This is a genomic window from Variovorax ureilyticus (assembly GCF_050632185.1).
GTDB lineage: Bacteria > Pseudomonadota > Gammaproteobacteria > Burkholderiales > Burkholderiaceae_C > Variovorax > Variovorax ureilyticus_A.
The window spans coordinates 1,861,209-1,917,437 of the sequence record NZ_CP192579.1 but is presented as its reverse complement, the minus strand read 5'-3'; the positions used below and the strand labels follow the sequence as shown (position 1 = coordinate 1,917,437).

51 protein-coding genes, 1 tRNA gene and 7 pseudogenes (2 of these 59 running past the window's edge) are annotated in these 56,229 nt (G+C 67.5%); 26 read left to right on the top strand and 33 right to left on the bottom strand.

Annotation, left to right across the window (positions count from 1 at the left end; translation table 11 throughout):
- From dapC to ACQ858_RS09465, 7 genes and pseudogenes are all read left to right on the top strand, one after another.
- Positions 1-1,049 carry the 3' portion of a succinyldiaminopimelate transaminase gene (gene dapC / locus ACQ858_RS09495; protein WP_431276441.1) on the top strand. 172 nt of this gene lie to the left of the window's left edge, so the window shows 1,049 of its 1,221 coding nt (coding positions 173-1,221); the start codon falls outside the window, past its left edge; its stop codon occupies positions 1,047-1,049.
- Positions 1,046-1,870: a 2,3,4,5-tetrahydropyridine-2,6-dicarboxylate N-succinyltransferase gene (gene dapD, locus ACQ858_RS09490; protein ID WP_431276440.1), complete on the top strand. Its 825-nt coding sequence runs from the start codon at positions 1,046-1,048 to the stop codon at positions 1,868-1,870. Before dapC ends, dapD begins: the two co-directional genes overlap by 4 nt.
- Positions 1,871-2,010: 140 nt before the next feature.
- Positions 2,011-3,158 (top strand): annotated as a pseudogene (locus tag ACQ858_RS09485) (PilT/PilU family type 4a pilus ATPase).
- Positions 3,159-3,174: 16 nt separating this feature from the next.
- The gene (gene dapE, locus ACQ858_RS09480) at positions 3,175-4,350 is read left to right on the top strand and encodes a succinyl-diaminopimelate desuccinylase (RefSeq protein ID WP_431276439.1); all 1,176 of its coding nucleotides are present in this window, start codon (positions 3,175-3,177) and stop codon (positions 4,348-4,350) included.
- Complete coding sequence (gene prmB, locus ACQ858_RS09475; RefSeq protein WP_431276438.1) at positions 4,347-5,210, top strand: 50S ribosomal protein L3 N(5)-glutamine methyltransferase; 864 nt, start codon at positions 4,347-4,349, stop codon at positions 5,208-5,210. Before dapE ends, prmB begins: the two co-directional genes overlap by 4 nt.
- Positions 5,211-5,245: 35 nt before the next feature.
- Positions 5,246-7,228, top strand: coding sequence for an ABC-F family ATP-binding cassette domain-containing protein (locus ACQ858_RS09470; protein ID WP_431276437.1), 1,983 nt, complete (start codon positions 5,246-5,248; stop codon positions 7,226-7,228).
- Positions 7,229-7,246: 18 nt separating this feature from the next.
- Positions 7,247-7,726 (top strand): annotated as a pseudogene (locus tag ACQ858_RS09465) (hypothetical protein); the annotation flags it as partial.
- 610 nt (positions 7,727-8,336) lie between these two features.
- Here ACQ858_RS09465 and ACQ858_RS09460 read toward each other — a convergent pair.
- The 6 genes and pseudogenes from ACQ858_RS09460 to tolB form a co-directional block, all read right to left on the bottom strand.
- Positions 8,337-8,555, bottom strand: a complete 219-nt coding sequence (locus tag ACQ858_RS09460; RefSeq protein WP_431276436.1) for a hypothetical protein — start codon at positions 8,553-8,555, stop codon at positions 8,337-8,339.
- 117 nt (positions 8,556-8,672) lie between these two features.
- Positions 8,673-8,748: transfer RNA gene (locus tag ACQ858_RS09455), tRNA-Lys, on the bottom strand.
- Between the two features lie 49 nt (positions 8,749-8,797).
- Positions 8,798-9,598, bottom strand: coding sequence for a tRNA threonylcarbamoyladenosine dehydratase (locus ACQ858_RS09450; RefSeq protein ID WP_431276435.1), 801 nt, complete (start codon positions 9,596-9,598; stop codon positions 8,798-8,800).
- A gap of 25 nt (positions 9,599-9,623) precedes the next feature.
- Positions 9,624-10,362, bottom strand: a pseudogene (ybgF, locus tag ACQ858_RS09445) (tol-pal system protein YbgF).
- A gap of 2 nt (positions 10,363-10,364) precedes the next feature.
- Positions 10,365-10,874 (bottom strand): peptidoglycan-associated lipoprotein Pal, encoded by a 510-nt coding sequence (pal, locus tag ACQ858_RS09440; RefSeq protein ID WP_431276434.1) that lies wholly within the window; start codon positions 10,872-10,874, stop codon positions 10,365-10,367.
- Between the two features lie 19 nt (positions 10,875-10,893).
- Positions 10,894-12,210, bottom strand: coding sequence for a Tol-Pal system beta propeller repeat protein TolB (tolB, locus tag ACQ858_RS09435; RefSeq protein WP_431276433.1), 1,317 nt, complete (start codon positions 12,208-12,210; stop codon positions 10,894-10,896).
- A gap of 148 nt (positions 12,211-12,358) precedes the next feature.
- Between tolB and msbA the strand changes: the two genes are divergently transcribed.
- Entirely contained in the window at positions 12,359-14,143 is a 1,785-nt protein-coding gene (msbA, locus tag ACQ858_RS09430) for a lipid A export permease/ATP-binding protein MsbA (protein ID WP_431276828.1), read from the top strand.
- 110 nt (positions 14,144-14,253) lie between these two features.
- On the opposite strand, the gene rng is transcribed toward msbA, so the two are convergent.
- The 8 genes and pseudogenes from rng to ACQ858_RS09390 all read right to left on the bottom strand — a co-directional run bounded on the left by rng (position 14,254) and on the right by ACQ858_RS09390 (position 21,096).
- On the bottom strand, positions 14,254-15,780 hold the full coding sequence (rng, locus tag ACQ858_RS09425; RefSeq protein ID WP_431276432.1) for a ribonuclease G: 1,527 nt from the start codon (positions 15,778-15,780) through the stop codon (positions 14,254-14,256).
- 7 nt (positions 15,781-15,787) lie between these two features.
- A complete protein-coding gene (locus ACQ858_RS09420) occupies positions 15,788-16,393 on the bottom strand; it encodes a Maf family protein (RefSeq protein WP_431276431.1) in 606 nt (201 codons plus the stop codon).
- A pseudogene (gene rlmH / locus ACQ858_RS09415) lies at positions 16,390-16,856 on the bottom strand (23S rRNA (pseudouridine(1915)-N(3))-methyltransferase RlmH). The gene ACQ858_RS09420 and the pseudogene rlmH overlap by 4 nt, the downstream one beginning before the upstream one ends.
- Positions 16,853-17,509, bottom strand: coding sequence for a ribosome silencing factor (rsfS, locus tag ACQ858_RS09410; RefSeq protein ID WP_431276430.1), 657 nt, complete (start codon positions 17,507-17,509; stop codon positions 16,853-16,855). Before rsfS ends, rlmH begins: the two are co-directional and overlap by 4 nt.
- On the bottom strand, positions 17,509-18,129 hold the full coding sequence (gene nadD / locus ACQ858_RS09405) for a nicotinate (nicotinamide) nucleotide adenylyltransferase (RefSeq protein WP_431276429.1): 621 nt from the start codon (positions 18,127-18,129) through the stop codon (positions 17,509-17,511). The genes rsfS and nadD overlap by 1 nt, the downstream gene beginning before the upstream one ends.
- Positions 18,120-19,048: pseudogene (gene hemF, locus ACQ858_RS09400) on the bottom strand (oxygen-dependent coproporphyrinogen oxidase). Before hemF ends, nadD begins: the two are co-directional and overlap by 10 nt.
- 7 nt (positions 19,049-19,055) lie before the next feature.
- The gene (gene purD / locus ACQ858_RS09395) at positions 19,056-20,345 is read right to left on the bottom strand and encodes a phosphoribosylamine--glycine ligase (RefSeq protein ID WP_431276428.1); all 1,290 of its coding nucleotides are present in this window, start codon (positions 20,343-20,345) and stop codon (positions 19,056-19,058) included.
- Between the two features lie 25 nt (positions 20,346-20,370).
- Entirely contained in the window at positions 20,371-21,096 is a 726-nt protein-coding gene (locus ACQ858_RS09390; protein WP_431276427.1) for a YebC/PmpR family DNA-binding transcriptional regulator, read from the bottom strand.
- A gap of 211 nt (positions 21,097-21,307) precedes the next feature.
- On the opposite strand from ACQ858_RS09390, the gene ACQ858_RS09385 reads away from it, so the two are divergent.
- Genes ACQ858_RS09385 through ACQ858_RS09375 form a run of 3 tightly spaced genes read left to right on the top strand, consistent with a single transcriptional unit; the run spans position 21,308 to position 23,893 of the window.
- Positions 21,308-22,336 carry a hypothetical protein gene (locus tag ACQ858_RS09385; RefSeq protein WP_431276426.1) on the top strand — a complete coding sequence of 343 codons (1,029 nt, stop codon included), beginning with the start codon at positions 21,308-21,310 and terminating at the stop codon, positions 22,334-22,336.
- A gap of 16 nt (positions 22,337-22,352) precedes the next feature.
- Positions 22,353-23,150 (top strand): lysophospholipid acyltransferase family protein, encoded by a 798-nt coding sequence (locus ACQ858_RS09380; RefSeq protein WP_431276425.1) that lies wholly within the window; start codon positions 22,353-22,355, stop codon positions 23,148-23,150.
- A complete protein-coding gene (locus tag ACQ858_RS09375; RefSeq protein WP_431276424.1) occupies positions 23,117-23,893 on the top strand; it encodes a glycosyltransferase family 2 protein in 777 nt (258 codons plus the stop codon). Before ACQ858_RS09380 ends, ACQ858_RS09375 begins: the two co-directional genes overlap by 34 nt.
- 21 nt (positions 23,894-23,914) lie before the next feature.
- Here the strand turns inward: ACQ858_RS09375 and ACQ858_RS09370 are convergent, their stop codons facing one another.
- The 11 genes from ACQ858_RS09370 to ACQ858_RS09320 are packed head-to-tail and all read right to left on the bottom strand — an operon-like array spanning position 23,915 to position 34,015.
- Entirely contained in the window at positions 23,915-24,511 is a 597-nt protein-coding gene (locus tag ACQ858_RS09370; protein WP_431276423.1) for a glutathione S-transferase family protein, read from the bottom strand.
- A gap of 18 nt (positions 24,512-24,529) precedes the next feature.
- Positions 24,530-25,261 (bottom strand): 3-oxoacyl-ACP reductase FabG, encoded by a 732-nt coding sequence (gene fabG / locus ACQ858_RS09365; RefSeq protein ID WP_431276422.1) that lies wholly within the window; start codon positions 25,259-25,261, stop codon positions 24,530-24,532.
- Between the two features lie 10 nt (positions 25,262-25,271).
- Positions 25,272-25,727, bottom strand: coding sequence for a hydroxymyristoyl-ACP dehydratase (locus tag ACQ858_RS09360; RefSeq protein ID WP_431276421.1), 456 nt, complete (start codon positions 25,725-25,727; stop codon positions 25,272-25,274).
- Positions 25,724-26,473, bottom strand: coding sequence for a methyltransferase domain-containing protein (locus ACQ858_RS09355; protein WP_431276420.1), 750 nt, complete (start codon positions 26,471-26,473; stop codon positions 25,724-25,726). The genes ACQ858_RS09360 and ACQ858_RS09355 overlap by 4 nt, the downstream gene beginning before the upstream one ends.
- Before the next feature lie 37 nt (positions 26,474-26,510).
- Positions 26,511-27,338 carry a polysaccharide deacetylase family protein gene (locus ACQ858_RS09350; RefSeq protein ID WP_431276419.1) on the bottom strand — a complete coding sequence of 276 codons (828 nt, stop codon included), beginning with the start codon at positions 27,336-27,338 and terminating at the stop codon, positions 26,511-26,513.
- 35 nt (positions 27,339-27,373) lie between these two features.
- Entirely contained in the window at positions 27,374-29,761 is a 2,388-nt protein-coding gene (locus ACQ858_RS09345) for an MMPL family transporter (RefSeq protein ID WP_431276418.1), read from the bottom strand.
- Positions 29,761-30,351, bottom strand: coding sequence for a LolA-related protein (locus ACQ858_RS09340; protein WP_431276417.1), 591 nt, complete (start codon positions 30,349-30,351; stop codon positions 29,761-29,763). The genes ACQ858_RS09345 and ACQ858_RS09340 overlap by 1 nt, the downstream gene beginning before the upstream one ends.
- Before the next feature lie 16 nt (positions 30,352-30,367).
- The gene (locus tag ACQ858_RS09335; RefSeq protein ID WP_431276416.1) at positions 30,368-31,348 is read right to left on the bottom strand and encodes an acyl-CoA synthetase; all 981 of its coding nucleotides are present in this window, start codon (positions 31,346-31,348) and stop codon (positions 30,368-30,370) included.
- Positions 31,345-33,048, bottom strand: a complete 1,704-nt coding sequence (locus ACQ858_RS09330; RefSeq protein ID WP_431276415.1) for an AMP-binding protein — start codon at positions 33,046-33,048, stop codon at positions 31,345-31,347. Before ACQ858_RS09330 ends, ACQ858_RS09335 begins: the two co-directional genes overlap by 4 nt.
- Before the next feature lie 13 nt (positions 33,049-33,061).
- Positions 33,062-33,700 (bottom strand): hypothetical protein, encoded by a 639-nt coding sequence (locus tag ACQ858_RS09325; protein WP_431276414.1) that lies wholly within the window; start codon positions 33,698-33,700, stop codon positions 33,062-33,064.
- 3 nt (positions 33,701-33,703) lie between these two features.
- Positions 33,704-34,015, bottom strand: coding sequence for a phosphopantetheine-binding protein (locus ACQ858_RS09320; RefSeq protein WP_431276413.1), 312 nt, complete (start codon positions 34,013-34,015; stop codon positions 33,704-33,706).
- Positions 34,016-34,119: 104 nt separating this feature from the next.
- On the opposite strand from ACQ858_RS09320, the pseudogene ACQ858_RS09315 reads away from it, so the two are divergent.
- Positions 34,120-35,645: pseudogene (locus tag ACQ858_RS09315) on the top strand (helicase HerA-like domain-containing protein).
- A 10-nt stretch (positions 35,646-35,655) separates the two neighbouring features.
- On the opposite strand, the gene ACQ858_RS09310 reads toward ACQ858_RS09315, so the two are convergent.
- Genes ACQ858_RS09310 through ACQ858_RS09295 form a run of 4 tightly spaced genes read right to left on the bottom strand, consistent with a single transcriptional unit; the run spans position 35,656 to position 39,639 of the window.
- Positions 35,656-36,882 (bottom strand): Glu/Leu/Phe/Val dehydrogenase dimerization domain-containing protein, encoded by a 1,227-nt coding sequence (locus ACQ858_RS09310; RefSeq protein ID WP_431276412.1) that lies wholly within the window; start codon positions 36,880-36,882, stop codon positions 35,656-35,658.
- 25 nt (positions 36,883-36,907) lie between these two features.
- The gene (locus tag ACQ858_RS09305; RefSeq protein WP_431276411.1) at positions 36,908-37,702 is read right to left on the bottom strand and encodes an ABC transporter ATP-binding protein; all 795 of its coding nucleotides are present in this window, start codon (positions 37,700-37,702) and stop codon (positions 36,908-36,910) included.
- Positions 37,702-38,631, bottom strand: coding sequence for an ABC transporter permease (locus ACQ858_RS09300; protein ID WP_431276410.1), 930 nt, complete (start codon positions 38,629-38,631; stop codon positions 37,702-37,704). Before ACQ858_RS09300 ends, ACQ858_RS09305 begins: the two co-directional genes overlap by 1 nt.
- A gap of 30 nt (positions 38,632-38,661) precedes the next feature.
- Positions 38,662-39,639, bottom strand: a complete 978-nt coding sequence (locus ACQ858_RS09295) for an ABC transporter substrate-binding protein (RefSeq protein WP_431276409.1) — start codon at positions 39,637-39,639, stop codon at positions 38,662-38,664.
- A gap of 205 nt (positions 39,640-39,844) precedes the next feature.
- On the opposite strand from ACQ858_RS09295, the gene ACQ858_RS09290 reads away from it, so the two are divergent.
- A complete protein-coding gene (locus ACQ858_RS09290) occupies positions 39,845-40,318 on the top strand; it encodes an Lrp/AsnC family transcriptional regulator (RefSeq protein WP_431276408.1) in 474 nt (157 codons plus the stop codon).
- A gap of 9 nt (positions 40,319-40,327) precedes the next feature.
- On the opposite strand, the gene ACQ858_RS09285 is transcribed toward ACQ858_RS09290, so the two are convergent.
- The 3 genes and pseudogenes from ACQ858_RS09285 to ACQ858_RS09275 form a co-directional block, all read right to left on the bottom strand.
- On the bottom strand, positions 40,328-40,810 hold the full coding sequence (locus ACQ858_RS09285; protein ID WP_431276407.1) for a DUF1109 domain-containing protein: 483 nt from the start codon (positions 40,808-40,810) through the stop codon (positions 40,328-40,330).
- 61 nt (positions 40,811-40,871) lie between these two features.
- Positions 40,872-40,946, bottom strand: a pseudogene (locus ACQ858_RS09280) (DUF1109 domain-containing protein); the annotation flags it as partial.
- Between the two features lie 20 nt (positions 40,947-40,966).
- Positions 40,967-41,536, bottom strand: coding sequence for a sigma-70 family RNA polymerase sigma factor (locus ACQ858_RS09275; protein WP_431276406.1), 570 nt, complete (start codon positions 41,534-41,536; stop codon positions 40,967-40,969).
- 155 nt (positions 41,537-41,691) lie between these two features.
- Here ACQ858_RS09275 and ACQ858_RS09270 point away from each other — a divergent pair, with 155 nt between their 5' ends.
- The 12 genes from ACQ858_RS09270 (at position 41,692) to ACQ858_RS09215 (ending at position 53,762) form a co-directional block, all read left to right on the top strand.
- The gene (locus tag ACQ858_RS09270; protein ID WP_431276405.1) at positions 41,692-41,982 is read left to right on the top strand and encodes a BufA1 family periplasmic bufferin-type metallophore; all 291 of its coding nucleotides are present in this window, start codon (positions 41,692-41,694) and stop codon (positions 41,980-41,982) included.
- 26 nt (positions 41,983-42,008) lie between these two features.
- A complete protein-coding gene (gene bufB, locus ACQ858_RS09265) occupies positions 42,009-42,857 on the top strand; it encodes an MNIO family bufferin maturase (RefSeq protein ID WP_431276404.1) in 849 nt (282 codons plus the stop codon).
- Positions 42,854-43,645, top strand: a complete 792-nt coding sequence (locus ACQ858_RS09260; RefSeq protein ID WP_431276403.1) for an HvfC/BufC family peptide modification chaperone — start codon at positions 42,854-42,856, stop codon at positions 43,643-43,645. The genes bufB and ACQ858_RS09260 overlap by 4 nt, the downstream gene beginning before the upstream one ends.
- The gene (locus ACQ858_RS09255) at positions 43,642-44,127 is read left to right on the top strand and encodes a DoxX family protein (RefSeq protein WP_431276402.1); all 486 of its coding nucleotides are present in this window, start codon (positions 43,642-43,644) and stop codon (positions 44,125-44,127) included. The genes ACQ858_RS09260 and ACQ858_RS09255 overlap by 4 nt, the downstream gene beginning before the upstream one ends.
- A gap of 99 nt (positions 44,128-44,226) precedes the next feature.
- Complete coding sequence (locus ACQ858_RS09250) at positions 44,227-45,564, top strand: GTP cyclohydrolase II (RefSeq protein ID WP_431276401.1); 1,338 nt, start codon at positions 44,227-44,229, stop codon at positions 45,562-45,564.
- Complete coding sequence (locus ACQ858_RS09245) at positions 45,561-46,961, top strand: DUF1688 family protein (RefSeq protein ID WP_431276400.1); 1,401 nt, start codon at positions 45,561-45,563, stop codon at positions 46,959-46,961. The genes ACQ858_RS09250 and ACQ858_RS09245 overlap by 4 nt, the downstream gene beginning before the upstream one ends.
- Positions 46,962-47,017: 56 nt before the next feature.
- A complete protein-coding gene (gene upp, locus ACQ858_RS09240; protein WP_431276399.1) occupies positions 47,018-47,647 on the top strand; it encodes a uracil phosphoribosyltransferase in 630 nt (209 codons plus the stop codon).
- 159 nt (positions 47,648-47,806) lie between these two features.
- Positions 47,807-48,790, top strand: coding sequence for a BMP family protein (locus tag ACQ858_RS09235; RefSeq protein ID WP_431276827.1), 984 nt, complete (start codon positions 47,807-47,809; stop codon positions 48,788-48,790).
- Positions 48,791-48,809: 19 nt separating this feature from the next.
- Positions 48,810-50,339, top strand: coding sequence for an ABC transporter ATP-binding protein (locus ACQ858_RS09230; protein WP_431276398.1), 1,530 nt, complete (start codon positions 48,810-48,812; stop codon positions 50,337-50,339).
- The gene (locus ACQ858_RS09225) at positions 50,336-51,394 is read left to right on the top strand and encodes an ABC transporter permease (protein WP_431276397.1); all 1,059 of its coding nucleotides are present in this window, start codon (positions 50,336-50,338) and stop codon (positions 51,392-51,394) included. Before ACQ858_RS09230 ends, ACQ858_RS09225 begins: the two co-directional genes overlap by 4 nt.
- Positions 51,395-51,558: 164 nt before the next feature.
- The gene (locus tag ACQ858_RS09220) at positions 51,559-52,482 is read left to right on the top strand and encodes an ABC transporter permease (RefSeq protein ID WP_431276396.1); all 924 of its coding nucleotides are present in this window, start codon (positions 51,559-51,561) and stop codon (positions 52,480-52,482) included.
- Entirely contained in the window at positions 52,482-53,762 is a 1,281-nt protein-coding gene (locus ACQ858_RS09215) for an amidohydrolase family protein (protein WP_431276395.1), read from the top strand. Before ACQ858_RS09220 ends, ACQ858_RS09215 begins: the two co-directional genes overlap by 1 nt.
- Positions 53,763-53,767: 5 nt before the next feature.
- Here ACQ858_RS09215 and ACQ858_RS09210 read toward each other — a convergent pair whose 3' ends face one another.
- Entirely contained in the window at positions 53,768-54,793 is a 1,026-nt protein-coding gene (locus tag ACQ858_RS09210) for an AraC family transcriptional regulator (RefSeq protein WP_431276394.1), read from the bottom strand.
- Positions 54,794-54,954: 161 nt separating this feature from the next.
- On the opposite strand from ACQ858_RS09210, the gene ACQ858_RS09205 reads away from it, so the two are divergent.
- Positions 54,955-56,229: the 5' portion of an FAD-binding oxidoreductase gene (locus tag ACQ858_RS09205; protein ID WP_431276393.1), read on the top strand. It continues 156 nt past the right edge of the window; the window shows 1,275 of its 1,431 coding nt (coding positions 1-1,275); its start codon is at positions 54,955-54,957; its stop codon lies off the right edge, out of view.

Here is a 56,229-nt window from a genome sequence, read left to right as displayed (position 1 = left end):
TGGCCGTCTATCCCGCCACGGCGGGCGATCTGAAGCTGCGCCAGTCCTTCACCGGCTGGCTGCAGAGGCGCTATGGATTGAGCCTCGATCCCGCGACGCAGGTGCTGCCGGTCAACGGATCGCGCGAAGCGCTCTTCGCGCTGGCGCAGACGGTGGTCGATTCGAGCAAATCGCTCGGACCCAAGGCGCCCGTGGTGATGTCGCCCAATCCGTTCTATCAAATCTATGAAGGCGCGGCCTTCCTCTCGGGCGCCGAGCCGTACTACGTGCCGAGCGTGCCGTCGCGCAATTTCGCGGTGGACTGGGACAGCGTGCCGGATGAGGTCTGGGCACGCACGCAACTCGTGTTCGTCTGCTCGCCGGGCAATCCGACCGGCGCGGTGATGCCGCTGGACGAATGGAAGAAGCTCTTCGCGCTGTCCGACCGCCACGGCTTCGTGATCGCGGCGGACGAGTGCTACAGCGAGATCTACTTCCGCGACGAGCCGCCGCTGGGCGGGCTCGAGGCGGCGGCCAAGCTCGGCCGAAGCGACTTCCGCAACCTGATCGCGCTCACCTCGCTCTCCAAGCGCAGCAACGTGCCCGGGCTGCGCAGTGGCTTCGTGGCGGGCGATGCATCGATCATCAAGGCCTTCCTGCTCTACCGCACCTACCACGGCAGCGCGATGAGCGGCACCGTCGCGGCGGCGAGCATCTCGGCGTGGAACGACGAGGCGCATGTCATCGAGAACCGCGCGCAGTACCGCGCCAAGTTCGCGGCTGTCACCCCGATGCTGGAGCCCGTTCTCGACGTCCGCCTGCCCGACGCGAGCTTCTACCTCTGGGCCGGGGTTCCCTCCGCGTGGCAGGGCGACGATCAGGCCTTCGCCCGCGAGCTCTACGCTCAATACAATGTGACGGTGCTGCCCGGCAGCTATCTCGCCCGCGACGTGGCCGGCAGCAATCCGGGCCGCGGGCGCATCCGGATGGCGCTGGTCGCCGACACCGCCGAGTGCACCGAAGCCGCGCAACGCATCGTCCAATTCATCCAGAACCGAGTTCTTCCATGACCCAACAACTCCAGCAGACCATCGACGCAGCGTGGGAAGACCGCGCCAACATCTCCTCCACCAGCGCTTCGAAGGAAGTGCGCGACGCCGTCGAGCATGTGATCGCCGAGCTCAACAACGGCAAGCTGCGCGTTGCCACCCGCGAAGCCGTCGGCCAGTGGACCGTGCACCAGTGGATCAAGAAGGCCGTGCTGCTGTCGTTCCGCCTGAAGGACAACGAGCAGATGCAGGCCGGCTCGCTGGGCTTCTACGACAAGGTGCCGACCAAGTTCTCGCACCTGTCCGCAGGCGAACTGAAGGACGCAGGCGTGCGCGTCGTGCCCCCGGCCGTCGCGCGCCGCGGCAGCTACATCGCCAAGGGCGCGGTGCTGATGCCCTCCTACGTGAACATCGGCGCCTATGTCGGCGAAAACACCATGGTCGACACCTGGGCCACCGTCGGCTCCTGTGCTCAGATCGGCGCCAACGTGCACCTCTCCGGCGGCGTGGGCATCGGCGGCGTGCTCGAGCCGCTGCAGGCGGGCCCGACCATCATCGAGGACAACTGCTTCATCGGCGCGCGCTCCGAAGTGGTCGAAGGCGTGGTCATCGAGGAAAACTCGGTGCTGTCGATGGGCGTCTACATCGGCCAAAGCACCCCGATCTACGACCGCGCCACCGGTGAAGTCACCTATGGCCGGGTGCCGGCCGGATCGGTTGTGATCAGCGGCACGCTGCCCAAGGACAACGGCAGGTACAGCCTGTACGCCGCCATCATCGTGAAGCGTGTCGACGCGCAAACCCGCGCCAAGACTTCGCTGAACGAGTTGCTGCGCGATTGATGACACCTGCCGCCATTGCCTCTTCAGGGCTGCTGCGGAACCGGCTTTGCCGGGCCGCCGGCAGCGCCCCCGGTAGGGGGTGGCGGCCACACGAAGTGGGCAAGCCTGGGGGCGAGCCATAAATTTTGAGGAGTGAGCCGATGAACACGATGGAGCGGATTCTTCGCCTGATGGCCGAACGCAAGGCCTCCGACATCTACCTATCGGCCAACGCCCCGGCGCAGATCCGCATCAACGGCAATTGCATGCCGATCAACGCGCAGGTGCTGCCCCCGAAGCACCCTTGAGCCTGCTCGCCGAAGTGGTGCATGAAGGCCGCATCGCCGAACTGGAGCGCACAGGCGAGCTCAACATGGCGATCGCACTCGAGGGCGCCGGCAACTTCCGCATCAGCGCGATGCGCCAGCGCGGCAGCTACGCAGTGGTGGTGCGGCACATCGCTTCGGTCATCCCGGCCTTCGACGACCTGAACCTACCCGAGATCCTGAAGACGCTCATCATGGAGAAGCGCGGGCTCATCCTCATGGTGGGCTCCACCGGCGCGGGCAAGAGCACCACGCTCGCGTCGATGCTCGACTTTCGCAATGAGAACGCTTCCGGCCACATCCTGACGGTCGAGGAGCCGATCGAGTTCACCTTCATCAACAAGAAGTCGCTGGTGAACCAGCGCGACGTGGGCAGCGACACGCAGTCGCTCCAGATCGCGCTGAAGAATGCGCTGCGCCAGGCGCCCGACGTGATCCAGATCGGCGAAATCCGCGACCGCGAGACCATGACGGCGGCGATCGCCTATGCCCAGTCGGGCCATCTGTGCGTGGCCACGCTGCACGCGAACAACAGCTACCGCGCGCTGAACCGCATCCTGAGCTTCTACCCGGTGGAGGTGCGTCCCACGCTGCTCGGCGACCTCAGCGGCGCGCTGCGCGCGATCGTCGCGCAGCGCCTGCTGCGCACCCCCAACGGCGCGCGCGTGCCGGCACTCGAGGTGATGCTCAACACCGCGCTGATCGCCGAGCACATCGGCAAGGGCGACTTCACCGCGGTCAAGGAAGCCATGGAGCAATCCATGGCCGAAGGGTCGCAGACCTTCGAGGAAGACATCGCGCGCCTGATCACCGAAAATCTGGTCACCCGCGAGGAAGGCCTGTCGCAAGCCGATTCGCCGACCAACCTGATGTGGCGCCTGCAGAACCGCAAGGCGCCAGCCCCGCAGAACGAAGAACGCTCCTTCCTCGAACAGATCGAGGAACCCACCTTCACGGACATCACGCTCGACGTGCGTCTGTGAGCCACCTGCCCTTTCGATGTCACGAACGCTCCAGCTTGCCGAACAACTGATTTCACGTCCCTCGGTCACCCCTGACGATGCAGGGTGCCAGGGGATTCTTGGGGAGCGACTGGCGCGGCTGGGCTTCAAGCTCGAGATCATCGAAAGCGGCCCGGCGGATTTCCGGGTGACGAACCTCTGGGCGGTGCGCGCCGGTGCGGCCGGCGCCGAAGGCCGGACGATCGCCTTCGCCGGCCACACCGACGTGGTCCCGACCGGTCCGCTCGAACAATGGACCAGCCATCCCTTCACCCCTACACACCGGGACGGCAAGCTCTACGGCCGCGGCGCCTGCGACATGAAGACCTCGCTCGCGGCCTTCGTCGTCGCCATCGAGGAATTCCTCGCAGCCACGCCCGATCCGCGCCTTTCGCTTGCCCTGCTGCTCACCAGCGACGAGGAAGGGCCCGCCGTCGACGGCACGGTGGTGGTCTGCAACACGCTCGCCGCCCGCGGTGAACGCATCGACTACTGCATCGTCGGTGAGCCGACCGCGGTGGAGCGCTGCGGCGACATGATCAAGAACGGCCGCCGCGGCACCATGAGCGGCAAGCTCACCGTCAAGGGCGTGCAGGGCCACATCGCCTATCCACACCTCGCGAAGAATCCGGTGCATTCATTCGCGCCTGCGCTGGCCGAACTGGTCGCGATCAACGACGCGGGCGCCTGGGATGCAGGCAATGCGTACTTCCAGCCGACGAGCTGGCAGATCAGCAACATCCACGCGGGCACCGGCGCGAGCAACGTGATTCCGGGTGCGGCGTTCATCGACTTCAATTTCCGCTTCTCGACCGAGTCGACGCCGGAGTCGCTGCAGCAGCGCGTTCATCAGGTGCTCGACGCGCACGGGCTCGACTACACGATCGCCTGGACCGTCGGCGGTCTGCCGTTCCTGACCACGCCGGCCGAACTGGTCGAAGCCGTGCAGCAGGCGGTCCGCGACGAAACCGGTATCGAGACCGAGCTTTCGACCAGCGGCGGCACCAGCGACGCGCGTTTCATCGCCAGGATCTGCGAGCAGGTCGTGGAACTCGGCCCGACCAACGCCAGCATCCACAAGATCGACGAACACATCGCGGTCGCGGAAATCGATCCGCTCAAGAACATCTATCGCCGCACGCTGGACAAGCTCGAAGCGCTGCTGCACGTATGAGCACGGTGATTCAACTCATCGAGGCGGGTGCGAAGCAACTGGCCGAAGCGGGCGTTTCGTTCGGCCACGGCACGACCAACGCCTTCGACGAAGCGGCCTGGCTCGTGCTCTGGCGGCTGGGCTTGCCGCTGGACGAGCTCGACGGCGTCGCGGAGCGCCCGGTGGCACCCGCGGATGCTGCGCGCGTCGCCGCGCTTTTCGACCAGCGCATCCAGACGCGCAAGCCCGCGGCCTACCTGACGAAGGAAGCGTGGCTCCAAGGCGTTCCGTTCTACGTCGACGAACGCGCGATCGTGCCGCGCAGCTTCATCGCCGAACTGCTGGCCGACGGGTCCATCGACCCGTGGCTGAGCGACCGGACGCGCCGTGTGCTCGACCTGTGCACCGGCAACGGCAGCCTCGCGGTGTTGGCCGCGATGACCTATCCGGAGATCTCCGTCGATGCGGCGGACATCTCGACCGAGGCGCTCGAAGTCGCCGCGATCAATGTCACGCGCCACCAGCTCGATACCCGGATCACGCTGCTTCAGTCCGATGGTCTGGCCGCCGTTCGCGGACCCTACGATCTCATTCTCTGCAATCCACCCTACGTGAACGCGCAGAGCATGGGCGAACTGCCGGCCGAATACTGCGCCGAACCCGAGCTGGCCCTTGCGGGCGGTGTCGACGGCATGGATTTCATCCGCCGGCTGCTCGCCGATGCACCTGCGCGGATGACCGAATCCGCCGTGCTGGTCCTTGAGATCGGCAACGAGCGCGCGCATTTCGAGGCCGCCTTTCCGAGGCTCGAAGTGGTGTGGCTCCCGACGAGCGCGGGCGAGGATCAGGTGTTGCTGATCACCCGCGAGTCCCTGCTGTAGAAATTCCCTGGTCCGCCGGTGTGGCGGGCAAACCCATGATCACCCTCAAGAACGTCATCCTGCGCCGCAGCGCCAAAGTGCTGCTCGACGGCGCCAGCGTCACCATCAACCCTGGAGAAAAGGTCGGGCTGGTGGGGCGCAACGGCGCGGGCAAGTCGACCTTGTTCGCGCTCTTCAACGGCACGCTCCATGAAGACGGCGGCGATTTCTCGATGCCGAAGAGCTGGCGCATGGCGCAGGTCGCGCAGAACATGCCCGAAACCGCAGAATCGGCCACTGACTTCGTCGTGGCCGGCGATACGCGACTGGTCGAACTCCGCGAGGTGCTTGCGGCCGCCGAAGCCGGGCATGCGGCCAATCCCGACGATGCGGAACTGGGCATGGCCCTCGCCCACGCCTACACCGACCTTGCCGACGCCGGCGAGCACGACGCCGTTCCCCGCGCGCAGGCGCTGATCCTCGGCCTGGGCTTCAAGCCGCATGAGCTCGACCAGCCCGTCAACAGCTTCTCGGGCGGGTGGCGCATGCGCCTGCAGCTTGCGCGCGCGCTGATGTGCCCGAGTGACTTGCTCCTGCTGGACGAGCCCACCAACCACCTGGACCTGGACGCGCTCGTGTGGCTCGAAAGCTGGCTGCAGCGGTACGTCGGCACGATGATCGTGATCAGCCACGACCGCGAGTTCCTCGACGCCGTGACCGAGGTGACGCTGCACATCGAGCATGCGCGCCTGACCCGCTACGGCGGCAACTACAGCGCCTTCGAGACGCTGCGCGCCCAGCAGATGGAGCTCCAGCAGGCCGCCTACGCCAAGCAGCAGGACAAGATCGCCCACCTGCAGAAATTCATCGACCGCTTCAAGGCCAAGGCCAGCAAGGCCAAGCAGGCGCAAAGCCGGGTCAAGGCCCTCGAACGCATGGAAAAGGTCGCGCCGCTGCTGGCGGAAGCCGATTTCACGTTCGAGTTCAAGGAGCCGGGCAACATCCCGAACCCGATGCTGACGATCAGCGACGCGAGCTTCGGCTACCAGTCTGACAGCGAGCCGCCCAAGATCATCCTGCGTGGCGTGAACCGGTCGGTGCTGGCCGGACAACGCATCGGCATCCTCGGCGCCAACGGCCAGGGCAAGTCGACGCTGGTCAAGACGATCGCGCATGAAATGGGCGCGCTGGCCGGCTCGATCACCGAGGGCAAGGGCCTCTCTATCGGCTACTTCGCACAGCAGGAGCTCGATGTGCTCCGGCCACAGGACACACCGCTCGAACACATGGTCCGCCTTGCGCGCGAACTCGGCGCGGCAACCAGGGAACGCACCGGCGAACAGGACCTGCGCGGGTTTCTCGGCAGCTTCAACTTCAGCGGCGACATGGTGAAGCAGCCAGTCGGCACCATGAGCGGCGGCGAGAAGGCCCGGCTGGTGCTCGCGATGATGGTCTGGCAGCGTCCCAACCTGCTGCTGCTCGACGAGCCGACCAACCACCTCGATCTCGCGACCCGCGAGGCGCTGGCCGTGGCACTCAACGAATTCGAAGGCACGCTCATGCTGGTCAGCCACGACCGGGCTCTGCTGCGTTCGGTGTGCGACGAGTTCTGGCTGGTGGGCCGTGGCGCGGTCAGTGACTTCGACGGCGACCTGGACGACTACCAGCGTTACCTGCTGGAGGAATCCCGGCGCCTGCGCGAGGAAGCCAAGCTGGCGATGGCGGCAACCGTGGCCGAACCCGAACCCGCCGCACAAGAGACGCCCGCGCCTGCAAAGAACCAGCGCCGCCAGGACGCGCAGGAACGCCTGCAGCGCAACGAGCGCGTCAAGCCACTCAGGCGCGAACTGGCCCAGGTCGACCAGCGGCTGGCGGATGCCGCCGCAGAAAAGGCCGCGATCGAGACACGTCTCGCGCAGGCACTCCCCGCAGCCGAGATCGCCGAAGCCGGCAAGCGCCTGAAGGCGCTGAACGACGAAATCGAACAGCTCGAGGAGCGCTGGCTGGATCTGTCCGATCAACTCGAAGCGCTTGTCTGAGTCTGATAAGGTGCGGACATGCCGTCCGCCGTCGAACTTGCCCAGGGCGATCCCGAGCTGATTGCCGCCATCCGCCGCAGCCGGCGACTGCTCGGCCGCAAGGCGCTGATGGCGGCTGCGGTCGGCGCGGTCCCGGTGCCGGGCATCGACTGGGCGGCCGACGCCACCTTGCTATCGCGGGTCATCCCGCAGATCAGCGCCGAGTTCGGCCTATCCGTCACCCAGCTCGACCGGCTCGCCCCTTATGACCGGGAGCGCATCCAGAAAGCCGCAGCCGCCGTCGGCGCGCTGTTGGTCGGCAGGCTGGTGACACGCGAATTGCTGATCAAGCTCGCGCGCCATGCTGGCGTCAAGCTGACCGCGCAGCAGGCGGCAAAGTACGTCCCGATCGTCGGGCAGGCCGTTTCGGCCACGCTGAGCTACGCTGCGCTGCGCGCGCTCGGCGAACTACACATCAAGGAGTGCGTGCAGGTGGCCCAATCCGTCCGCCACCTCCCCCTCGCCGATCGCCGAAGCCGAGCCGCGTCCCGAACCCCGGCGCAGGCCGCGGCTCGGCGGCGCATGGCACCGGCTGAGGCTGCGCCAAGGCGACTGAGCCATTTATCCATACTGGGCTGTTGGACTAGCACGACAGTGAAAATTACGCAACTGAACGAACGGGGGATAATCCGAGCATTCGCGAGAAATTTCTTATCGCAAAATAGCAAGTGGACTACAGCTCAAGCAAGTTTTTCCGCGATGTACACGGAGGAGCGGAAGATGAATGAGACAGATCTTGCAGCGTCGGTAGAGCGGTTGATGGCTCGGGTCGACTACTACCTGCATTGCGAACTCGACGAGGAATACGATCACGACAGGCCGGACACTGCGCGCCGCCTGCTCGAGGCCGCGCTTCGTCAGGAACTGATCCGCGCCAGCGCGGTCGGGCTCGTTTCCAGCATTTCGAGCTCCCGACAGCCATCGATATACGACGACGACGCATCGGCGTAACTGACGACCCAAGGCCGCTTTCAGCGGCCTTTCTTTTATTGGCCGACAGCGGGCCAAGTCCCTGCGGGGCAAGCGCTCGACCTGGTGAAGCGGCCAACGCCCGAGATATGCGCGAGATTCAGGACAGACCCGAACTTGGGCAGGTTGCGATCACGGTGTAAGCTGGCCGCGTGAAACAATACCTCCCCTTCATCGCCTTCGCCTGCTTCGCCTTGTTGGCGCCCGAGATCGCTGCGGCGGCCTCGTCGAACAGATCCTGCAACTGGGACCGGCAGACCGGCCGCATGATCTGCAAGCGGCGCGCGCCTGCACCGAGCGCGCCGCCACCGCCGTCCAAGCCGCAACCGGACAATCCACCGGCACCCGGCTCGTCTTCGTAGACCGGGGCACGTGCCAAAAAAAGCCTGCTATCGATTCATCAATAGCAGGCTTTTCTTGTTGCATGCGGCTTGACTGGTAGGACGTACTGGATTCGAACCAGTGACCAACGGATTAAAAGTCCGCTGCTCTACCAACTGAGCTAACGTCCCCTACCTGTTCAGGCGCCTTTGCCGGCTTCGAATTCGGCAAAGCCAGAAATTATAACGTGGCGTTTCGGGCAATCCGGTCCAGAACCCAGCCCGCTGCACATTGACCGAAAGTCGCCGTCACGCTCACGACGGACCCGTAGCCGTGACAGTTGAGCGACCCGTCGCCTTCGACCACGCACGACGCATCGGGTGGCGCCACGCTCTCTCGGCTGAAGACGCAGGTGATGCCGATCTTGCGACCTTCGCGCGGGGCTCCGTGCTCCTTGCGCAGGCGTTGACGCAACTGCGCGAGCAAGGGGTCATGCGTCACCAGCGAAAGGTCGTCGATGTCGACCTTGTGCGCCAGTCGCTTGCCGCCCGCTGCGCCCGCCGTGATGAAGCCCGCCTTGGTTGCGCGAGCCCACGCTGCCATCGCCACCTTGGCCCGCACCTGGTCGCAGGCATCGATGACCGCAGTCGGCTCTCCGTTCGCTTCGCGCGCCTTGGCGAGCAAGGCCTGCCAGTTGTCCGGCTCGACGAACTCGTCGATCGCCAGCACCTCGCACGATGGGTTGATCTGTGCGATGCGCTCCCGCATCGCTTCGACCTTGGCCTGCCCGACCGTTGCATCGAGCGCGTGGATCTGGCGGTTGATGTTGGATTCGGCGATGTGGTCGAGGTCGATCAGCGTCAGCCGCCCCACCCCGCTGCGCGCGAGCGCCTCCGCGGCCCACGAACCGACGCCGCCGATGCCGGCAACCATGACGTGCGAGGCGTGGATCGCCGCCGCGCCCGAGACGCCGTAAAGGCGCTCCAGCCCACCGAAGCGGCGGGCCAGATCCGCATCGTCCGCATCGACGGCCGGCATCATGATCGGGCGCGACGAGCGGCCACGCTCAGCGCAGCCGCGAAAGCCGCTCGCGCCCGGCCTGCGCGGCTTCGGACTGCGGATAGGCCTTCGTCAGGTCTTCGAGCGTGCGCCGCGCCGCCTTCGTGTCCTTCAACTCGATCTGGCAGTTCGCGATCGACAGCACAGCCTCCGGCGCTTTCGCATGGTCGGGCGCCAGCGAAAGCATCGAGCGGGAAGTTCGCGATGGCCTCGTTGTAGTTGCGGGTCGCGTACTGCGCATTGCCAAGCCAGAACAGCGCCGAAGCGTTGTAGCCGCTCTGCGGATAACGCTTCACGAAATCGGCGAAGGCGGTTTGCGCTTGCGCGAACTGCCCGGCGCGGAAGATGCCCAGCGCCGCATCGAAGTCGGCCTTCTCGCGCGGATCGGCATTGAATTCGCGACCGTCGATCGCGACCTTCGAGGGCTCGTTCTTTTTGAGCTGGTTGTCGACCTCGGTCTGACGCTGCTGCATCTCCGAGAGCGACTTCGTGAGCTGCTCGTTCTGTCCGGTCATGCGGGCCAGGTCGCCACGCATCTGCTCGATCTGGTTCTGCAGATCGAGCAGGCTGCGGCGCAGCTGCGCGTTTTCCTCGGCGCTTTGCGTGCGGATCGTTTCGACCCGCTGTCGCAGATCCAGAATCGCCCGCCGCGCCTCGTCGTCTTCGAACAGCGCGGCCTGCGCGCCGAGGGAGACGCACAGCAATGCGGCTGCAAGGGCAGCGCCTCGCAAGAGAGCCCCGCGCATCATCAACGGTAGGTGATCTCGGCGCGGCGGTTCTGCGCCCAGACTTCCTCACCCGTGCCCTGCACGGCCGGCTTTTCCTTGCCGAAGCTCACAGCCTCGATCTGGTTGTCCGACACGCCGAGCAGCACCAGCGCACGGCGAACGGCCTCGGAGCGCTTCTGGCCGAGCGCGAGGTTGTATTCACGGCCGCCTCGTTCGTCGGTATGGCCTTCGATCGAGATGCGACGCTGCGGATTCGCCTTCAGGAAGCGGGCGTGGCCGTCGATCAGCGACTGGAATTCAGGCTTGACGGTGTAGCTGTCGAAGTCGAAATAGATGATCCGTGCCACGCCGACCGGACCCTGCGCGGTCTGTGCGTTCGGATCGATCGTGACCGGAGCGACGCCGCTGGCCGCCCCACCCGAGCCTTGGCCGCCGCGATCCGTCACCGGCGCTTCGTTGAGCTTCGTGCCCGACGAACAGCCTGCGATGAGCGCCACGATGGCCAGCGAATAAATCGTACGTTTCAACATTTCGAACTCCTCAAGTTAGTCATTGCTTTTGAAACGGACCCCAGTCCGGTTCGCGGATGTCTCCCGCCTGTCCTGCCAGTCGGGCTTTTATTTTTCCGTCCAGCGTCGTCGTCATCAGGGCCTCGCGGCCCTGGAGCTTCGTCGCGTACACGATCAGCTTGCTGTTGGGGGCAAAACTGGGGCGCTCGTCAGCGGTGGTGTCGGTGATGGCCTGCGCGTTGCCGCTCTGCAAGTCCATCACGTGGAGTTTGAACCCGCCATTGACCCGCGAGATGTAGGCCAACCACCGCCCATCGCCGCTGATGGACGGAGAGATGTTGTAGGTGCCGCTGAAGGTGACGCGGGTCGGATTGCCGCCGCTGGCGCTCATCTTGTAGATCTGAGGAGCACCGCCGCGATCGCTCACGAAGTAGATGGTGCTCCCGTCGGCCGAGTACACCGGCTCGGTGTCGATGCTGTTGCTCTGCGTGAGGCGGCGCGGTTCGCCCCCGCTGGAGGAGATCGTGTAGAGCTGGGAGCCGCCGTCGCGGCTCAACGTGACGGCGAGCGTGTTGCCGTCGGGCGCCCACGCCGGTGCGCTGTTGGAGCCGCGGAAATTGGCCACCAGGCGACGCTGACCGCTCGCGACGTTGTGCACGTAGACCACCGGCTTGCGCGACTCGAAGGACACGTACGCGAGCTGCGATCCATTGGAAGACCAGCGCGGCGAAATGATCGGCTCCGGGCTGGCGAGCGCGGCCTGCGCGTTCTCGCCATCGGAGTCGGCCACCCACAGGTTGTAGCGACTCCCGCCCTTGGTGACGTAGGCGATGCGGGTGGAGAAGATGCCCTTTTCGCCGGTGAGCTTCTCGTAGACGTAGTCGGCGATACGGTGCGAAGCGAGGCGGAGGTCGCCCTGCGGCACGGTGTAGCTCTGGCCGCCGAGATCCTGTCCGCGAACCACGTCCCAGAGACGGAAGCGGACATCGTAGCGACCATCCGCCAGCCGCGTGACGCTGCCGGCCACGAGGGAATCGGCGGTGCGCTGGCGCCACAGGCTCAGATCGGGGCGCGAGGTTTCATCGAGCGCCTGACCGGACGCATCGACGCCACGGAACTGGCCGCTGCGTTCGAGGTCGGCCTGGACGATGGCGGAGATCTTCTGCGGCGATCCGTCCTCGCCTTTGAAAGGGACGAGTGCAATCGGCAACTGCGTCAACCCGACGCCCGACACCTCGACCCGAAACTGGGCGAGCGCGGAAATAGCAGGGGAGGCAGCGAGAACCGCAATCAAGGCGCGGCGAGCGAAGAACGATGAAGAAGGGGTTGGGGAGAAGTCTTGCAACGGCTTTTTCATGCGGATCGGAGAGATTTCCGAGGAATTAGTTTCCGGCCTCGGACCTGACGGGCCACATGGTACACATTGCGAGGCTGGCAAAGTCACAAAACGTGTACAAGTTCCGGCCCGGTCCTACACGGAAGGGGCGAACGTAGAATGCGCCGCCATGCAGCCCTCCCCCGCCGCCGACGAAGAGCGGCCTCCCTTGACGCGCCGACTCGCGCGACTGATGACCTGGTTCGGCGGATCGCGCCAATGGTGGGCAATCGGATTCCTGACCGCCAGCATCGCCGCGCTGACCGAAGCGATGATGCCCGCGCTCACGAAGCCCCTGCTCGACCGAGGCTTCACCAAAGGCCAGCTTCAACTCTGGATGGTGCCGGCCGCGATGATCACGCTCTTCGCGGTGCGCGGACTCGCGCAGTTCGCGTCGCAATACGCGCTTTCGCGCATCGCAAACGAAGGCATGCAGCGGCTTCGGCGGATGCTCTTCCAGAAACTCATGGCGGCTGAGCTCGCGCTGTTCTCGCGCCAGTCGGCCAGCACGCTGTCCAACACCGTCATCTACGAGGTGCAGACCGGGGGGATGCTGCTGATACAGGCTCTGCTGGGCTTGTCGCGTGATGGGCTCACCCTGATCGCGCTCGTGATCTATCTGCTCTACCTCAACTGGAAGCTCACGCTCATCATCTGCCTCATGGTGCCGGGTGTCGCGTGGATCATGAAGATTCTGTCGAAGCGGCTCTACCACCTGACACGGCTGGGCCAGCTCGCGACCGACGAACTCGCCTACGTCGTCGAGGAAAACGTGCTCGCCCATCGGGTCGTGCGCCTGCACAATGCGCAGGCGAGCCAGTTGGATCGCTTCGAGCGCTTGAGCCACAGCGTCAACCGCCTAGCGCTGAAATCCACCATTGCTTCAGCCGCGATGACGCCGCTCACGCAGTTGCTCGCGGCGGTCGCGTTGTCCATCGTGGTGGTGATCGCGCTCTGGCAAAGCAGCGAACAGGGCCTGACGGTCGGCGGCTTCGTGGCCTACGTGGCCGCGATGGCGATGCTGATCGCGCCGATCCGTCGTCTTGCCGACGTCGCGAACCCGATCACCCGCGGGCTCGCTGCGCTGGAGCGCGGCCTTGATCTGTTCGACACGGTCGGCCCTGAAAAGCAAGGCCGACATGAAGTCTCGCGTGCCACCGGCCGCATCGAACTTCGCAAGGCGCGCGTCAACTACCGCGGGGACGATGAGGCTCGAGCCCTCGACGACGTCGATCTCGTGATCGAGCCCGGCGAAGTCATCGCCTTCGTGGGACCTTCAGGTTCCGGCAAGACGACCCTCGTCAATCTCCTGCCCCGCTTCGTGCTGCCGAGCGCCGGCCAGATCCTGCTCGACGGCCGGGACGTTGCCGAATGGCAACTCAGCAGCCTGCGCGCGCAGTTCGCGATGGTCAGCCAGGATGTGGTCATGCTCAACGACACGCTGGCGGCCAATGTGGCCCTCGGCGCCGAGATCGACCGCGACCGTATCGTCGAATGCGTCGCGGCCGCCAACCTGGCGATGCATGTCGAGAGCCTGCCGAACGGCATCGACACCGTGCTCGGCCACAACGCGACGCAGCTTTCGGGCGGGCAGCGCCAGCGTCTCGCGATCGCGCGCGCCCTCTACAAGAACGCGCCGATCCTCCTGCTCGACGAGGCCACTTCGGCGCTCGACACCGAATCCGAACGACTGGTGCAGGAAGCACTGCAGCGCCTGATGCAGGGCCGGACCACCCTCATCGTCGCGCACCGCCTCTCGACCATCCAGCACGCCGACCGCATCGTCGTCATGGACCACGGCCGCATCGCCGAGCAAGGCAGCCACGCACAACTGATGGCCCTCGACGGCCTCTACGCCCGCCTGCAGCACCTCGCCATCCGAGGCGCCGCGCCCGGGCAGGATCCCACGATCTGACCCAAGCGGGATACCAGAAACACCGCGGAACCGGCTCCGCCGAGCCGCTGGTGTTGCCCCCCGGTAGGGGGTGTCAGAGCCACACGAAGTGGGCGAGGCTGGGGGCTAGCCTATAACAAGACGATGTCGTACTGGCCTTGTCCCATCGCGGGCTCGGCCTGCAACGAAATCGGCTTGCCGATGAAGTCGCTGAGCCCGGCCAGGTGCTGGCTCTCCTCGTCGAGGAACAGTTCGATCACCTGCGGCGACGAGACGATGCGGAATTCGCGCGGCGTGAACTGGCGCGCCTCGCGCAGGATCTCGCGCAGTACGTCGTACGCCACGCTGCGGGCGGTCTTCACGATCCCCTGCCCTCCACATGCAAGACAGGGTTCGCACAGCATGTGCGCCAGCGATTCGCGCGTGCGCTTGCGCGTCATTTCCACCAGTCCGAGCTGCGAGAACCCGCCCGCGGTCGTCTTCACGCGATCGCGCGCGAGCTGCTTGCGGAACTCGGCCAGCACCTGCTCGCGATGGTCGTCGCGCGCCATGTCGATGAAGTCGACGATGACGATCCCGCCCAGGTTGCGCAAGCGGAGCTGTCGCGCGATGGCCTGCGCGGCCTCGAGGTTGGTCTTGAAGATCGTGTCGTCGAAGTTGCGCGCCCCCACGAAGCCGCCGGTGTTCACGTCGACCGTCGTCAGCGCCTCGGTCTGGTCGACCACCAGGTAGCCGCCGGACTTGAGATCGACCCGCCGCCCCAGCGCCTTGGCGATTTCCTCGTCGATCGAGTAGAGATCGAAGATCGGCCGCTCGCCCTTGTACAGCTGCAGCTTGCCCGCCGCCTGCGGCATGAATTCGAGCCCGAACTTGAGCAGCGAATCGAACTGCTCGCGCGAGTCGATGCGGATCGTCTGCGTGTCTTCGCTCGTCATGTCCCGCAGCACGCGCTGCAGCAGGCTCAGGTCCTGGTGCAGCAAGGACAACGGAGGCATGCGCACCGAGAGCTCGCGGATGCGCGACCAGGTCTTGCGCAAATAGGCGATGTCCTCGGCGAGCTCGGCGTCGCTGGAATCTTCGCCGTTGGTGCGAAGGATGAAGCCGCCCGTGTTCGCCGGCACCACACCGCCCGCTTCCGCGGCCGCCGCGGCCTCGATCAGCGCCTGCATGCGCGAGCGCAACGCGTCGCGAAGATCCGGCGGGATCTTCTGCGAGACGCCGATATGGTTGTCCTGCGGCAGGAAGACCAGCAGCCGCCCCGCGATGCTGATCTGGGTCGACAGCCGCGCGCCCTTGGTGCCGATCGGATCCTTGATGACCTGCACCAGCAGCGACTGCCCTTCGAACACCTGTTTCTCGATCGGGATCATCGCGCCGGCATTGCGGTGCTCGCGGTCCGCCGCAACGGCGCTGGGGCGCGAACCCGGCGTGAATGGCGCCACGATGTCCGCCACGTGCAGGAAAGCCGTGCGGTCGAGACCGATGTCGACGAAAGCGGACTGCATGCCGGGCAGCACCCGAGACACCTTGCCGAGATAGATGTTGCCGACCAGGCCGCGCTCGAGGGTGCGCTCCAGGTGGAGTTCCTGGACCGCACCGTGCTCCACTACGGCAACGCGGGTCTCTTGCGGCGACCAGTTGATCAGGATGTCTTGCATCTGTTGCCTAAAGCCTGAACCCCGCCTGGCGCAGCAACCGGGCGGTCTCGAACATCGGGAGACCCATGATGCCCGAATGCGAGCCGCTGATGTGCTCGATGAATGCGGCGGCCCGTCCCTGGATCGCATACGCGCCGGCCTTGCCGAGCGGCTCGCCGGTCGCGACGTAATCGGCGATCTGCCCGGCACCGATCGGCGCGAAGCGGACATGCGACACATTGAGCAGCGCCGATCGTTCGACGCCGTGCTGGAGCGCGATCGCGGTCATCACGCGATGGGTGCGGCCGGAGAGCATTGCGAGCATCCGCTCGGCATCGCGCGCATCCTCGGGCTTGCCGAGGATCGTCCGCCCTAGCGCCACGGTCGTGTCGGCGCACAGGATCGGCGCGGGCGTCAAGCCGCGGCGCTCCCACCGCACGACGGCCGCATCGAGCTTCAGCCCGGTCACCCGCTGGACGTAGGCCGTCGGCGATTCGCCCGGAAGCACCGCCTCGAGCGCTTCGGCATCCTCGCCGGACTCGGCCAGCAGCAGTTCGTGCCGGATGCCCAGTTGCCCGAGCAACTGGGCGCGTCGCGGACTCTGCGACGCGAGGTAGATGAAATCGGGGGTCATTCGCGGTGGTAGGGATGGCCGGCATTCACCGACCAGGCGCGATAGAGCTGCTCGACGAGCAGCACCCGCGCCATCGCGTGCGGCAGCGTGAGGTCGGAGAGCCGGATGCGCTCGTGCGCCGCGGCCTTGAACGCCGGGTCCAGCCCGTCAGGGCCGCCGATCACCAGCGCGACGTCATCGCCCTCGCCTTGCCAGGCTTGCAGACGGGCGGCCAGCGCCTTGGTGGTGAGCGAGGTGCCGCGCTCGTCCAGCACGACGATGCGCATGCCCTTGGCGATGGCGGCCTCGATGCGCTCGCGTTCGGCTGCGTAGAGGGTTTCCAGCGTCTTCGAGCCGCGCGGTTCGGTCTTGACCGCACGCAGCTCGAGCTTGAGTTCCGGGGGAAGCGCTTGGCGTAATCGTCCCAGGCGGTCTGCGCCCAGTCGGGCACGCGCTGCCCGACTGCGACCACCAGGAGCTTCATGACCGGGCGGAAGCAGTCTTGCGGGCGGCCTTCTTCACCGGCGCCGATTTCTTCGCCGCGGCTTTCTTGGCAGGCGTCTTCACGACGACGGTCTTGGCGGGCTTCGATGCCGCAGACTTATTCACGGGCGCCTTCTTTGCGGCAGTCTTCTTGGCAGCCGGCTTGGCGGCCTGCTCCGCAGCCCGCGCAGCGGTCTTGGCGGCGCTGGACCGGCGCAACGAGGTGCTCTTGGCGGCTGGCGCCTTGTCGGCCTCTTCCGATGCCCTGACGGCCATCGGCTTGGTCGCGCCGAGCTTGGCTCGCACCGGCTTGTCGCCCCAGATTTCCTCGAGGTGGTAGTACTGACGGATTGCCGGCTGCATGATGTGCGCGACCGCGGAACCGCAGTCCACGATGATCCATTCGCCGTTGGCCTCGCCCTCGACGCGGGGCTTGTTGAAACCGGCTTCTCGCACCGCGTCGAGCACGCTCGCCGCGAGGGCCTTGGTCTGGCGATTGGACGTTCCGGAAGCCACGATCACGCGCTCGAAGAGCGGGGAAAGATGCTCGGTATCGAAAACCTGGATGTCCTGCGCCTTGACGTCCTCGAGGCCATCGATGATGGCTCTCTGGAGTTTCTGCGTGTCTTTCTTGGCGGCGGCTTCAGTTCTCATCAGGCGGATCGGTAGAGGTGGTGTTGTTCAATATAGCGTGCAACCGCCGGCGGAACCAGTTGGCGAAGATCCTCCCCTCGCTGGGCGCACGCGCGGACGTCAGTCGCGCTGACGCCCATCGGCGGGAGCTGGAGCTTTTCGAAGCGGGCGCCGGGCGGCACGGAAGGCAGAGAGGATGGATCGAACTGTCCGTCAGAGCCCGTGGATAGTGCGCGATATGCTACGGAAATTATAGCAATCGAAAGAATCTCTTCGAAGCCGTGCCAGCGGTGCAGCGAACTCGCCTGGTCGGCGCCCATGATCAGCACGAGTTGCGCGCCGGGCTGCTCCCGATTCAGTTCGCGCAACGTGTCGAGCGTATAGGTCGGACCGGGCCGCAGGATCTCGCGCGGATCGACCCGCGTGTCGGGCAGATCGTCGAATGCAAGGTGCGACATGGCGAGGCGGTGCTCCGCCGGGCTCAACGGCCGGTCCTTGTGCCGGGCCTGCCCCGTGGGGAAGACGCGCAGTTCCGCCAGACCGAGTTGGGCCAGTGCCGCCTGCGCCATCGCCACATGCGCGTTGTGGGGCGGATCGAACGCGCCGCCGAAGACCCCGACCCGCGGTTTGGTCAGAGCCATTCGCGCCGCACGAGGAAGTCGCGGTACAGCGCCGCCTCAGGGCTGCCCGGCTCGGGCTCCTGCCGGTAGGCCCAGCTGGCGAGGGGCGGCATCGACAGCAGGATCGATTCGGTCCGCCCGCCCGATTGCAGGCCGAAGTGCGTGCCGCGGTCCCAGACGAGGTTGAACTCGACGTAGCGACCGCGCCGGTAGAGCTGGAAGCCCCGCTCGCGCTCGCCGTAGAGCATGTTGCGGCGACGCTCGACGATCGGCAGATAGGCCGGCAGGAAGGCATCGCCGACCGAGCGCAGCATCGCGAAGCTGCGCTCGAAGCCGAGCTCCGAAAAATCGTCGAAGAAGATGCCGCCGACGCCACGCTGCTCGTTGCGGTGCTTGAGGAAGAAGTAGTCGTCGCACCACGCCTTGAAGCGTGGGTACTTGTCGTCGCCGAAGGAGGCGAGCGCGTCGCGGCAGGTGCGATGGAAATGGACCGCGTCTTCCTCGAACCCGTAGTACGGCGTCAGGTCCATGCCGCCGCCAAACCAGCAGACCGGCGGCGCATCGGCAGGAAGCGCCGCGAGCATGCGCACATTCATGTGCACGGTCGGCACGTAGGGGTTGCGCGGATGGAACACCAGCGACACGCCCATGGCCTCGAAGGGCGCACCGGCGAGCTCGGGCCGATGCTGGGTCGCCGACGGTGGCAGCCTCGGTCCGCTCACCTGCGACAGACCGCAGCCGGCGCGCTCGAAAAGCCCCCGCCTTCGAGGATGCAGGTCAGACCGCTGCCCTGCAGCGGTTCATCCGGCGCCTTATGCCATTCATCCCGCACGCATTGGCCGCCATCCGCCGACTCGATGGCGGACACGATGCGCTGCTGCAACCCGCGCAGGTAGTCACCCACCTCCTGCGGTCTGGCTTCGAGCGGGACTGCTTGCATTGGATTCTCAGGCGCCGCGTGCGTGCACGGCGCGATGCCCGATGTCCTTGCGGTACTGGGCGCCGTCGAAGCGCACGCGCGCCGCGACCTCGTAGGCACGTTGCTGAGCCTGCTTGACGCTGTCGGCCAGCACGGTCACGCAGAGCACGCGGCCGCCGCTGGTCTTGAGCTCGCCGCCTTCCAGCGTGGTCCCGGCATGGAAGACCACCGCATCGGGCGCTTCGGCCGGAATGCCCTGGATGCGATCCCCCTTGCGCGGCGACAGCGGATAGCCGTGCGCCGCCATCACCACGCCGAGCGCGACGCGGCGATCCCATTCGAGTTCGACCTGGTCCAGCGTGCCGTCGGTGGCATGCCAGAAGACTTCGAACAGGTCCGACTTCAGCCGCAGCATGATGGGCTGCGTTTCGGGGTCGCCCATGCGGCAGTTGAATTCGAGCGTCTTCGGGTGACCCGTGGCGTCGATCATGAGCCCGGCATACAGGAAACCGGTGTACGGAATGCCGTCCTTCTCCATGCCGCGGATCGTCGGCAGGATGATCTCGCGCATCGCACGCGCATGCACCTCGGCCGTGACCACCGGCGCCGGCGAGTAGGCCCCCATGCCCCCGGTGTTCGGCCCCTGGTCGCCGTCGAGCAGGCGCTTGTGGTCCTGACTGGTCGCGAGCGCAGTGACGTTCTTGCCGTCGCACAGGACGATGAAGCTCGCCTCCTCACCCTGGAGGAACTCCTCGATGACGACGCGCGCGCCGCCCTCGTTGTGGGACACGCCGAACTTGTTGTCCAGCAGCATGAAGTCGATGGCCTCGTGCGCCTCGGCCAACGTGGTGGCGACGACGACCCCCTTGCCCGCCGCAAGGCCGTCGGCCTTGATCACGATCGGGGCGCCCTTGGCGTCCACGTGGGCGTGCGCCGCGGCAGCGTCGGTGAATGACTCGTACTCCGCAGTGGGAATGCCGTGGCGCTTCATGAACGCCTTCGAGAAAGCCTTGGAGCTTTCGAGCTGCGCGGCAGCCTGGGTCGGCCCGAAGATGCGCATGCCGTGTGCGCGGAATTCGTCCACGACACCGGCGGCGAGCGGCGCCTCGGGGCCGACGACGGTCAGCGCGATCTTTTCCTTCTGCGCCCACTCGCGCAGTGCGGCGGGCTCCGTGACGTCGACGCACTCGTAGCGCGCATCCGCGCGCGTGCCGCCGTTGCCCGGGGCGACATAGACCTTGCTCACGCGCTGGGACTGCGCCAGCCGCCATGCCAGCGCATGCTCTCGGCCCCCTCCCCCGATCACCAGTACCTTCATTCGCGTGCTTTCTTTCGCGCTTGCCTTACTCGGGCAGCGCAGCGTTGTGATAGACATCCTGCACGTCGTCGAGGTCCTCCAGGACGTCGAGCAGCTTTTGCATCTTCGCGGCGTCCTCGCCGGCGAGTTCGATGGTGTTCTCGGCCCGCATCGTGACCTCGGCCACGTCGGGCTTGAGGCCCGCGGCTTCCAGGGCGTTCTTGACGGTTTCGAAATCACCGGGTGCGGTGAGCACCTCGATCGCGCCGTCGTCGTCGGTGACGACGTCCTCCGCGCCCGCCTCGAGCGCGACTTCCATGACCTTGTCCTCGCTGGTGCCCGGCGCAAAGATGAGCTGCCCGCAATGCTTGAACTGGAAGGCCACCGAGCCTTCGGTGCCCAGGTTGCCTCCGTGCTTGCTGAAGGCGTGCCGCACCTCCGCCACGGTGCGCACGCGGTTGTCGGTCATCGTGTCGATGATGATCGCCGCCCCGCCGATGCCGTAGCCCTCGTAGCGGATTTCCTCGTAGTTCACGCCTTCGAGGTTGCCGGTGGCCTTGTCGATGTTGCGCTTGATGGTGTCGGCAGGCAGGTTGACTGCCTTGGCCTTGTCGACCGCCAGCCGCAGCCGCGGATTGGCGCTCAGATCGCCACCACCCGCCTTGGCGGCCACCATGATTTCACGGATGGCGCGGGTCCAGAGCTTGCCTCGCTTCTCGTCCTGCCGGCCTTTCCGGTGCTGAATATTCGCCCATTTGCTGTGTCCGGCCATGGCTTTAACTCTCGCTGTCTTGTGTTTTCAAAGCAAAGGGCGAGTTTACTGTCCGGCGCGAACGACGCCCGGGCCGATGTGAGGGAACCGGATGCCTTTTTGGGATAATCCCGGCGCTGAAAGACGCACCCCGCCGGGCTCCTTGCTTCGGCACCCCGACCGCCCGCATGAGCATTTCTTCCACCACGCCCGAACACGCCGCACCGACCAAGTGACAGCACGAGAACCCCTCGGGGCGCCGCCCCTGCGCGTCCAGCGCCTTTCCCTGTCCGACAGCCTGGCACTCGCGGCCGGCGGATCACCGCCCTTCGGCGCGCTCGGCTACGGCACGCCCGATCACCTGGCATGGATGTCGACCGTGAACGCCCGTGTGCTCTCCTCGAGCGCGATGGCGGACGTATGGCACGCCAGCGAGCACATCGAATCCGGCACCACCGGCGTGGTGCGCTGGCGCTGCGACGGGCACTGGATGCTCGGCGCCATCGATCTGGACGAGTCGGTCGAGAAGCAGGGTCTCGCCGCCCTTGCCCAGCGCGCCTACCGCGACCTGTTCGAATCGCTCGAGCAGACCGGTTGCGCGCACCTGCTGCGCATCTGGAACTACCTGCCCCACATCAACGGCGACGGCGGCGGTCTCGAGCGCTATCGCCAGTTCAACCTGGGCCGGCAACAGGCTTTCGTCGAGGCCGATCAGGCCGCGTTCGAAGGGGCTCCGGCCGCATGCGCGCTCGGGATTCACCAGGGCGCCCTGTGCATCCGCTTCCTGGCCGGCCGCAGCGCGCCGCTGCCGGTCGAAAACCCGCGACAGGTTTCGGCCTATCACTACCCCAAGACTTACGGACCCCGTGCGCCGACGTTCTCCAGGGCAGCGCTCGCCGAGCTCGGCGGCGGTGACGTGGCGCTGTTCATCTCCGGCACGGCGAGCATCGTCGGCCACGAGACGGTCCATGTAGGCGAGATCGTGGCCCAGACCGAGGAAACCCTGCGCAACCTGCGCGCGGTCATCGCCGCAGCCAACGAGCGCACCACGGCGCGCTTCGACCTCTCGGCGCTCGACTGCGTGGTCTACGTGCGCCATGCGGCCGATGCGTCGGTCGTGCGGCAGGTCATGGAAGAGTCGCTCGGCCCCAAGGCGCACACGCTGAGCCACGCCGTGTTCCTCGAGGCCGACATCTGCCGCCAGGACCTGCTGGTGGAGATCGAGGCCCATGCCGTGGCACGCGGCGCGCTGCGCGGCTGACTACCCCTTTCACGCGATGAACCGGCCGCTTCGTCTGGCACTCTCAATGGCGCTCGCGCTGCCGCTCTATGCGCTGCTCGCGCTGCTGGGCAGCGTGTCGCTCGCCTGGAACCTGGTCGCGATGCTGCTGTACCCGGTGCTGCCCGCGGAGACCGGACGTGCGTTGGGCCGGCGCGTCATCGCGCATGCGTACCGCGCCTTCTGGGCCTCGGCATCGCTGTGCGGCATGATGCGCATCGACGCCGATTGCCTCGACGCCCTGCGCAACGAGCGCGGGCTGATCTTCGTCGCCAACCATCCCACCATGCTCGACGCCCTGCTGCTGGTGGCGCGGCTGCCACGCAGCGCCTGCATCATGAAGGCGGACCTGATGCGCAACGTCTTTCTGGGGGCAGGCGCGCGGCTGGCGCGCTACATCCGCAACGACTCGGCCCGCACCATGGTCAAGCTCGCGGTCGAAGACCTGAAAAGCGGCGGCCAGCTCGTGATCTTCCCTGAGGGAACGCGAACTGTGACGCCGCCGCTCAACGCATTCAGGCCCGGCGTCACGCTGATCGCCAAGCTCTCGCAGTCGCCGATCCAGACGGTCTTCATCGACACCAATTCGCCCTATCTTGCCAAGGGCTGGCCGTTGTGGCGCGTGCCGCCGCTGCCCATCGTCTTCCGGCTGCGCCTGGGCCAGCGCTTCGCGCCTTCGCAGGACAGCGACGCGCTGCTGCACCAGATCGAACAATACTTCCGCCACTCCATGGAACAGCGCTCCCCGGATGCGCAGCCCGCATGCCAGACGTCTCGCGCACCCACCTTGTCCTGATCCCCAGCTACAACACGGGTGAGCGGCTGTTCTCGACGGTCGCGGCCGCCCGCGCGCAGTGGAGCCCGGTGTGGGTGGTGATCGACGGCAGCACCGACGGCACCGGCGAGCGGCTTCAGGCGCTCGCGGGCTCGGACCCCGGCCTGCACGTTTCGATCCTCCCCACCAACCAGGGCAAAGGTGCCGCCGTGCTGCACGGATTGCGCGAGGCGCGCACAGCCGGCTTCACGCACGTGCTGACCATGGATTCGGATGGGCAGCATCCCGCCGACCTGATCCCGGCCTTCATGAAGGCATCGCAGGACCGCCCCGAGACGATGGTGCTGGGCCGCCCCGTGTTCGATGCGAGCGCCCCGTTGCTGCGCGTGCGCGGCCGACGCATCTCGAACGGCTGGACGCAGCTCGAGACCCTGTTCGCCGGCATCGGCGATTCGCTGTACGGTTTCCGCGTCTATCCCCTCGCCGACCTGTTGGCGGTGATGGATGCGCAGCCCTGGATGCGCCGCTTCGATTTCGACACCGAGGCCGTGGTGCGGCTGGCCTGGCGCGGCGTGAAGCCGGTCAACATCGACGCGCCGGTGAAGTACCTCACCGCCGAGGAAGGCGGTGTGTCGCACTTCCGCTATGGGCGCGACAACGTGCTGCTGACGTGGATGCACACCCGGCTGGTGATCGAGTTCGTCTTCAGGCTGCCGGGGCTGCTGTGGCGCAGGCTGCGCGGCGCACCGCCCTTTCAGCCTTGAGGCGGGCGTGATCGCGCCCGCTCAGCCGTTCTCGCGGGCCTGCGCGCGCGCGAATGCGGGGCGGCCGGTCACGCGCTTCACGTAGTCTTCGAGCAAGGTCGTGCGCTTCAGCAGCGGGCCGCCGAGAAACAGCGCGAAGGTGGTGCCGACGAGGATGTCGGCGGCGGAAAACTGCTCGCCGAGAAGGTACGGGCCGCGCTCCAGGGTCCGGTTCACATACACCATGACTTCGTCGGGATCGACCCATCCCGCCGTGCCTCGGGGCGGCGTCACGCCCATGAACTTGCCGACCCAGGCCGGCTCCATCACGCCGGCGTAGTAGGCCAGCCAGCTCAGGTAGGCCCCGCGCAGCGGCGAACCCACCACCGGGCCGATGCCGGCCGCCGGAAACTTGTCGGTGAGGTAGCAGGTGATCGCGATGGTCTCGAACACCAGGGCGCCATCGTCCTCGATCGCGGGCACCTTGCCGTGGGGATGCGGGTTGGCCGCGTCGGCCGAGCCCGTCCCGTTGCCTCGCCGGATATCGACCTTCTGGATCCGGTAGGGCGCACCCAGCTCCTCGAGCAGGAAGATCATGCGCGAGGAGCGCGAGTTCGGTGCGTGGAAGAGCTTGATCATCGGTGCCTCCGGTTGGCTTCAGATCATCCCACCGTTGATCGAAATGACCTGCCCCGTGATGTAGGCGGCCTCGTCGCTGGCGAGGAACCCCGCGAGGGCGGCCACTTCCTCCGGCGTGCCGGCGCGTTTCGCGGGCACGAGCTGGTTGATCGTCGCGGCGTCGAACACGCCGTCGGCCATCGGCGAGGCGATGATGCCGGGCGCGATCGCGTTCACCGTCACGCCGCGTGCCGCCACTTCCAGCGACAGCGACTTCGTCGCGCTGTTGAGCGCGCCCTTGGCCGCCGCGTAGTTGACCTGCCCGCGATTGCCGGTCAGCGATGCGACCGAGGAAATATTCAGGATGCGCCCCCAGCGCGTGCGCAGCATCGGCAGCAGCAGCGGCTGCGTGACGCGGAAGAAGCCGTTGAGCGACACGTCGATCACCTTGTGCCACTGCTCGGGCTGCATGCCCGGGAGCACCGCGTCGTCATGCACGCCCGCGTTGTTGACGATGATCTGGACCGGTCCGTCCTTCAGCATGCGCTCGCAGGCCACACGTGCGGCCTCGTCGCTGCGCAGATCGAACACCACGCATTCTGCCTTGCCGCCGGCGGCCGCGATCGCGGCCGCGAGCCGCTCCACCGATTCGGGTCGCGAATTCGCATGCAGCAGCACCGTGGCGCCGTCGCGCGCGAGACGCTGTGCGATCGCGGCGCCGAGCGCGCCGCTGGCGCCGGTCACCAGCGCACGTTTTCCTGTGAGACTCATGGGCTTTCCTTCAGTTGGCGAGCGGGGTGTTGAGCACGACCACGGCGCGGCCCTCGGCCAGCGCCCGGCCCTGCACGTCCTTCACCGCGAATTCGTAGAGGATCTGGGATGCATCGCCGGAGACCCGCTGGGCGTGCACATGCAGCGCGCCCGCCACGTCGTCGATGCGCTCGACGGCCAGCCGCACGCCTCGCGCACTCGCGAGAAAACCGGCCGACGGTTCGCTGTCTTCCGGCGCGAGCAGGCCGCCATGCAAGGCCATCGCCTGCGCCGCGTATTCGACGAGGTTCGGGGAGAGCAGGCCGCTCGCGGTGCGCAGCGGGTTGTCCGCGCGCACGTGCGTGGTCGTCGTGCAGTGGATGCGGTTTGCATCCCACGATTCCAGGCGCTCCAGCAGGCACATCGTGCCGCTGTGCGGAATGCGGCGGGCGATGCCGGCCTGGTCCAGGGTTTGAGGTACGGTCATCGGGAATCCTTGAGGTCGGCCACGAGCAGCACGTTTGCAAAGGGCGTGCCTTCGCTCATCGGGATGCTTTCGACCGAAAAACCGAGGCGCTCCAGCAGCGCCTTCCAATCGTTGAGCGGCCGCCCCCACGTCGGCGACACCCGGTGCCCCCGGATGCGCGTGACCGTGCGGTCGACCCATTGGCTGATCGCGAACCCGCCGCGGCGGCCCGCGTCGCCGATGCGCAGCAGCAGCCGGCCGCCGGGCTGCAGGGCGTCGCGCACGCGGCGCAGGACGCCCTCCTGCGCCGCGAGATCCACGTAGTGCAGCACGTCCAGGATCACCACGAGATCGCTTGCGGGAAGCTCGGTCGTGCACATGTCGCCACACACGAACCGGGGCGTCGGCCGAAGATGGCCCACCGACGACTCGGCGCGCGCCACGTCTTTCGGCATCAGTTCGATGCCGGTGTAGCTTGGCGACGCCGGCGTGGCCGGCCACGCGGCAGGCCATTCGCCGGGCTGCGCCTGCATCGCGCTCATCGCCGACAGAAGGCTGACGAAGAGGCCCTGTCCGCAACCGATATCGACCACACGCGCCCGGCCGTCACCGATCAACCCGCGCTCGATCAACCCGCGAAAGACAGGATCGCGCCCGAGCTTGCCCCGTGCGAAATGCCAGGCGAACTTGCCCGCCTTCCGGTAGGGCGCGCTCGCGCGCTCATGCAATCGACGCCACGCGGCGTCCGCGGAAATCTGCGCGCTCATGAAAGGACTCTGGAAGACCCGGCAAGCGACCGGTGACTCATGCCGACAGACCCTCCGGCAAGGTCACGGCACGCAGGCCATTGGCCTGCAATTGCGACAGCAGCCTGGGAAGCACTTCGAGGATGACCGGTTGCCCTTGCGCAGTGCGCGCGGCATGGCCGTCGTGCAGCAGCAGGATGTCGCCGGCTTTCAGCCCCTTGGTGAGCCGTGCGAGCACGGCCTGGGCATTGCCCTCACGGGTGTCGAAGCCGCGCCGCGTCCAGCTGACGAGCGACAGGCCCATGCGATGCAGCACCGGCGCCAGGAAGGGATTGCGCAGGCCCGCGGGCGCGCGAAAGCAGGTGGGACGCTGCCCGGTGACTTCCTCCAGCACCTGTTGCGCTCGCGAGATCTCTTGAGCGAAACCGCGCGGCCCCAGGAAGGAGAAGTTGTGCCGATGCCGTGCCGTGTGGTTCTGGATGCTGTGGCCACGCGCCGCGATCTCGCGCGCGAGCCCCGGATGTTCGAGCACGCGCTCGGCGATGCAGAAGAAGGTCGCGCGCTGGTGGTGCGCGTCGAGCATGTCCAGCACCTTTGGCGTGACCTCCGGGTCGGGACCGTCGTCGATCGTGACGGCGATCTCGCGCCGGGCCACCGCGCTGGCAGGCAGTCGCGTGACGTTGGGGCCCAGCAGGCTGCTGCGCGGCGTCAGCCCGGCCGCGGTGATGACCGCATGGTTCAACACCACCGCCCCGACGGCCCACGGCCACGCGCCCGGAACGAACAGCGCCGCGCCGACGGCCGCGACATGCACCACGGCGCTGGCCTGGATGGCCGGCGGCCATGGCCAGGATTCGCGGTGGGGTACGGGAAGGACTTGCGACATGGACTCTCGGGACGTGCGGCTGCGCGATTCTCCCATCAGCGCACCCTGTCCGCGACGGGCGCGGTCGCGCGCGCGAAAGCGGCCGAGAGCAGCAGCGCCAGCAATGCGCCGGGCGCGACCACGCGGCCGATCGACGACAGCGCAGGGATGTTCGAGATCGCGATCAGGCCGAACGAGATGACCGTCGTCAGGTTCGCCAGCATCAACGATGCGAGCGTGTCTTCGTCCGCGCGGCCGGTCTCGCGCAACTGGTCGAAGAACAAGGCGTAGTTCGAACCCACCGCCACGATCAGCAGCAGCCCCACCAGATGCAGGATGCCCAACGGCACGTGCAGCGCCGCCATGCCCCCCAACGTGAGCACCACCGCCATCGCGAGCGGCTGGCACACCGCGAGCAGACGACGCCCCGAGCGCAGGTAGGCCCCGAGCAGGACCACCACCGCGAGCCCGCCGAGCATCACCTGGACGAAGGCCTCGTGCAGATAGCGCTGATAGAGGTTCGCCAGTTCGTCGCCCACGTTGACGACCTGCACATCCGGCACCCCGTCGAGTGCGGCCGCGAGCCGGCCCGCATCGAAGCCCGCGCCCGGATGCAGCGCGATCAGCGTGGACCACCCGCCGCCCTCACGCTCGAACATCAACGCACCGAGCACCGCGTCGAGCGGGCCGCCCTTCAGATCGGCCCGCTGGATCACCGGGAGCGCCTTGGCCGCCTGGACATCCGCAACGAAGGCTTCGAGCCGCGATGCGGGCAGCGGCAATCCGCGCGTCGCTTCGACGAGCCGGCTGCGCAGGGTGTCCGCATCGGGGAGGCTCGCGATCCGCGCCTTCTGCGCCGCCTCGCTCGGCAGCAGGCGCGTGACGGTTTCATAGCCCGCAAGATCGCCCTTGTCGACCAGCGCTTCGAGCCGCGCGCCGGCGGCCTCGGTATTGCGCAGGGCCGATTGGACATCCACGCCCTGGATCACGATCAGCGTGCCGCCGTCGCTCGCGCCGATGTCGGAGCGCAGCTCGGCGTCGAGCTTCTGCGCGGCCTGCGGCACCGGGCTCATCGCGCTCAGATTCGCGCGCCACAGGTCCCCGCCCTGCCATGTCACCAGCGCCAGCGCGGCGACGCCGAGCCCCGCCAGCGCCCACCGCAAGCGCGGCAGAGCGCGCACCCCCACGCCGGCCACGCGCGCCATGTGCGCGCGCATGCCCATGCCGGTGGCGCCATCCGGCGCGAGGATCGGCAGCACGAAACGCGCCACGAGCGCCGCCGCGATCAGTCCCGCGAGCGAGAAAACGCCGAGCTGCGCCAGCCCCGGAAAGCCGGAAAACACCAGCGCAGCAAAGCCGCAGACCGAGGTCAGCAGCCCGAGCCGCACGGTCGGCCAATGGATATCGCGCCAGCGCCGCCAGCCGGTGCCCGGCGTGGCCGCGCCGCGCGCCTGGATCAGGTAGTAGATCGCGTAGTCGACCGTCTCGCCGATCAGCGTGCTGCCGAAGCCGAGCGTGAGGCCGTGCACGTTGCCGAAGACAAGGCTGACCGTCGCCGTGCCCCACACCACGCCGGTCGCCACCGGCAGAAAAGCGACGACGAGTGCGCGCGGCGACGCGAAAGCGAGCAGCAGCAAGGCCCCCATCACGATGCCGCCCACCACCGCGAGATGGGTCGCCTCGGACTTGATCTGGTCGCGGCTCTCGACCGAGAAGATCGGCGCACCGGTCATCTGGAGATGCGGCCGCTCGCCCGACAGGCCGTGCGTGGCCGCGTCGAACGCGCCGCGCACCTGCGCGATCGCCTTCGCGACCGCATCGAGGTCGCTGCCCGACGCATGCGTGGTCGCGAGCATCACCGCGCGCGGCGCGCTGCGCGATACCCATACGCCCTCCTCGTTTCGCGGCGAGCTCGCGGGAATCAGCCCTTCGGCGATGCGCTGCATTTCGCCCGTCGGGTCGCGGTCCAGCAGCGGCTTCAGCGCATTGCCCGCGGGTGTTCCAAGCATCGAGAGCGTGTCGACGATCGCATCGCGCAGGCCCGCGGCGCTGAAGCGCTCCGGCGTCACCTCGGTCGAAAGCAGGTAGCGATGGTCCAAGACCCAGGTCCCCGAGGCCTTCCATTCGCTGGTGTCGCCGTTCTGCACCTGGTCGAAGAGACCGCTCTGCCGCATCGACGATGCGACCGCGCGAGAGACCTCGGCACGCTGCGCGGCGTCCTTGCCGCCCTCGATGCCGATGAAGACGGTGCGCGAGGCGATGCCGCTCTGGAGCTGCTCGATCAGCACCCGCTGACGCGCATCGGGGCTCTTTGGCAGGAAGGCGGACAGGTCCGCGCTGAATTGCGAACGCGCAATGATGGCGACACCCACGGCCAGCAGCCCCAGCCAGAGCCACAACGCGAGTCTGGCGGGACGCCCGCCCGCCCTGGAAACGCCGTGCATCACGGCGTGCTTCGCGCCGACGTCCCCGGCGAATGGCCTGTGCGGCGTTCGGGCGTGATGTTCATGACCGAGCGGTCACCGCCGATGAACTCCATCTCGATGCCGAGCACGTCGCCGCCGCGCCCGGTCAGGCGCATGCTGCGGACCTGCGCGGCGAGACGCTCGTCGAGGGGTTGCAGGTCCAGCGCCCAGTCGTTGCTGGTGCCCGTGAGGGTGCTGCGGAAATAGCGCTGAAGGCTCTGGGCATTGCCGCTCAGGGTGCCGCGCATCGCTTCGACCATGCCGAGCAACTCCGGCATGCTGTCGAGCGCCACCGTGCGCGTGCGGCCGCCGCGCGACAGCGTCAGCGTGTTGCCTTCCACGCTCATCGTCTCGGGGCGCGGCGTGATCGTGCGGCGCAGCAGCCGGTCCGGCGCGGTGAAGCTCAGCACGCCGCTCGCATCCAGCGGGCCTTCGAGGCCGCGCACGAACCGCTGTTCGGTGAAGGTGGCGTCCCCGCTCCTGCGCTGCGCCAGCAGGCCCATCAGCTCGGGCAGGTCGAACGCCCAGACCGGCGACGCCGACAGTGCAAGCGTCAGCGCCGCGAGCATCGCCTTGCACCAGCGATCAATCCGAATCTTCGAGCCAGAAATCATGAAAGTTGAACCAGTTGTACGGATACGCGCGGCACAGCGCCTCGAGCCGCGCCACGTAGCTTTCGAGCGCCGCGCGGATGCGTCGTTCGCGCTCGGCAGGATCGGCGATGCGTTCGCTGAAATCGGCGAGCGGCTCGAACAGCACATCGTAGCGGGCAGCGCCCACGTACAGGCCCGCCATGAAGAACACCTTGCGGCGCAGCAGCGCGGCAAGACGGAACGGCCCGTCGTTGAAGATCGCAGGCTGCCCGAGGAAGGGCAATTCGATGCTGCTGCCTCGCTGCTGGCCCGCCTCTTCCGGCCCGGCGAGCGTGCGGTCGGCCAGCAGTCCGGCGAGGCCGCCCGAATCGAGCCAGTCGCGCAGCTCGAGCATCGCGTGAGGACGGCCCAGCGCGATGATGTGCGGCCGGTGCTCGGGCCGACTGATCGCGCCGAGCAAGGCGCCGATCTGCTGCGCATTGTCCTGGTACATCAGCATCGCGAGCCGCAGGTCGGCGGGTGCGCCCTCCTTCTGCCGCGTGGCGCCGAGCGCCTCGAAGCTGCCGACGTGCGCGCCGAGCATGAAGGCGCCGCGACCCGCGTTCACCTCGGCCTCGACCGCCTCGTGGCCGCGCACGCGAACGTCGAAGAGATCCATGCGGCCGCGCAGGAAGTAGATGCGGTCCAGCACCGTCGAGGAGAAGGCATGCAGCAGCCGGTAGCCGTCGCCCCACCCCGCCTGCGGCCCGATCGCGCGGAACAGATAGCGCTTGATGTGGCGGCGCGGCGTCGGCGAAAACAACAGGAAATAGAGCGCGATCGGATGCAGCACCAGCCGCGCGACCGGCCGTCCGAGCTGGATCGCGATCCAGCTGATGATTCGCAGCGCCAGCATGTTGCTGCGCTCGGGCGCGCGCGCCCAGTCGGCCTGTCGCGGTCGGGAATCGCCGCTCTCTGGCGGCGAACCGCTCATGACGCGATGGCGACGCTGGGGGTCCAGCGCCCGCTGGCGGCGACGACATCGCCGCAGCGCACTTCGAAACGCAAGCCGCGCGACGCGCCGGTTTCGGGAACGAGGTCGATCGCCAGCGTGGTGCCGGGCCGCACTGGCGACAGGAACTTGGCCGCCGCGAGCGTCGGGGTCGGGCCAAGACGCGTAGACAGCGCCGGCACGCCGCGCACCGCTTCGAGCACCTCCGCCACCAGCAGCGCGCCGGGCAGCAGCGGCTGGCCCGGAAAGTGGCCGGCGAAAGCCGGATGGTCTTCGGGCACGTCGAGCGTGAGTTGCACCGGCGTCGTGTCCGTCGCCAGATGCGCCAGCGCGAATTCACGCAGCGACCGGGCGGTGAGCTTGCCCGTCCCCTCGCGCGGGAAGGCATTCACGTGCACCACGCGCCGCGGCACGAATACCGCCTCGATGCGCTCGCGCAGCGCTGCGATGATCGCGTGTGCATCGAGCGTCGGCGCCACCACGAAGGCCACGGGCCGCACCACGCCGTCGACCACGTCGTCCGGCAGCCAGAAGGCCCCGTCCACGACGCCCGGAATGCTGTTGAGGTGGTGGTTGAGGTAGCCCAGCGAGCTGCGCCGGCCGGCCACATGGATCAGGTCGTTCGCACGGCCCAGCAGGCGGAAGCGGTGGTCGTCGACCAGTTCGAGGATGTCCGCCATCGGCGTCGGCTCGGAGATGAAATCCCCGAAAAAGACGAAGCGCTCATTGCCGGCCTCGTCCTGCTCGCGATGGACGCGGATGTCGCCGAAGGTCTCCCAGACCTCGCTCTGGGTCGGCCGACGCGTCGCGACCTGGCCCGATTCGGTGCTGCCGTAGATCTCGATCAGCTTGCCGCCCAGGGCCTGCTCCGCGTGCGCTGCGAGTTGCGGCGACAGCGGCGCGGTGGCCGAGAGGATCAGGTCCACCGGCGGCAGCTCGATGCCGGAAAGCAGCAAGGTCTTCAGATGGAAAGGCGTGGTCACCAGCGCGCGCGGCTGCGGCACCGAGGCCAGCGCCTTCGCCACGTCGGCCGGGAAGAACGGCCGTCCGCTGTCAAACGCAGCACCGCCGAGCAGCGCGAGCAGCGCCGACGATTCCAGGCCGTAGCTGTGCTGCACGGGCACCGTCGCCACCAGCGTCAGGCCGGCGAGCGACGGACGGTCCAGCAGGCTCGACAGGCGCCGGACCGCCGTGGTGATGTTGCCGACCAGCGTGCCCCAAGTCTTGGCGTGAGGCTGCGGCGCACCGGTGGAACCGGAGGTCAGCAGGCTCACCGCGTGCATGTCGCGATCGAACGCCGGGGTGGCCGCGTCCGGCGATGGATCGACTGCGGTGCGCTTTTCGAAGAGGACGCTCGGAAGGCCCGGCGTTTCGATCGCCGCGTCATCGACCACCGCGAATGCCGGGTCGCCCACCTCATGCAGACGCGCGAGCGTGTCAGGCCGCGCATCGGGCGGCAGGAAGCTGGTTTCTCCGCGCACCAGCGCCGCCGCGAGGCTGACGGCGAAAGCGTAGCGGTCCACGCACAGGTTCACGACCGGGCCGCCGTCGCGCAACTCGGGCGCAAAACGAGCCACGTCGGCAAGGAACTCGCGCGCGCTCACAGGCACGCCAGCGCGCCATGCGATCGGCTGGTCGAGATCACGGTCCGCGATCAGCGGGAGGAGGGATTTGGATATCACCGCAGTGTCCGGTTCAACGCCGGGCGGTGCCATTGACCGGCGTGCTGTAGAAGGCACGCACCGCATCCACGAGGCGGGTGCGTTCGAATTCGGGGTGGAGCCGGTAGCGCAGCAGGTATTCGCCGAAGAAAAGCGCGCCGATCAGCACTGGCGTCAACAGATTCGCGAGGACCGACCAGACCGCGAACGGCCGAGTCGCGAAGACGATGACGGAGGCCGCAGCCATCGACGCGAAATAGAGCGTCCAAACCCGCGTGACCTGTGCGGTGTAGGCCACCTGGTCCGGCGTCAGCGGGTGCACGCGCTGCGCGAACTGCCCGATGAGCGAAAGCCTGCCGCCACGCAGCGAACCGCCGAACCATCCGCACAGCAGCGCATTGATGCCGACGTGCTGCAACATGTAGAGCCGGTTCGTGTCGCCCGCATCGCCATGGATGACCAGCGCGAACAGCAGCAGGCCGCCAAAGGCCGTCAGCGCCAGCCCCCGGTTGCCGAAGCGGCTGCCCGCGAGGCCCAGGGCCGTGAGCCACAGCGGGCCGAGCAGCGCCACGATCGCCCACGGCTCCGCCGCGTGGTAGAGCATCATCCAGTGGGAAACACAGGCATAAGCCACCCCCGCGATGAGCAGGAGCGCCACGCGCCAACGAGACATGGATCAGGATGCGCCGCGGTTCTGCGCGACGTGCGTCGCGAGACTGCGCAACGACGAGAAGATCTGCTGGTTGCGCTCGTCGTCCGAACGCAGCTGGAAGCCATACTTGCGCGAAACTTCCAGCGCCACTTCGAGGATGTCGATCGAATCGAGACCCAGGCCTTCGCCATAGAGCGGCGCGGTGGGTGCGATGTCGGAGGGGGCAACTTCCAGGTTGAGCGACTCGACCAGAAGTACGGCCAATTCATTCTCCAGGGGGGACTGTTCGGAAGCGTCGCCAGTGGCGGGAACGGGGGATTGGGCGGTCGATGACAAAAGAAAACTCCGGAACTTGTGAAAAACTGTCGCTCGGGTTCGTTGAATTATAGGGAGGCCCGCTTCGCTAGACTGGCTGCTCTCGCAACGAACGGAATCCACCCATGGCCGATCCACTCCTCATTGCCCGCCACGACACGATCGAATGCGACCTGCTACCAGGTCTGGCCAACCGCCACGGGCTGATCACCGGGGCGACGGGCACCGGCAAGACCGTCACGCTGCAGACCATCGCCGAAAAGCTCTCCGCCATTGGCGTGCCGGTGTTCATGGCCGACGTGAAGGGCGATCTGACCGGCATCAGCCAGAAAGGCAGCATCGGCGAGAAGATGGCCGCTTCGCTGAAGGACCGCGGCATCGATGCGCCCGAACCCTTCGCCTGCCCCGTCACGCTGTGGGACGTGTTCGGCGAACAGGGCCACCCGGTGCGCGCCACCATCTCCGACATGGGGCCGCTGTTGCTGGGCCGCATGCTCGACCTCAACGACACCCAGTCGGGCGTGCTCAACCTGGTGTTCAAGATCGCTGACGACAACGGCCTGCTGCTGCTCGACCTCAAGGACCTGCGCGCGATGCTTCAGTACGTGGGCGAGAACGCGAGCCAGTTCACCACCGAGTACGGCAACATCAGCGCGGCCAGCGTCGGTGCGATCCAACGCGGCCTGCTGCAGATCGAAAGCCAGGGCGGCGACAAGTTCTTCGGCGAGCCGATGCTCAACATCGCCGACTTCATGCAGACCGAGGGCGGCAAGGGCGTGGTGAACATCCTCGCGGCCGACAAGCTGATGAACTCGCCGCGCCTCTACGCGACCTTCCTGCTGTGGATGTTGTCGGAGCTGTTCGAGCACCTGCCCGAGATCGGCGACCCGGAGCAGCCCAAGCTGGTGTTCTTCTTCGACGAAGCCCACCTGCTCTTCAACGAAGCGCCCAAGGCGCTGGTCGAACGCATCGAGCTGGTGGTGCGGCTGGTGCGCTCCAAGGGCGTGGGCGTCTTCTTCGTCACGCAGAACCCGCTGGACATCCCCGACTCCGTGCTGGCCCAGCTCGGCAATCGGGTGCAGCATGCTCTGCGGGCTTTCACGCCGCGCGACCAGAAGGCGGTGAAGGCGACCGCGACCACGATGCGGCAGAAGCCGGGCCTGGACATCGAGAAGGCCATCACCGAACTCGCGGTCGGCGAGGCACTGGTGAGCTTCCTCGACGAGAAAGGCCGCCCGTCGGTGACCGAGCGCGTGTACGTGCTGCCGCCCGGCAGCCAGATCGGGCCGATCACCCCGCGCAGCGGCAGGCGCTGATCGCCAATTCGCTGGTGGCCGGCGTCTACGAGAAAGGCGTCGACCGCGAATCGGCCTATGAGAAGCTCAAGGGCCGCGCCGCCAGCGCTCCCGATGCGCCCGTTGCCGGCACCGCAATACCCGGCGCGGCGGCGCCGCAGGGTGCAGGCGCAGGCGCAGGCGTGATGAACACCGTCAACGAGATCCTGTTCGGCTCGGTCGGTCCGCGCGGCGGCCGGCACGACGGCCTCGCGCAGACCATGGCCAAGTCCGCGATGCGCACCATGGGCACGACCGTCGGCAAGGAGATCCTGCGCGGCGTCCTCGGCGGCATCTTCGGCGCGAAGAAGCGCTGACCGGCGCCGACTAAAGGAGCTGGGTCAGCGCGTTCTCGAAAGCCGTGCGCGCGATTCCGGTGCGGCCGCTCGAACGTGCATGGCAACGCGCGAGCGCCGAAGCCACCGTGGCCGACACGTCGCCGAAGATCGCCGCATCGGACACTTCCGCGTCGCCCTCCATCAAGAACGCGAACGCGCGCGCCATGCCGCAGTTGGCGATGAAGTCGGGGATCACCGCGACCTGCGAATCGGCCTGTTCGTAGATCGGGCCGTAGAAGATCTCGCTGTCGGCAAAGGGCACGTTCGCACCGCTGGACACCACCTCGAGCCCGCCTTCGACCAGCGCCTCGACCTGCTTGCGCGTCACGAGCCGCGAGCCGGCACAGGGCAGGAAAATCTCGGCGCCCGCGCTCCAGACAAGGCTGTTGATTTCGTCGAAGTGCAGCATGTACTTCGCCGACAGCTGGTTGCCTTTCTTTTCCAGGAAAAGCTGGCGAACCTGCTCGAAGTTGAAGCCTTCCGGATTCAGCAGCCCGCCCTCGCGGTCGATGATCCCGACCACCTTCGCGCCGGCCTGCGCCAGGTAGTACGCGGCGGCGGAGCCGACATTGCCCCAGCCCTGCACGATGACGCGCTTGCCGGCGACGCTGCCCCCGTACAGCCGGTAGTAGTGCCGCACCGACTCGGCCACGCCCCAGCCGGTGATCAGATCGGCCACCACGTACCTGCGCGCGATGTCGGGCGAATACTGGCGGTCTTCCACCACCTTGGCCACGCCCATGCGCAGCTGGCCGACCTTCTGGATGCGCTCGCTGTCGCTGGGCGCGAAATGCCCGTTGACCACGCCCTCCTGCGGATGCCAGAGGCCATAGCTCTCGGTGATCGGAATCACCTCGTGCACCTCGTCGACGTTGAGATCGCCGCCGGTGCCGTAGTAGGTCTTGAGCAACGGCGTCACCGCCTTGTACCAGCGCCGCAGCACCTCGTTCTTGCGCGGGTCTGCCGGGTCGAAGTCGATCCCCGACTTCGCACCGCCGATGGCCGGGCCGGACACGCTGAACTTGACCTCCATGGTCTTGGCCAGCGATTCGACCTCGCGCCGGTCCAACCCGGCGCGCATGCGCGTTCCGCCGCCGGCAGCGCCGCCGCGCAGCGAATTGATGACGACCCAGCCCTTGGCGGGCGTTTCGGCGTCGTGCCATTCGAAGACGATCTCGGGGGCCTTGTTCTCGAAGCGGGTGAGGAGTTCTTTCATCTCTATCTCTCAGAATTCGTTGGGTTCAGGCTAGAAGCAATTTGTCGTCATCGAGCTTCTCGCCGCGGGTCTTCTCGAACATGTCGAGCAGGTCGGGTACATCCATGCCGGTGCGCCCCTTACCCGCAACGTCGAGGATCACGCGGCCCTCGTGCAGCATCACGGTGCGGGTGCCATAGTCCAGCGCCTGCCGCATGCTGTGCGTGACCATCATGGCGGTGAGCTTGCCGGCCTCGACGATGCGGGCGGTGAGCTCCAGCACGAAGGCGGCGGTCTTCGGATCGAGCGCCGCGGTGTGCTCGTCGAGCAGCAGGATGCGCGACGGCTGCAGCGAGGCCATCAGCAGGCTCACCGCCTGCCGCTGTCCGCCCGACAACAGGCCCATGCGGTCGGCCAGCCGGTTCTCCAGGCCGAGGTTGAGGATGCTGAGCTTCTCGCGGAAGAACTCGCGCAGGCTCCGCGTCAGCGACAGGCCGAAACCGCGGCGCGCACCGCGCTTCCAGGCCAGCGCCATGTTCTCTTCGATCGTCAGCGCCTCGCAGGTGCCGGCCATCGGGTCCTGGAACACGCGCGCCACCAGGTCCGAGCGCTGCCATGCGGCACGTCGCGTGACATCCTCGCCGTCGATGTGGATCGTGCCGCGGTCGACCATCAGGTCGCCGCTGACCGCATTCAGGAAGGTCGACTTGCCCGCGCCGTTGGAGCCGATCACGGTGACGAACTGACCCGTCGGGATCTTCAGGTCCAGCCCGCGCAACACGCGGTTCTCGATCGGCGTGCCGGGGTTGAAGGTGATTTCGAGACCTTTGGCGTGCAACATCAGCGAACCCCCTTGGGAGCAATCGGAGAAACGGTCCGCGCGGCCGCGCGGCGCGCCGGTAGCTTGCGCTTCCAGGCCGGAACCAGCAGCGCGAACGCGACGAGCACGGCCGTCACCAGGTTCAGGTCCTGTGCTTTCAGACCGATGAAATCGCTGTTGAGCGCCAGCGCGATGAAGAAGCGGTAGAGCACCGCGCCGAGCACGCAGGCCAGCGTGGTCACGACCAGGCTGCGCGCCGGCAGGATGGTCTCGCCGATGATCACCGCCGCGAGCCCGACCACGATGGTGCCGATGCCCATCGAGATGTCCGCACCGCCCTGGCTCTGCACGAAGAGCGCGCCGGCCAGTGCGACCAGCCCGTTCGACAGCGCCAGTCCGATGATGGTCTGGCGGTCGGTCGAGATGCCCTGCGCCCGCGCCATGCGCGGATTGCCGCCGGTGGCGCGCATCGCGAGGCCCGCTTCGGACGCGAAGAACAGGTCCAGCAGCACTTTGACCGCGATCACGATGGCCAGCAGCACCAGCGGCTTGAGCAGGTAGTCCGGCATGCCGCCGAAGGCGAGCATGCTGAACACCGTGGGCTCGTCGATCAGCGCCACGTTGGGCTTGCCCATGACGCGCAGGTTGACCGAGTACAGCGCGATCATCACCAGGATGCTGGCGAGCAGTTGCATGATGCGCAGCCGCACGTTCAGCCACGCGGTGAGCCAGCCGGCCAGCGCGCCGGCCGCGATGGCCGCGCCGGTCGCGGCGAAGGGATTCCACCCCGCCACGATCAGCGCCGCGGCGACGGCACCGCCCAGCGGGAAGCTGCCGTCGACCGTCAGGTCCGGGAAGTTGATGATGCGAAACGACAGGTAGACGCCGAGCGCGACCAGTCCGAAGATCAGACCGATCTCGATCGCGCCGAGCGAAGCGATGAGTGACATGGAGCGAGCCTCCGCGAGCGCGTGCCGTGCTTACCTGACCACGACTTGCGCCGACTTGACGAGCTCGTCCGAGAGCGTCACGCCCTGCTTCTCGGCCGCGGCCGGATTGACGTGCAGCTCGAAGTTGTCGCTGGTCTGCGAGGCGATCGTGCCCGGCGCCTGGCCCTGCAGGATGCGCACGACGATCTTGCCGGTCTGATGGCCGATGTCGTAGTAGTTGAGGCCCAGCGCCGCGACCGCGCCGCGCTTGACCGCGTCGGTGTCCGCCGCCACCACCGGGATCTTGGCCTGCTGGGCCACCTTCACGATGCCCTCGAAGGCCGACATGACGTTGTTGTCGGTCGGCGCGTAGATCACATCCACCTTGCCGACCAGGCTCTGCGCGGCGCTCGCGACGTCGACGGTGCGCGCGGCGGCGCCTTCCACGAGCGTGAGGCCGGCGGCGGGCATCGCCTTCTTCAGCGCCTCGACGATCGCGACCGAGTTGGCCTCGCCCGGGCTGTAGATCACGCCCACGCGCTTGGCGCCGGGCACGACGCGCTTGATCAGCGCCAGGTGCTTGTCCAGCGGCGAGAGGTCCGACACGCCGGTCACGTTCGTGCCCGAGGCCTCCCAGCTCTTCACCAGCTTGGCCGCGACCGGGTCGGTCACCGCGCTGTAGACCACGGGGATGTCCTTGCTCGCGGCGACCACGGCCTGCGCCGAGGGCGTGGCGATGGCGACGATCACGTCAGGCCGCTCGCCGACGTACTTGCGCGCGATCTGCGCGGCGGTGCCGTTGTTGCCCTGGGCGCTCTGGAACTCGTACTTCAGGTTCTTGCCGGCTTCGAAGCCGGCGGACTTCAACTCGTCCCTGACGCCGTCGCGCACCGCGTCGAGGGCCTTGTGTTCGACGATCGAGGTGACCGCCACGGACACCGTCTTGTCGGAAGCATGGCTGGGCGCAGCAGCGCCGGCGAGCGCGAAGGCGAAAAGACCGAGGGCGGAACGCACGAAAGAATGTTTCACGTTGAAGTCCTGATGGGAAATAGTCGGATGGGTTTCAATCAAGGAAAGCGCTCCGGCGAAAGAGCCTCGTGAGCCACGTCGATTCGCTGCTTTCCAGGGCGAGAAGTGTGAACTTTCGCGCAGAAAATCTGCTTTCATCCAAGACCCGGGCGAACCCTCAGGCGAGAAATAGAATTTCTTCCATCGAACTTCCAAGGAATGAATCTTGTACGAGACCGATCTGGACCGCATCGACCGCAAGATCCTGGCCTTCCTGCAGGAGCACGGCAGGGCCTCCAACCTGGAGCTGGCCGAGGCCGCCGGCCTGTCGCCGGCGCAGTGCCACCGCCGCCACCGGCGGCTCGAGGAAGCCGGCTACATCGCCCGCTACGAGACGCGCCTGGCCCCGGCCCGGCTCGACCTGCACGTGGTCGCCTTCATCCTCGTGGCGATGGAAAAGGGCCACATCCGCGACCTGTCGAAGTTCACCAACGTGGTGACCGACCTGCCGGAAGTGCTGGAGTGCTACTCGATCACCGGCGACTACGACTTCGTGATGAAGGTCATCGCGCGCGACCTGAAGGGGCTGTCGCAGTTCCTGATCGAGAAGCTGATGCGGCTGCCCGGCGTGGACGGCGTGCGGTCCAGCGTGTGCCTGGACGAGTTCAAGTGCACGAGCGCGCTACCGCTGCCGGAGTGAACCAGCCGGTCACCAGCGCAGGTAGCGGCGGCCGATGAGCGCCCCCGCCACCACAGGCAGCGCAATCCCCGCCACATACCAGATCGCCAGGAACGGCGCCGCCATCTCGGGACAGTGCAGCGCATACACGGCCGCGCCCGCCGCGCCCGCCATGGCACCGGCGGCCGCACCGGCAAGGGCCGGCCGCGTCGGCGCGAGCCCCTTCAGGGCCGCAAGCGCGCCGACGAACACCGGCACGGAGATCAGCGCTATGTTCAATGCGCAGGTCCGCCAGGTCTGGCCCCAGATCATCGCGGGACGCTGCGCCTCGGGCGCAGAGGCGAAGACCACTGCCGCCAGCGTCCAGACCACGGCGACCGGCGCAGCCAGCCAGAGCCATGCGCCGCCGACGCGCACACCGGGCCGAGCAAGACGGTGCACGATCACGAAACCGGCGATCGCAATGCAGACTGGGAACAGCAGCCGCATCCAGAACATCGGCCATGTCACCACGATCGCCGAGGTCGGGCCGCACGCCGAACACCAGCAGCATGATGGCAAGGGATACGGGAAGCCCGGCCAGAAGGGCCACGGCCAGTCGGTGCGAAGCCGCGTGCCTGGGCACCGGCGCCGCGCCGGCCGCGAGCATGTCGATGAGGTCGTCGGTCTTCACACGGCCCCCTTGATCCTGAGCGCCAGCGCCTTGAGGCCGCGATGGATGCCGACCTTGACCGCCGATTCGGACATCCCGGTCAGCTTCGCCGCCTCCGCGACCGAGAGGCCTTCGAGCTTGACGTGCAGGATCGGCAGCCGGTGGCGGTCCGGCAAGGTGTCGAGCAGCCCGGTCAGATCGCGTCGCGCATCGCTGGATTCGGTGGCGGACTCGGCGAACACGGCCAGGTCGTCATCCAGCGGCTCGTGCAGCGCTTCGCGCGCGGACTTGGCGCGCAGCAGGTCGATCATCTTGTAGCGCGCGATCGCATGCACCCAGGCCGTCAGCGGCTGGTCGCTCTGGTAGGTATGGCGCTGGTTGTGCATGGCGAGCAGGCATTCCTGGACGAGATCTTCCACATCATCGGGCCAGCCGAAGAGCCGCCTGGCCAGGTACGCGCGCAGGTGCGCGCCGAGCTTTTGCAGAAAGGCGCGATAGGCCGCTTCGTCGCCGTCCAGCCCGCGCAGAAAAAGGTCGCGCAGTGCAATCTCGGCCTCGCTCCTTGCCAACGGATTCCCTTGGGTCATTCGTGCTTTCGGCTCCGCCGGTTACAGCCCCGTGCAAAAAGAAATCCGGCGGATTGTGCCCCGAGCTGTAACTGCGCGGGCCCCGGCGGCGAAGTAGAGACGACCGCGCCGCGCGGCGTGGTTGAAACCCTTACCCAACCCACTGGAGCATGTCCATGATCACTCGTCCCCTCGCAATCACCGCTCTCGCACTCGGCGCCCTCGCCGCCTCTTCCGCCATGGCCCAGGACAAGAAGCCGATGGACGACGCGATGGCAAAGGTCGAGAAGTGCTACGGCGTCTCGATGGCCGGCAAGAACGACTGCGCAGCCGGCCCCGGCACCACCTGCGCCGGCACGTCGAAGATGGACTACCAGGGCAACTCGTGGCGCAACGTGCCCGCCGGCACCTGCACCTCGATCCAGACGCCCAAGGGCATGGGCTCGCTGACGCCGATCAAGTCCTGATCCGATCGTCATCGAAGGCTGCCACCATGTCCGTCACGATCACGACAGGTCTCGGGCTCAAGCCGCAGCATTTCGATGCGGCGCTGTGCGACCGCAGCGATGGCCTGTGGTTCGAGGTGCATCCCGAGAACTACATGGTGGCGGGCGGCCCGCGCCTTCGCTGGCTCGATGCGATCCGCGCACGGCATCCGGTGTCGCTGCACGGCGTCTCGCTGTCGCTGGCGGGCGATGCGAAGCCCGATGCGGCGCACCTTGAGCGGCTGGCCGCGCTCACGCAACGCATCGAGCCGGTGCTGGTGTCCGAACACCTGGCCTGGTCGGCATGGAACGGGCAGCATTTTCCCGACCTGCTGCCATTCCCCCGGACGACCGAAGCGCTTCATTGCATCGCGCGCAACATCGAGTGCACGCAGGAGCGGCTGAAGCGGCCGATCGCCATCGAGAACCCCTCGCACTACCTGCGCCTCGATGCGCACACATGGGACGAGGTCGACTTTCTCGCCGAGCTGGCGTACCGAACGGGCTGCTCGCTGCTGCTAGACATCAACAACGTCCACGTCTCGGCATGCAACCTGGGGTACGCCGCGCACGAATGGCTCGACCGCTTTCCGGCAGCGCAGGTCGCCGAAGTGCATCTGGCCGGCCACAGCCGCGACCCGGCGCACGGTGAAGCGCTGCTCATCGATTCGCATGACGCGCCGATCGCGCCCGAAGTGTGGGCGCTGTACCGCCGGTTCATCGAACGGGCCGGTCCGCGTCCGACCCTGATCGAACGCGATGGCAACCTGCCGGCCTTCGATGTGCTCATGGCCGAACGCAGCCATGCCGATGCGATGCTGCGCCGCTTGCTGCAACCGGAGGAGGCCTCCGCATGACATCCTCGCTCGGCCATTTCCAATCGGCCTTCGCCGCAGCCCTGCTGGCGTCCGAGGACATCGCAGACCCTGCGGTGCAGGCGCGCATCGGCCAGCCGGCCTTCACCGTGTATCGCAACACGGTGATGAAGGGCTGCATCGATGCGCTCGAATCCAACTTCCCCACCGTGGCGCGGCTGGTCGGCGGCGAATGGTTCCGTGCGGCAGCGGCCTTGCATGTGGCCGCCGACCCGCCCCGCGATGGCCGCCTGATGCACTACGGCGACAGGTTCGAAGCCTTTCTTGCAGGCTTCGGGCCCGCCACGGATCTCGTGTACCTGCCCGGCGTCGCGCGGCTCGATGCGATGTGGTGCCAGGCGCATGTCGCGGCGGATGCGGAACCACTCGATGCGGCCTGGCTTGCGCGATGCGAATCCGAGGCACTGGCCCGGCTCGTCGTCGCGCCGCATCCGGCTGCGCGCTGGGCATGGTTCGCCGATCACCCGGTGTTCAGCATCTGGCGGCGCAACCGCACCGATGACGCCGACCGCGCCGCCGACGACATCGCGTGGCACGGCGAAGGCGCCCTGATCACGCGCCCACGCGACGGCGTGCAGGCCGCCCTGCTCGATGAACCCGGCTGCGCCTTCCTCGATGCCTGCGCGTGCGGGCTGCCGCTCGCCGATGCGGCCGAGCAGGCCTTGCGCACGAACCCCGATGCCGATCTGGCAGCCCTCCTCGAATCGCTGCTGCGCGCTGGCGCTCTCACCTCCTGCGTCCTCCACCCCTCCTTCGAAGGCACATCATGAACATCCATCCCGCGATCCCCTTGCACGAAGGCACGAACGAAGACCATGGCGTGCGCGCACGCTGGAACAAGCTGGCGGCCTGGCTCACGCGCATCGTGTCGCATGACGTGCTGGCGCTGGCGAGCCGGTTAGGCATCGCCGCGATCTTCTTCATGTCGGGCCGGACGAAGGTCGAAGGCTTCCTCACGCTCACCGATGGCGCCTATGCGCTGTTCCGCACCGAATACAAGCTGCCGTTGATTCCCCCCGAAATCGCGGCGCATCTCGCGGCCTATGCGGAGCATCTCTTTCCGGTGCTGCTGGTGCTCGGCCTCTTCACGCGGCTGTCGGCGCTGGCCCTCTTGGGCATGACGCTGGTCATCGAGATCTTCGTCTACCCCGACGCATGGCCCACTCATCTGTCGTGGGCCGCCCTGCTGCTCTACCTGGCCGGACGCGGCGGCGGCACGCTCGCGCTGGACCGCCCGCTGGGCATTGCCTGACGTGCGCCGACGCCTGCCGCCAGCTTACGGCGAATGGCGTATGCCCCGGCTTGCCAGTTGCGGGAGCCCTCGATACATTGTGTTTTTTGAGGGCCTGCAATGTCTGTTGACACCGTTCCGACTCCTTCCTCTCCCACCGTTTCCGCGTCTTCCCAGCCCTCACCTGACGCAACTGCCGCGCCGCCCCCCGGATCGCAGGCCCCGCGCAAGCACATCCGCCTGACATCGCACGCCGGACTTTCCGGCGCACTGCCGATCCACTGGGGCGCCCCCACCGCCGTCGAGCGCGGACCCGTGGTCGGCACCACGACCAAGCGCGCGCACCGCAACGTGATCGGCACGCACAGCGGCTCCTACAGCGTGTACCGTGCGCTGGCCGTGGCGGCCGGCGCGCTGTCGCCGAACCACAAGGCCGACCTGACCAACACCGCGCCCACCGACGCGATCGGCCCGTATCCGCAATGGAGCGAACCCGGCCGCATCGTCTCGCTCGATCCATGGGGCGCACTGGTCGCCGACGTCTTCGCGACCGAGCTCGCGGCCGGCTACGACATCCGCCCGACGATTGCGATCACCAAGGCGCATGTCATTCTTCCGGAGGTCATCGAGGCGCTGCACAAGGGCCGCCTCGTGGCCGACGGCAAGTTCCTCACGCCGGGCGGCGCGGCGATGGTCACCAAGGCGGCGATCGAGCCCGTGTGGTATCTGCCGGGCGTCGCCAAGCGCTTCGGCTGCTCCGAGACCGACCTGCGCCGCGTGCTCTTCGAGGAGACCGGCGGGATGTACCCCGAGCTGGTGACGCGCTCCGACCTCGAAGTCTTCCTGCCGCCCATCGGCGGGCAGACGCTCTACATCTTCGGCAACCCGCGCGATCTCGCGAACCCGGAAGTCGAACTCACCGCGCGCATCCACGACGAGTGCAACGGCTCGGACGTCTTCGGCTCCGACATCTGCACCTGCCGGCCCTATCTCACGCATGCCATCGAGGAGTGCATCCGCGGCGCGCAACGCGGCGGCGTGGGCCTGATCGCCTACTCGCGCAAGGAAGGCCGCGCGCTCGGCGAGGTCACCAAGTTCCTGGTCTACAACGCCCGCAAGCGCCAGGTCGGCGGCGACACCGCCGACCAGTACTTCGCCCGCACCGAATGCGTGGCCGGCGTGCAGGACATGCGCTTCCAGGAACTGATGCCGGACGTCTTCCACTGGCTCGGCATCCGCAAGATCCACCGGCTGGTCTCGATGAGCAACATGAAGTTCGACGCCATCGTGGGCTCGGGCATCGAGATCGGCGAACGCATCAACATCCCCGACGAGCTGATCCCCGCCGACGCGCGCGTGGAGATGGACGCCAAGATGGCGGCCGGCTACTTCACGCCCGGGGTGGTACCTGACGCCGAGGAACTCAAGAAGGCCAAGGGCCGGGGACTCGACCAATGAGCAAAGACAACTACGGGCTCAATCCCGACCGGCCGACGCGCAACGCGGCCGTGCAGAGCGCGGATGCCGAGGGGCATGTCGACCCCACCGTCGAGTTCGACCTCGACACCGACCAGCCCGCCGGCGCGGCCGCCTACCTGCGCACCACCACCGCGATCCGCAGCCGCGCGGCGATGCTGCTCGCGCGTGCGCGGGCCGGCGAATCGCAGTGGTTCACCATCGGCAACGCCGATGTGCTCGAAGACACCGCGCGCACGATCGGTGAAGTCACGCGCGACCGCTATCCGTGGAATCCGATCCCCTATCACAGCCGCTGGCGGCACTTCGAGGCGGGCGGCATCAACCGCGTGGGGATGCTCGACGACCTGCTGGGTCCGATCGACGCCACCCAGCGCGCCCGCGCGCACATCGATCTGGTACTGGTCAGCGTTCTGCTCGACGCCGGCGCCGGGCCCGACTGGCATTACGTGGAACCGGCCACCGGCCAGCGCTACACGCGCTCCGAAGGCCTGGGCGTGGCGAGCTTCCATGCGTTCACGAGCGGGCTGTTCTCGTCGAACCCGACACATCCCTTCCAGGCCGATGCGGCCGGGTTGCGCGCGCTCGTCACCGACCGGCTCGGCGATGCCTTCCAGGTCAGCACCTTCAACCCGCTGGTCGGCCTCGCGGGCCGTGCCACGCTGCTGCGCCGCCTCGGCGAAGCGATGGGCGAGCAGCCGGAGTACTTCGGCGACGACGGCCGGCCCGGCGGCATCTTCGACGCGCTGGTCTCGCCGCACGGTCCGGTCGCGCCGCCGACCGCGGAGATCCGTGCGCACGACATCCTCTCGCTGCTGCTCGATTCGCTGTCGAGCATCTGGCCGGCATCCAATGCGGTGGACAGCATCGCGGCCGACGGCAGCGACGCGGTCGGCACCGGCGACCCCGCCTTTGCGCTGGGCGACTGCTGGCGCCACAGCGCCGTGCAGGGGCCGGGGCTGACCAAGGGCTGGATGCCCTTCCACAAGCTCTCGCAGTGGCTCACCTACTCGCTGCTCGAGCCCTTCGAGTGGGCGGGCGTGAAGGTGCGGCACGTCGATGCGCTCACGGCGCTGCCCGAATACCGCAACGGCGGCCTGCTGATCGACACCGGCCTGATCGTGCCCAAGGACCCGGCCTTCCTCGCACGCGAATGGATGGTGGGCGATGAATTCATCGTCGAATGGCGCGCACTGACGATCGCCCTGCTCGACGAACTGGTGCCCGTGGTGTGCAAGGTGCTCGGCAAGAAAGACGACGAGCTGCCGCTCGCGCGCATGCTCGAAGGCGGCACCTGGGCGGCCGGGCGTGTGATGGCACAGCGCTTGCGTGAGGGCGCACCACCATTGCGGATCGTGAGCGACGGCACGGTCTTCTAGACTTCAACACCTTTTTCACAACGACAAGAGCGCCACGGCGCGCCCCTCGAATCACCATGAGCAACGTCCATCTCCTCGACCATCCCCTCGTCCAGCACAAGCTCACGCTCATGCGCCGCAAGGAGGCCAGCACCAACAGCTTCCGCCGGCTGCTCAACGAAATCAGCATGCTGATGGCCTACGAGGTCACGCGCGACATGCCGATGCAGGACATCGAGATCGAGACCCCGCTGGAGACCATGCACGCCAAGGTCATCGACGGCAAGAAGGTGGTGCTGGTCTCGATCCTGCGGGCGGGCACCGGCATCCTCGACGGCATGCTGAGCATCATCCCCGGCGCGCGCGTCGGCCACATCGGCCTGTACCGCGACCCGAAGACGCTGACCGCGGTGGAGTACTACTTCAAGATGCCCAGCGGCATGGAAGAGCGCGACGCGATCGTGGTCGACCCGATGCTGGCCACCGGCAATTCGGCCGTCGCGGCGGTGGAACGTCTGAAGGAACTCAACCCGAAGTCGATCAAGTTCGTCTGCCTGCTGACCTGCCCGGAGGGCATCAAGACGATGCAGGAGGCGCATCCCGACGTGCCGATCTACACCGCCGCGATCGATCGCGAGCTCAACAGCCACGGCTACATCCTGCCGGGCCTCGGCGATGCCGGCGACAGGATCTTCGGCACGAAATGAGCTCGCCCCCAGGCTGCGCGCACTTCGTGTCGCTTCGCCCCCTACCGGGGGCGACACCGGCCGCTCGGCGAAGCCGGTTCCGCGGTGTCTCGCGATTCGGTTGTGATCCGACAAAATATTCTTTACTCGAGGAGAAGCACTTTGAATCCACGCCGCCAGATGATCGTCCGTTCAGTCGCCCTCGCCGCCGCGCTCGCAGCCGGTGCACCGGGTCTTGCGCTTGCGCAGGCCAAGCTCAAGGTGGCGGCGGTGTACACCGTGCCCTTCGAGCAGCAATGGGTCGGGCGCATCCACAAGGCGCTGAAGGCGGCCGAGGCGCGCGGCGAGATCGAGTACACCGCGACCGAGAACGTCGCCAACGCGGACTACGAGCGCGTGATGCGCGAATACGCGCAGGCGGGCAACCAGCTCATCTTCGGCGAGGTCTTCGGCGTCGAGGCGGCTGCGCGCAAGGTCGCGAAGGACTTCCCGAAGACGGCCTTCGTGATGGGATCCTCGCTCAAGCCGCAGGCGCCGAACTTCTCGGTGTTCGACAACTACATCCAGGAGCCCGCCTATCTGTCGGGCATGGTCGCGGGCGGCATGACCAAGTCCCACAAGATCGGCATGGTCGGCGGCTTCCCGATTCCCGAGGTCAACCGGCTGATGAATGCCTTCATGGCCGGTGCCAGGGAAGTGAACCCGAAGGTCGAGTTCAGCGTGAGCTTCATCAACAGCTGGTTCGATCCGCCGAAGGCCAAGGAAGCCGCCTTCGCGATGATCGACAAGGGCGCCGACGTGATGTATGCCGAGCGCTTCGGGGTCAGCGACGCGGCCAAGGAGCGCGGCAAGCTCGCCATCGGCAACGTGATCAACACGCAGGACAAGTACCCCAACACCGTGGTCGCGTCGGCGCTGTGGAACTTCGAGCCCTCGGCCGACCGCGCGATCAAGCTGGTCAAGGAAGGCAAGTTCACGGCGGAGGACTACGGCCAGTTCTCCACGATGAAGTACAAGGGCTCCGAACTCGCGCCGCTGGGCACGTTCGAGCCGAAGGTGCCGGCGGACATCGTCGCCAAGGTCAAGGCCGGGCAGGCTGACATCCTCTCGGGCAAGTTCACGGTGAAGGTGGACGACAGCCAACCCAAGTCGACGGCCAAGTGAGCGGCACGGGACGCCGCCAGTGACGGTCCTGTCGCTGCGCGGCATCACCAAGCGCTTCGGCGCGCTGGTGGCCAATGACGACATCTCGCTCGACCTGCAGCCGGGCGAGGTGCTCGCACTGCTCGGCGAGAACGGCGCGGGCAAGTCCACGCTGATGTCGATCCTGTTCGGGCACTACGTGGCCGATGCGGGGCATATCGAAGCCTTCGGGCGGCCGCTCGCGCCGGGCAATCCGAAGGCGGCGCTGGCCGCAGGCATCGGCATGGTGCACCAGCACTTCACGCTGGCCGACAACCTGAGCGTGCTCGACAACGTGATGATGGGCACCGAATCGCTCTGGCAGCCGTTCTCGCGGCGTTCCGCGGCACGCGCCAAGCTGCTGGACGTGGCCCGGCGCTTCGGGCTGCCGGTACAGCCGGATGCGATGGTGGGCAGCCTGTCGGTCGGCGAACGCCAGCGCGTGGAGATCCTCAAGGCGCTGTACCGCGATGCGCGCGTCCTGATCCTCGACGAGCCCACGGCGGTGCTGACGCCGCAGGAGAGCGAGGCCCTGTTCGGAACGCTCTCGCAGATGGTCGCGCAGGGCCTGTCGATCATCTTCATCAGCCACAAGCTCACCGAGGTGATGCGCGTGTCGCACCGCATCGCGGTGCTGCGCGGCGGCAGGCTGGTCGCCGAGGCGCACACCCGCGACACGACGCAGGCCCAGCTTGCGCTGTGGATGGTCGGGCATGCGATAGCAGGCACCGCGCGCAGACCCGCCAAACGCGTCGGCGATGCGGTGTGTGTTCTCGACCATGTGCGCACCGATGGCGACGGCCACGATCGGCTGCAGGATGTGACGCTCACGCTGCGCGCCGGCGAGATCACCGCGATCGCGGGGGTTTCCGGCAATGGGCAGGTCGCGCTCGCCGAATTGCTGAGCGGCACGCGCGGCGCGACTGCAGGCACGGTCAGGCTCATGGGGCGCGACCTTCCGCCCTCGCCCGCTCGGCTGGCGCTGCGCGGCGTCGCGCGCATTCCCGAGGACCGCCATGCGGTCGGCGTGATCGGCGACCTGCCGGTGTGGGAGAACGCAGTCTCCGAGCGCCTGCGCAGCCGCGCCTTCTCGCGCTGGCGGTTCTGGGTGCGGCGCGGCGCCGCGAAGGCGCACGCGCAGGCCGTCGAGAAGGCCTACGACGTGCGTGGCGGCGGGCTGGAATCGCCGGCACGGTCGCTCTCGGGCGGCAACATGCAGAAGCTGATCCTCGGGCGTGCGCTGCTGGCGCCGGCGTCGGTCGCGGCGCAGAACCGGCTCGCGCGGCTCATCGTCGCGCACCAGCCGACCTGGGGCCTCGACATCGGGGCGGTCGCCTACGTGCAACAGCAGCTGGTCGCTGCACGCGATGCGGGCGCCGCGGTGCTGCTGATCTCGGACGACCTCGACGAGGTGCTCACGCTCGGCGATCGCGTCGCGGTCATGCACTGCGGCCATCTCGGCGAGCCCCGCGCGGCCTCCGCCTGGACGCGCGAAGCGATCGGCCTGGCGATGGCGGGATCGAAGGCATGAGGCTGGAACGCCGCCATGAGATCTCCCGCACCGCGCTGCTGGTCGCACCGATCGGCGCGATCGCATTCACGCTGCTGGTGAGCACCCTGCTCGTGCTCTGGGCCGGAGCGCCGGTAGGCCGCACCTACGCGCTGCTGCTCAAGGGCGGCTTCGGCTCGGTCTTCGCATGGAGCGAGACGCTCACCCGCGCGATTCCGCTGATCCTGACCGGCCTTTCCGCGACGGTCGCTTTCAAGGCACGCCTTTTCAATATCGGCGCCGAAGGCCAGCTTTTTGCAGGCGCGCTGGCCGCGGTCGCGGTGGGCGGCATGCACGGCGGCACCGGCTTCGAGCTGCCGGTGTGGCTGCTGTTTCCGCTGATGATGCTGGCGGCTGCGATTGCGGGCGCGCTGCTGCTGCTCGGTCCCGCGCTGTTGAAGAACAAGCTCGGCGTGGACGAGGTCGTGACCACGCTGCTGATCAACTTCATCGTGCTGCTCGGCGTCTCGGCGATGCTCGACGGGCCGATGAAGGACCCGACCGCGATGGGCTGGCCGCAAAGCGTCTCGCTGCAGCCGGACCTCGAACTGGGCAAGCTGATCGCGCAGACGCGCGTGCACACCGGGCTGCTCTGGGCGGCTTCGCTGGCCGCGATCGTCTGGGCCCTTTTCAAGTACACGGTGATCGGCTTCGACATCCGCGCGGTGGGCGCGAATGCGCGCGCCGCCGCGTTCGCGGGCGTGCCGGTCACCCGCACCGTGGTGCTGGTCGCGCTGATCTCAGGCGCGCTCGCGGGACTGGCGGGCGCGATCGAAGTTGCAGGCCGTACCAGCTACGTGACACTGGACATGTCGCCCGGCTACGGCTACAGCGGCATCGTGATCGCGATGCTCGCGGGGCTCAATCCGTTGGGCGTGCTCGCGGCGGCGATCTTCGTTGCGGGCGTGCTGGTGGGCGCGGACACCATGAGCCGTGCGATCGGCGTGCCGACCTACATCGCGGACGTGATCGTCGCCGCGTCGCTGATCGCGGTGCTGGTCGCGACACTGCTCACGCAGTACCGTGTGAAAAAATGATCACCCCTAGCCTCGCCCACTTCGTGTGGCTCCGCACCCCTTCCAGGGGCAATCCCGGCGGCCCGGCCAAGCCGGTTCCGCGGGATCTCGCGAACGGCCCTCGCTTCGCGGGCCCGGCTTGTTGCATGCGAGGCGAGGGGCGCGCCGCCCTGTGATCAACTGACATGACCGAGCTGACGGACATTCTTTCCAACCTCTCGTTCTGGGTCGCGGTGCTGCGCATCGCCACCCCGCTGATCTTCGGCACGCTCGGCGTCCTGCTGTGCGAGCGGGCCGGCGTGCTGAACCTCGGCATCGAAGGAATCATGGTCGCGGGTGCGTTCGCCGGATGGCTGGCGGTCTATGCCGGCGCACCGCTCTGGGTGGGCGTGGGCGTGGCGGCGCTGACGGGTGCGGTATTCGGGCTGCTGCACGCCTTTCTCACCGTGGGGCTCGCACTGTCGCAGCATGTGTCGGGCCTGGGCATCACACTGCTCGCCACTGCACTGAGCTACTACGGCTACCGCGTGAGCTTTCCGAAGGTCAACACGCCCCCGACCGTCACGCCCTTCGCGCCGATGGAATGGCTGCACATCCCGGTGCTGGACGCGCAGACGCCGCTGACCCTGTTCGCGCTGCTGCTGGTGCCGGCGGTCGCCTACGTCCTCTACCGCACGCCGCTCGGCCTCGCGGTGCGCATGGTCGGCGAGAACCCGCAGGCGGCCGAAGGCCAGGGCGTGTCGGTCGCAGCCACGCGGACCGGCGCGATCATGGCCGGATCGGCGCTGATGGGCATCGCCGGTTCGTTCCTCACGCTGTCGGCGTTCAACGCCTTCTTCTTCCACATGATCAATGGGCGCGGCTGGATCTGCGTCGCACTGGTGGTGTTCGCATCGTGGCGACCCGGCAAGGCACTGCTCGGCGCGCTGCTTTTCGCGTTCTTCGATGCGCTCCAGTTGCGCCTGCAGCAGTCGGGCGACGCCTTGCTGCCCTACCAGATCTACCTGATGCTTCCGTATCTGCTGTCGATCCTTGCGCTCGTGCTCGTGGCGCGCAAGGCGAGCTACCCGCAAGCACTGATGAAACCGTACCGGAAGGGAGAACGTTGATGCTTGACCTGCTTGTTCAGAACGCCACCCTCCCCGACGGCCGGACCGGCATGTCGATCGCAGTGAACGATGGCTGTATCGCCGAAGTGACACCCGGCCTCGACGCGCCGGCCGCGCAGAAGCTCGACGCCGCCGGCCTGCTGGTCACGCCGCATTTCATCGACCCGCACTTCCACATGGACGCCACGCTGAGCTACGGCCTGCCGCGCGTCAACGAAAGCGGCACACTGCTCGAAGGCATCGCGCTGTGGGGCGAGCTCAAGCCGCTGCTGACGGCCGACGCCCTGATCGAACGCGCCCTGGCGTACTGCGACTGGGCGGTCGCCAAGGGCCTGCTCGCGATCCGCAGCCATGTGGACACCAGCGACCCCAGCCTGCTCGCGGTCGATGCGCTGCTCGAAGTCAAGCGCCGCGTGGCGCCGTATCTCGATCTTCAGCTGGTCGCTTTTCCGCAGGATGGGGTGCTGCGCACAAAGGGCGGCGTCGAGAGCCTGAAGCGCGCGCTCGACAAGGGCGTGGACGTGGTCGGCGGCATCCCGCATTTCGAACGCACCATGGCCGATGGCGCCGCGAGCGTGAAGCTGCTGTGCGAGATCGCCGCCGAGCGCGGCAAGCTGGTGGACATGCATTGCGACGAATCGGACGACCCGCATTCGCGCCACATCGAAACGCTGGCCTATGAGGCGCAGCGCCTCGGGCTGCACGGACGCGTGACCGGCTCGCACTGCACCTCGATGCATTCGATGGACAACTACTATGTGAGCAAGCTGCTGCCGCTCATCGCCGAAAGCGGCGTCAGCGTGATCGCGAATCCGCTCATCAACATCACGCTGCAGGGCCGGCACGACAGCTATCCCAAGCGACGCGGCATGACGCGCGTGCCGGAACTGATGATGGCCGGCGTCAACGTCGCCTTCGGCCACGATTGCGTGATGGACCCGTGGTACGGCATGGGCTCGGGCGACATGCTCGAAGTCGCGCACATGGGCCTGCACGTGGCGCAGATGACGAGCCAGGCCGGCATCCGGCAGTGCTTCGATGCCATCACGACGAACGCGGCGAAAGTCCTCCACCTCGAAGGCTACGGGCTGGCGCCGGGCTGCGACGCGAGCTTCGTGCTGCTGCAGGCGCGCGATCCGGTGGAGGCGATACGCCTGCGCGCGACGCGGCTCAAGGTGTATCGCAAGGGCAAGCTGCTGGCCGAGACGCCGGCAGCCACCGCGGCGCTGCATGTGCCGGGGCGCGCTGCATCGACCGCCTGGATGATTCCGCGTGCCTGACCGGATCAGGCCGCATCCGCCGCGTCATGGTCGCGGCGCCACTCCCCGGGCGGCTTGCCGACCAGCCGCTTGAAGGCACGCGCAAACGCGGCCTCGGACTCGTAGCCCACGTCGAGCGCGATCGCCGCCACCGTCGCCCGCGTTTCGAGCAGCAGGCGCGCGGCCGCCTGCATCCGCCATTGCGCGAGGTACTGGATCGGCGGGATGCCCACCAGATGCGCGAAGCGGTCGTGCAGCGCCGAACGCGACAACCCCACCTGGCGCCCCAGTTCGTCGATCGTCCAGTCCTGCGCGGGCTGCTCGTGCATCAGCGCCAGTGCGCGCCCGACGAAGCGGTCGCGCAGGCCGGCGAGCCAACCGGCGCTTTGCGTGGGCAGGCTGTCGGCATAGCGGCGTACCGCGTCGACGAACATCATCTCGCTCATCCGGGCCAGCATCGCCTCGCCGCCGGGACGCCTGGCATGCGACTCCGACACCGCCTGCTGCGTGAACTGCGCGATCCACGCGCCGTCGCCGCTCGCGCGCAGATGCAGGAGGCGCGGCAGCGCATCGATGAGCGGATTGAAGGGCTGCAGGTCGCATCCCAGAAAGCCGCAGACGATGGTCACGTCCGCGTCGGCCTCGACATGCGGCGCCCATTCCGGCGACGCCGAATGGGTGACGCACGCGCCGTTGTAGGCCACGCCCAGCGGAAGCTGGCCGATGCCGTCCACGCCCGGGAACCAGCCCAGGCCCGCATCGCCGCGCATGCCCGGTGCGCTTGACACCACGTGGGCGTCGCCGTGCGGAAACATGACGACGTCGCCGGCCAGAAGATGCGCCGAAGGTCCACCGGGAATGCCGGCCCAGCAACTGCCCCTGGCGACCGCGTGGTACTCGATCACGTGATCGACGCCGCGCATCAGCACGGGCGCGAGCTCGCGGGCGGGCGGCGCCTCCGCGGCCCAGTCGCTGGTGCCGCTGACGCTGAAGAACACCGCGCCGCGAAGCCGCACGCCGCGCAGCACGTCAGAGAGCGTGTCCTGGCTCATGGGTCACCCCGCAAACCGATCCGCCCGCAACGCAGGACGATCGGACAAAAGGCGCGGACTTCAAGTAAGGCGCGCTGCCGCACGAAGGGAAAAATTCCCCCACTCGCCGCACAGCGATCACGGCGACCGGGTCTTCATCCTTTTCTTCCGAGGAGCAGCTCATGCCATCGTTGACCTACCTTACGCTGGACAAGGACGTCCGGCAAGTCCAGCAGTCCGACGTCGAGGCCTTCGCCGCGCAGATCAAAGGCGGTGTCCTGCGCCTGGGCGACGCGGGCTACGACGAGGCCCGCAAAATCTGGAACGCCACCGTCGACCGCCGCCCCGCGCTGATCGCCAAATGCATCAGCGACGCCGACGTTCAGGCCGGCGTGCGATTCGCCGCCCGGCAGCGGATGCTTCTGAGCGTGCGAGGCGGCGGGCACCACATCGCGGGCAACGCGGTGGCCGAGGGTGGGCTGATGCTCGACATGTCGGGCATGAAGACGGTCGAGGTCGATGCATCGACGCGCACCGCGCGCGTCGATGCGGGCGCACTCCTGAGCGACTTCGACAAGGCGGCGCAGGCGCATGGTCTCGCGACGCCGCTGGGCATCAACTCGACGACCGGGGTCGCGGGCCTCACGCTGGGCGGCGGCTTCGGCTGGCTCACGCGGCGCTACGGGCTCACCGTGGACAACCTCCTCGGCATCGACGTGGTCACCGCGGACGGCGTGAAGCGCACAGCCTCCGCGACCTCCGAGCCCGAGCTCTTCTGGGCGATGCGCGGCGGCGGAGGCAACTTCGGCGTGGCGACCTCGTTCGAGTTCAAGCTGCATCCGGTCGGGCCGCAGGTGTACTCGGGATTGGTGGTCTACCCCTTTGCGCAGGCGCAGAAGGTGCTGCGCGCGTGGCGCGACTTCAACAAGAGTTCGCCCGACGAACTGAGCGTCTGGACCGTGATGCGCAAGGCGCCTCCGCTGCCCTTCCTCCCCGAATCGGCCCATGGAACCGAGGTGGTGATCTTCCCGCTGGTGTACTGCGGCGAGATGAAGGACGGCGAAGGCGCCGCCGCGCCGGTGACGAAGTTCGGCGATCCGATCGCGGTCGCGCTGGGGCCGAACCCCTACGCGGGCTTCCAAACGGCGTTCGATCCGCTGCTCGCGCCCGGCAGCCGCAACTACTGGAAGTCCAACAATTTCAGCCAGCTCAGCGACGGTGCGATCGACATGCTGATCGCGAACATCGGCCGCCTACCGGGGCCGCAGTGCGAAATCTTCATGGCGCAACTCGGCGGCGCGATGGGGCGGGTGAAGCAGTCGGAAACCGCCTTCCCCGCCCGCGATGCGAACTACATCATGAACGTGCACGGCCGCTGGTCCGATCCGGGTGACGACGACAAGGTGCGAGACTGGGCACGCCGCGTCTTCCAGGAAGCCGCACCGCACGCGACCGCG

Coding starts and splice junctions, on each gene's coding strand:
- nadD (WP_431276429.1), bottom strand. CDS start 18,129: ATGGCTCTGACCAAACCGCGGGTCGGGGTCTTCGGCGGCGCGTTCGAT.
- dapD (WP_431276440.1), top strand. CDS start 1,046: ATGACCCAACAACTCCAGCAGACCATCGACGCAGCGTGGGAAGACCGC.
- upp (WP_431276399.1), top strand. CDS start 47,018: ATGAGCAACGTCCATCTCCTCGACCATCCCCTCGTCCAGCACAAGCTC.
- pal (WP_431276434.1), bottom strand. CDS start 10,874: ATGTTGAAACGTACGATTTATTCGCTGGCCATCGTGGCGCTCATCGCA.
- ACQ858_RS09470 (WP_431276437.1), top strand. CDS start 5,246: ATGATCACCCTCAAGAACGTCATCCTGCGCCGCAGCGCCAAAGTGCTG.
- ACQ858_RS09210 (WP_431276394.1), bottom strand. CDS start 54,793: ATGAGCCAGGACACGCTCTCTGACGTGCTGCGCGGCGTGCGGCTTCGC.
- tolB (WP_431276433.1), bottom strand. CDS start 12,210: ATGAAAAAGCCGTTGCAAGACTTCTCCCCAACCCCTTCTTCATCGTTC.
- ACQ858_RS09270 (WP_431276405.1), top strand. CDS start 41,692: ATGATCACTCGTCCCCTCGCAATCACCGCTCTCGCACTCGGCGCCCTC.
- msbA (WP_431276828.1), top strand. CDS start 12,359: ATGCAGCCCTCCCCCGCCGCCGACGAAGAGCGGCCTCCCTTGACGCGC.
- ACQ858_RS09275 (WP_431276406.1), bottom strand. CDS start 41,536: ATGACCCAAGGGAATCCGTTGGCAAGGAGCGAGGCCGAGATTGCACTG.
- ACQ858_RS09220 (WP_431276396.1), top strand. CDS start 51,559: ATGACCGAGCTGACGGACATTCTTTCCAACCTCTCGTTCTGGGTCGCG.
- ACQ858_RS09310 (WP_431276412.1), bottom strand. CDS start 36,882: ATGAAAGAACTCCTCACCCGCTTCGAGAACAAGGCCCCCGAGATCGTC.
- ACQ858_RS09350 (WP_431276419.1), bottom strand. CDS start 27,338: ATGTCGCAAGTCCTTCCCGTACCCCACCGCGAATCCTGGCCATGGCCG.
- ACQ858_RS09250 (WP_431276401.1), top strand. CDS start 44,227: ATGTCTGTTGACACCGTTCCGACTCCTTCCTCTCCCACCGTTTCCGCG.
- ACQ858_RS09355 (WP_431276420.1), bottom strand. CDS start 26,473: ATGAGCGCGCAGATTTCCGCGGACGCCGCGTGGCGTCGATTGCATGAG.
- ACQ858_RS09245 (WP_431276400.1), top strand. CDS start 45,561: ATGAGCAAAGACAACTACGGGCTCAATCCCGACCGGCCGACGCGCAAC.
- ACQ858_RS09325 (WP_431276414.1), bottom strand. CDS start 33,700: ATGTCTCGTTGGCGCGTGGCGCTCCTGCTCATCGCGGGGGTGGCTTAT.
- ACQ858_RS09420 (WP_431276431.1), bottom strand. CDS start 16,393: ATGACCCCCGATTTCATCTACCTCGCGTCGCAGAGTCCGCGACGCGCC.
- ACQ858_RS09225 (WP_431276397.1), top strand. CDS start 50,336: ATGAGGCTGGAACGCCGCCATGAGATCTCCCGCACCGCGCTGCTGGTC.
- bufB (WP_431276404.1), top strand. CDS start 42,009: ATGTCCGTCACGATCACGACAGGTCTCGGGCTCAAGCCGCAGCATTTC.
- ACQ858_RS09260 (WP_431276403.1), top strand. CDS start 42,854: ATGACATCCTCGCTCGGCCATTTCCAATCGGCCTTCGCCGCAGCCCTG.
- prmB (WP_431276438.1), top strand. CDS start 4,347: ATGAGCACGGTGATTCAACTCATCGAGGCGGGTGCGAAGCAACTGGCC.
- fabG (WP_431276422.1), bottom strand. CDS start 25,261: ATGAGTCTCACAGGAAAACGTGCGCTGGTGACCGGCGCCAGCGGCGCG.
- ACQ858_RS09335 (WP_431276416.1), bottom strand. CDS start 31,348: ATGAGCGGTTCGCCGCCAGAGAGCGGCGATTCCCGACCGCGACAGGCC.
- ACQ858_RS09370 (WP_431276423.1), bottom strand. CDS start 24,511: ATGATCAAGCTCTTCCACGCACCGAACTCGCGCTCCTCGCGCATGATC.
- ACQ858_RS09215 (WP_431276395.1), top strand. CDS start 52,482: ATGCTTGACCTGCTTGTTCAGAACGCCACCCTCCCCGACGGCCGGACC.
- ACQ858_RS09360 (WP_431276421.1), bottom strand. CDS start 25,727: ATGACCGTACCTCAAACCCTGGACCAGGCCGGCATCGCCCGCCGCATT.
- rsfS (WP_431276430.1), bottom strand. CDS start 17,509: ATGAGAACTGAAGCCGCCGCCAAGAAAGACACGCAGAAACTCCAGAGA.
- purD (WP_431276428.1), bottom strand. CDS start 20,345: ATGAAGGTACTGGTGATCGGGGGAGGGGGCCGAGAGCATGCGCTGGCA.
- ACQ858_RS09255 (WP_431276402.1), top strand. CDS start 43,642: ATGAACATCCATCCCGCGATCCCCTTGCACGAAGGCACGAACGAAGAC.
- ACQ858_RS09305 (WP_431276411.1), bottom strand. CDS start 37,702: ATGTTGCACGCCAAAGGTCTCGAAATCACCTTCAACCCCGGCACGCCG.
- ACQ858_RS09345 (WP_431276418.1), bottom strand. CDS start 29,761: ATGCACGGCGTTTCCAGGGCGGGCGGGCGTCCCGCCAGACTCGCGTTG.
- ACQ858_RS09390 (WP_431276427.1), bottom strand. CDS start 21,096: ATGGCCGGACACAGCAAATGGGCGAATATTCAGCACCGGAAAGGCCGG.
- ACQ858_RS09450 (WP_431276435.1), bottom strand. CDS start 9,598: ATGATGCCGGCCGTCGATGCGGACGATGCGGATCTGGCCCGCCGCTTC.
- ACQ858_RS09300 (WP_431276410.1), bottom strand. CDS start 38,631: ATGTCACTCATCGCTTCGCTCGGCGCGATCGAGATCGGTCTGATCTTC.
- ACQ858_RS09380 (WP_431276425.1), top strand. CDS start 22,353: ATGAACCGGCCGCTTCGTCTGGCACTCTCAATGGCGCTCGCGCTGCCG.
- ACQ858_RS09340 (WP_431276417.1), bottom strand. CDS start 30,351: ATGCTCGCGGCGCTGACGCTTGCACTGTCGGCGTCGCCGGTCTGGGCG.
- ACQ858_RS09375 (WP_431276424.1), top strand. CDS start 23,117: ATGCCAGACGTCTCGCGCACCCACCTTGTCCTGATCCCCAGCTACAAC.
- dapE (WP_431276439.1), top strand. CDS start 3,175: ATGTCACGAACGCTCCAGCTTGCCGAACAACTGATTTCACGTCCCTCG.
- ACQ858_RS09235 (WP_431276827.1), top strand. CDS start 47,807: ATGATCGTCCGTTCAGTCGCCCTCGCCGCCGCGCTCGCAGCCGGTGCA.
- rng (WP_431276432.1), bottom strand. CDS start 15,780: ATGCAAGACATCCTGATCAACTGGTCGCCGCAAGAGACCCGCGTTGCC.